Genomic DNA, 52,298 nt, shown 5'->3' with positions numbered 1-52,298 from the left:
GGGCCGGGGGGGGGGGGGCGGCCCGGGGGGGGGGCGCGGGGCCCGGCCGGCTCCCCGCCGGGCCCCGGGAGGGGCGGCGGGGGCGGCCCGGGCGGGCCCGCCCCCCCCCGCGCGGTAGGTCCGTCAGCCGGGCTCTCCGGCGAAGACATGCAGGAACGCGTCGCAGAACGCCTTCAGATCGTCCGGCTTACGGCTGGTCACCAGCTGGTTGGAGCCGTGGTCGCAGATCTTGACCCGCTCGTCCACCCAGGTGCCGCCCGCGTTGCGGATGTCCGTGCGCAGGCTGGGCCACGAGGTCAGCACCCGGCCCCGTACGACGTCCGCCTCCACCAGCGTCCACGGGGCGTGGCAGATCGCCGCGACCGGCCGGCCTCCCTCGAAGAAGTCCCGGACGAAGGCGACGGCCTTCTCGTCCATCCGCAGGAAGTCCGGATTGGCCACCCCGCCCGGCAGCACCAGCCCGCCGAACGAGCCCGCCGAGGTCTCGCCCACCACCTCGTCCACGGGGAACGTGTCCGCCTTGTCCAGATGGTCGAACGCCTGGATCTCCCCGGCCTTCGTCGACACCAGCACCGGTTCGTGCCCGGCGTCGGAGGCCGCCTTCCACGGCTCGGTCAGCTCCACCTGCTCGACGCCCTCGGGCGCCACCAGAAACGCGATACGCACGATTCTCCGCCTCCTTTCACCGGTTCCGTTTCCTCGCCCGCGCCGCCCGCCGGCAGCGCAGCAGCTCCTCGCCGTACGGCAGCAGCACACACGCGCCGATCGCCAGGCCGATCCCCGCCAGATATCCGGGGGACAGCGGCCGCCGGCGGCGGACCAGACGCCACGCGTCCGGGTCGCCGCGCCCGCCCCGCAGCAGTGACCGCACCTGGTCGGAGTGCAGGCACATCAGCGAGGCCAGCCCGCCGAACGGCAGCGACTCCAGAAAGCTGTGGATGTGCTGCTCGACCGGCCGCACCTCGCGGTCGCTGTCCACGGCCGTGCGTACGTCCCACAGCGCGGTCGCCTCGTGCACCGCGGCCGCGCCGAGCTGCACGGCCAGCAGCAGCGGGTTCACCTCGTAGCGCAGGGTCAGCGCGATGGGCAGGCCGACCTCCGCCATCATCAGCGAGTGGATCAGGGACTCCTTCGTCCCCGCCGTGTCCTCGATCCGGGTCCGCCGGTGCATCGCCCAGTCGGCGAGCCCCGGCACGAACCAGCCGGGCAGCAGCCCGTAGAGCAGAAACCGCGTGGTGACATCACCGACGTCCACGGTCGTGCCGCGCGCGATGTCCGCCGCCTGGTCTCGGCTCATGCGCCGCCCACCAGCGCCTCGGCCAGCTGGCTCACCGTGTCGAAGCGGTCCCCGTGCGGCAGCCGGGCCACCCCGTCGACCAGGGCGCCGGGCGCGTTGCCCCGGCGCAGCGACCGGGCCAGATCCCCGGCCCGGGCCGGGAACGCGTGCCGGCTCAGGTGCCGGGCCAGCTCCAGTCGCGTCCGCTCCAGCGACGCCGGTGCGCCCAGTCCGCCCACCGGTCCGCTGGTCACCTCCGGGTCGTCGTCGGCGGCCGGCTCCACGTCGTGCCACTCCTCGACCCGCGTCGGATGCCCGGACCGCAGCATGCCCCGCAGCTCGTGCTTCATCTCGTCGTCCCGGTGGACGTTCAACCGGTCACTGCCTCGCTGCATGTCCTCCTCCAAGAGGGTCGAAGATCCGCATCGTGGCCACCGATCGGCTCGGTGCGCACACGCGTACCCGTCCAGACAGCCGCATAACAGCCCGTCCCCGACGAGTGCCGGGCGCGGATACGGGAGCCCGCGCACCGGCTGCGAGCAGCTACGATGCGCGGGTGAACACCTACTGGCACGTCGCCCTTCCGCCGCTCGGCGCCTGAGGGCGCAGGCAGCGACGACCGGCTTCCGGCCCCGACCGGCCCCACCGGGCGGTCAGGGGTTCCTGTCGTGCGCCCGTTTCGATGCGAAGTCCCGAAACGCCGTGACGACAGAAGGCCACGACCGTGACCATGCCGGACCACACCACCCTCACCACTGCTGCCGCGCCCGCCGCAACGCGCCCGCGCCGTTCCCGCCCCCGCCTCCTCGGCGGACCCGCACCGATCCTCGCCTCGGCCGTGCTGTGGGGCACGACCGGGACCGCGGGCTCCCTGGCGCCGGCCGGCGCACCGGCCGCGGCCATCGGCTGCGCCGGGCTCGCGCTCAGCGGGCTGCTGCTGCTCCTCACCGCCCGCGGCGCCCGCTCGCTGCCGGCCGCCTGCACCCGCGCCGAGCGCCGGCTGCTCGTCGTGGGCGCCCTCGCGGTGGCCGGGTATCCCGTCACCTTCTACCCGGCGGTCGCCCGCACCGGGGTGGCCGTGGCCACCGTGATCGCACTGGGCAGCGCACCGGTCTTCACCGGCCTGCTGTGCTGGCTCACCGGCCGGTCCCGGCCGACCGCACGCTGGACCGGCGCCACCGCGGCCGCCGTCCTCGGCTGCACCCTTCTGGTGCTGGGCCCCACCCTCAGCGGTGCCACAGCCCCGACGGACCTCGTCGGCATCGCGCTCGCCGCGGGCGCCGGGCTGTCCTACGCCGGCTACTCGCTGATCGCCGGCACCCTCATCACCCGCGGACACCCGTCCGGCGCGGTCATGGGCGTGCTCTTCGGCGCGGCCGGGCTGCTCTGCGTCCCGCTCGTCCTGGCCGCCGGCCCGCACTGGCTCGGCACCGTCCGGGGCGCCGCGGTGGCGGGCTACCTGGCCCTGTTCAGCGGCTTCCTGGCCTACCGGCTCTTCGGACACGGGCTGCGCCGCACCCCGGCGTCGGTCGCGACGACACTGACCCTGGCCGAGCCCGCCGTGGCCGCGGTCCTGGGCGTCACCGTCCTCGGCGAGACCCTGCCCGCCGCCTCCTGGTGCGGGCTGGCCGTCCTCGCCCTCGGCCTGACCGCCCTGACGCTTCCCGGCCGTCGCGGCTAGGGTCTCCGCCCGGGTTCCTGCCGGTGCCGCGTGGTGTACGAGCGCCACGCGCTAGTGCTTGTCGCGGCCCGGCAGGAACTCCTGCATCTTCGCCTTCAGCCCCTGCTTGATGACCGAGCCACGGTCCGCGTCGCCCTTCAGGATGGACGCGGCCGTCGCCTCCATCTGCTCCCAGGTGGCGTGCGGCGGAATCGGGGGTACGGCGGGATCGGTGAGGAACTCGATCACGGCCGGCCCGTCGGCGGCCAGCGCCGCCCGCCAGCCCGCCTCGACGTCCTCGGGCTTCTCCACCCGCACCCCGGTCAGCCCCAGCGACCGCGCGAAGGCCGCGTACTGCACGTCCGGGATCTCCTGCGAGGGCAGGAAGGAGGGAGCACCCTCCATCGCCCGCATCTCCCAGGTCACCTGGTTCAGATCGCGGTTGTTCCACACGCCCACCACCAGCCGCGGATCCGACCAGCGGTCCTGGTACTTCGCCGCGGTGATCATCTCCGCCAGCCCGTTCATCTGCATCGCGCCATCGCCGACCAGCGCGACCACCGGACGGTCCGGGTGCGCGAACTTCGCCCCGATCGCGTACGGCACCCCCGGCCCCATCGTCGCCAGCGTCCCCGACAGCGAACCGCGCATGCCGGGCCGCATGGTGATGTGCCGGGCGTACCAGTTCGCCACCGAGCCCGAGTCCGAGGTCAGGATCGCGTCGTCCGGCAGCAGCGGGTCCAGCGCCCGGGCGACGTACTCCGGGTTGATCGGGTCCGCGGACAGCCCGGCCCGCCGCTCCATCGTCTCGTGCCAGCGCCGTACGTTCGCGCACACCGTGTCGTACCACTCGCGCCCGCCCCGGTCGGCGTTCAGCAGCGGGATCAGCCGCCGCAGCGTCGCCCGGGCGTCGCCGACCAGGTTCACCTCGTACGGATACCGCATGCCGATCATGTGCGGGTCGATGTCGATCTGCACCCCGCGCGCCTTGCCGAACTCCGGCATGAACTGCGTGTACGGGAAGGACGAACCGATGGTCAGCAGGGTGTCGCAGTCCCGCATCAGCTCGTACGACGGCCGGCTGCCCAGCAGTCCGATCGGCCCGGTGACGTACGGCAGCTCGTCACTGAGCACGTCCTTGCCGAGCAGCGCCTTCGCGACGCCCGCGCCGAGCAGCTCGGCGATCTCCTGCACCTCCGCGACCGCGCCGGCCGCGCCCTGCCCGACGAGGATCGCCACCTTGTCGCCCGCGTTCAGCACGTCCGCCGCGCGGCGCAGCGCATCGTCCGTCGGCGTGGCCGTGTACTCGCTCATGCCCAGGCTGGAGGGCACCATCTTGAACGCGTGCGTCGGCGGCGAGTAGTCCAGCTCCTGCACATCGCCGGGGATGATCAGCGCCGTCGGGGAGCGCCGCGCGTAGGCCGTGCGGATCGCCCGGTCCAGCACGTTCGGCAGCTGCTCGGGCACCGTCACGGTCTCCACGAAGTCCGAGGCGACGTCCTTGTACAGCGTGTGCAGGTCGACTTCCTGCTGGTAGGAGCCGCCCATCGCGGTCCGGTTCGTCTGGCCGACGATCGCCAGCACCGGCACATGGTCCAGCTTGGCGTCGTACAGCCCGTTCAGCAGATGGATGGCGCCCGGCCCTGAGGTCGCCGCGCACACCCCGATACGGCCGCTGAACTTCGCGAACCCGACCGCCTCGAAGGCGGACATCTCCTCGTGCCGGGACTGGATGAACCGGGGCTTGTCCTCGGCCCGGCCCCAGGCGGCGAGCAGCCCGTTGATGCCGTCGCCGGGATAGCCGAAGACCTGCTCCACGCCCCAGGCGCGCAGCCGCTCCAGAATGTGGTCGGAGACCTTGGTGCTCATCGAGGGGACCTCCCCGTGCATGCGGAACGGACGATCCGGTCAGCGGATACCGAGTCACCTGGGCGGCGGCCGGAAAACCTCCGGGAGGCGGCGGGCGGTCCCGCTGTCACCCGGCCGGCCGCGTCTGTCCCGCGAATGGGCTCCGGCCGCGCGCGGTACGCCGCCCGCCGGGCTGTGATGGCAGCGAGGGCACACGCGCCGCGCAACCGCCGTACCGCCGTCCGCCCCTCGTTGTCCGTCACCGCTCGCCGAGGAGCCCGCCGATGCGCAGCACCGCCCGCGCCCTGTCCGTCGCCCTCGCCGTGGGCGCCTCGCTCGCCATAGCCGGGCCCGCCGCCGGTGCGGACCTTGCCGCCGAGGCCGGCCCCGGCGCTATCTCCCTCACCTGCGATTCCGTGGGCGACCCGGCGGGCGGCGGCGCGGACACCGCGTCCGGCGTCGACGGTGCCTGCCCCGCCGCCCCCGGCAAGGCCGCCCAGCCCTGGAGCGCCCGCCCCGAACCGTCCGGCCACGGCGACGCCCCGGGGAACGCTCGCGGCGACACCCCTGGTGACACTCACGGTGACACCCATGCCGACCCCCACGGGGACACCCGCCCCCTCCTCCCCGAGTACGACGACCACGGCTGCCGTGAGCCGCGCACCGACGACGGCTGCGCCCCGGCCGCGGTGCAGCACGGAGTCGGGGCCGGAACCGGAGGCAGCCTCGGCGGCTCGGTCCCCGCGCTGGTGGCCGGCGGCATCCTCGTCGCCGGGGCCGGCGCGGGAGCCGCCTACCGGCTGCGGGGCCGCCTGCGGCGCACCGGCGGGCCGGGGCGGGCATGACCCGGCGGACCACGGACCACGCACCGCGGCACACGCCGGACCGCCCACGGAAAACCGCATCACACCAACCGCAGAACACGGACCGCGGAACACAGAACACGGAACGCACTACGCGGAACACGGAATACACCGAACGGTAGGCGGTAGACGGTAGAGCAACACGGACTGCGCGGAGGCGGACATGCGGCGGACGGACCCCGAGGACCACGGACCCGTCCGCTACGGCCCACCCCTGCCCGGCGACGGCCTCCCCGTGCTCCCCGAACTCTCCGCCGTCCTCGCCGCGGCCGCGCACCGCACCGACGCCCAGCCCGTCGGCGGCGCCCCCGCCCTGCTGGAGGCGGCCTGCGGCTACTGGACCCGGCGCGGCCTGCCCAGCATCCCCGACCAGGTGGCCGCCGGCCCCGGCGCCCCGGCGCTGCTGCTCGCGCTGACCGCCGCACTCGCCGGCGACGGCGCCGACGTTCTCGTGCCCCGCCCCTGCGCCGCCTGGTGGGCTCCCTACGCCAGGCTCCTCGGCCGGCCCGTCTTCCATGTGCCCACGCCCGCCGAGAGCGGCGGCGTCCCCGACCCGTACGCCCTGCTGGAGACCGTCCGCCGGGTCCGCGCGGAGGGCGGTGACCCGCGGCTGCTGGTGCTGTCGGTCGCCGACGACCCCACCGCCACCGTCGCCCCGCCCGAACTGCTGCACGAGACCGTCGAGGCCGCCGCGGACGAGGGCCTGTACCTGGTCAGCGACGAGACCTGGCGGGACACCGTGCACGCCCCCCGCGAGACCGTGCTGCTCAGCCCCGCCGAGATGCGGCCCGACCGGGTCGTCGTCGTCACCGACCTGGCCGGCGCCCTGCTGCCGCCCGGCTGGCCCGCCGCCGTGGCCCGCTTCCCCGCCACCGACACCGGACGGCACCTCCACGCGCGCGTGCTCGACATCCTCACCGCGCTCGGCGCACGGATCGCCGCCCCGCTCGCCGCGGCCGCCGGCTACGCCCTCGACGAACCCGAACCCCTCTTCGCCCGCCGCGAGGCCACCGTACGGCTGCACGCGCGGGTGGCCGCCGCCGCGCACGCCGCGGTCGTGGCCGGCGGGGCGCGGGCCCGGCCGCCGCAGGCCGGGCGCCACCTCTACGCCGACCTCGGCCCGCTGCGCGAGGTGCTCGCGGACCGCGGCGTCGGCGACGCACAGGAGCTGGAGGACCTCCTCACCGCCCGGCTGGGCATGCCCGCGCCCGGCGGCCACCGCTTCGGCGACGACCTCGGCGCGCTGCGCGTACGCCTCGCCACCGGGCCCCTGCTGGGCGGCACGGACGAGGAACGCGCGGAATGCCTCACGTCACCCGAGCCGTTGGAACTGCCCCATGTGCACCGCGCATTGATCTCCTTGAGGTCTGTCTTCGACGATCTCCGCGACGACGCTTAAGCGATGGGAGCCTCCTCGATGACGCAGCAGACGCAAGAGCCCGGACCGGCCCGGATGGCTCCCACCGCCTCCCTGCCCGGCGCGCCGGCTCCCCTGGCGGCCCCCTTCCCCCCGCTGGCCGAACCCCGCCCGCTCGGCGAACACCGCGTGTGGCCCCGCACCTTCCACGACCGGCTCACCGCCCCCCTGCCCGGCCTGAAGGCCCTGGCCCGGTTCGCCCGCGAGGGCGCCGTACGCCCCCGCCCCGACGGCCTCGCCGACATCTCCCGGCTGCCGTACGCCCCCGCCGCGCTGCCCCGCGTCGGCACCCGCGGCCTCGCCGTGACCTGGGCCGGACACGCCAGCTGGATCGTGCGCATCGGCGGGCTCACCGTGCTCACCGACCCCGTCTGGTCCCGTCGGATCCTCGGCACCCCCGCCCGTATCACCCCCGTGGGCGTGCCCTGGGACACCCTGCCCCGGGTCGACGCCGTGGTCATCAGCCACAACCACTACGACCACCTGGACGCCCCCACCCTGCGCCGGCTCCCGCGCGACACGCCCGTGTTCGTCCCGGCCGGCCTCGGCCGCTGGTTCCTGCGCCGCCGGTTCGGCTGCGTCACCGAGCTGGACTGGTGGGAGGGGGCCGAACTGTCCGGGGTCCGCTTCGACTTCGTCCCCGCCCACCACTGGTCCAAGCGCACCCTGACCGACACCTGCCACAGCCTCTGGGGCGGCTGGGTGCTCACCTCGGCGGAGGGACAGCGCCTCTACTTCGCCGGCGACACCGGATACGGCCACTGGTTCTCCCGCATCGGCCGCCGCTACCCCGGCATCGACCTCGCCCTGATGCCCATCGGCGCCTACGACCCCCGGTGGTGGCTCAGCGACGTCCACTGCGACCCGGAGGAGGCGGTCCGGGCCACCCTCGACCTGGGCGCCCGCCGGATGGCCCCCATGCACTGGGGCACCTTCATCCTCTCGGCCGAGCCGGTCCTGGAACCCCTCACCAGGGTGCGGACGGCCTGGGAGAAGGCGGGACTCGACCGGGAGAACCTGTGGGATCTGCCGGTGGGAGCCTCCGGGGTGCTCGAGTGAGGCGCTACCGCAACCGGCGCACCACACCCGGCGCCGCACTGAACAGCACGGTCAGCCCCACCGCCACCACCACGCCCTCCCAGGGTTCCGGGAACAGCGAACCGCCCAGAACCCCGATCACCTGATAGGTGGCCGCCCACGCCAGACAGGCGACCGCGTTGCCCCGGGAGAACCGCCGCAGCGGCCACTCCGCCAGCAGACAGGCCAGCATCACCGGCACCCGCCCGGCGGGCACCAGCCGGGACAGCACCAGCACCGCGACCCCGTGCTCGGCCAGCCTGGTCCGCGCCTGGTCCAGCCGCTCCTCAGGCGCCCGCGACCGGATCGCCTCCAGCCACCGCGAACCGTTCCTCGACCGCAGCCCCCGCCGCCCCAGCCAGTACAGCGCCGCGTCGCCCAGGAAGGCGGCCAGCGACGCCGTCACGAAGACCAACGCCAGCGAGAACGGCGCCGTCTGATGGAACGCCACCACCGCCGCCGAACTCACCAGCGCCCCCGTCGGCACCACCGGCACCAGCGCGCCGATCAGCACCAGCAGGAACAACGACGGATAGCCGAGCGCCTGTTGCGTCGACTCCGGCGGCACCGGCCGGGCCTCACCCGCGGCCAGGGCTATCGCGGACAGCCAGCTCACCGGGCGAACTCCAGCCGTACGCTCTCCCCGTGCCCGAGCCGGTGCACCGCCACCGACGGCGCGGCCACCGCCGCCAGCCGCACGAACTCGTCACCCGGCGCATGGAACTCGTGCGGCCGGACCGCGTCCATGCCGAGGGGCCAGTACGTCCCGTAGTGCACCGGTACCGCGGCCCGCGGCGCCAGCCGGGCCAGCGCCCGCGCCGCCCGCCCCGCGTCCAGATGCCCCTCGCCGAGATACGGCCCCCAGCCGCCCACCGGCAGCAGCGCCACGTCCACCGGCCCGACCCGCTCGGCCATCGCGTCGAACAGCCCGGTGTCCCCGGCGAAGTAGGTCCGGGCCTCGCCCGTCACCACGTAACCGAGCGCGGGGGAGCGGCGCGGGCCCACCGGCAGCCGCCGCCCGTCGTGCAGGGCCGGCACCACCCGCACCGACACCCCGCCGGCCCGCACCTCGTCCCCGGGGACCACCTCGGTCAGGCGCAGGTGCCGCAGCCGGCGCAGGCCCGGGACCGCCCGTGGTGCGCCCCGGGGCACGAGCAGGCGCGTGCCCGGGGCCAGCGCCGCCAGCGACGGCGGATGCAGATGGTCGGCGTGCAGATGGGAGACGAGCACCAGGTCCGCGCGGCGGGCCTCGGCGGGCGGCACGGCACCGCGGCGGCGGCGCAGATGCGCCAGCCGGCGGGCGAACAGCGGATCGGTGAGCACCCGTGTGTTCGCGTCCTCCACCGTGCAGGTGGCATGGCCCCACCAGGTGATCTCCACCGGCACCCTCTTCGCCCCCTTCGCGCGACTCCCCGAAGCCTACGGGCAGGAGTAGGGTCGGCGGCGAAACCCGGAGGTGAGGGGGACGCCATGGGACAGCCACGGGGTGCCTTCGGCGTGCGCACGCCGGTACGGATCACCACCATCGCCAGCCTCACCCCGCTGGAGCAGCTGGAGGCCGACCCCTTCCTGGTGGACTCCCGCAGCCAGCACGCCATGTGCGCCCGCTGGGCGGCCGAACACGGCTATGTCGTCGCCCGGGAACTTCTCCTCGGCGGGCTGCGTTACGACCATTGCGCACTGTGGGAAGGGGTGCGGCCCGGGGTGGACGTGTTCGTCGCGCCCAGCCTGCGGGTGCTCGAGCGCGCCCTGTCCTCGGTGGAGGCGTTCACCGCCGAGTGCGCACGGCGCGGGGTGCGCGTGGAGACGGTGGGGCGGGCCGAACCGTCGTACGACGCCCAGATGAAGGCGCGGGTGCACCGCCGCCTGTCCATGCCGACGGCCGGGTACGACGGACGCTGACCCGGGGGCCCGGCCCGCGGTTCCGGCCGTGTGACAAGGTGGGGGGCGGCCCCGAATCGGTCGAGCGGGGCCGGGATGCGAGGGGTGCGGGGCGTGCGGGGTGTGCGATGGCGGCGGGTCGTCGGTCAGGTCGGGCGCAGTGTCGCCGTATGGGCGGTGTCCACCCTCACCATGCTGGTCCTCGCCGCGGCCCTGCCCGACTTCCAGCTCCAGTCCGCCGACGGTGACAGCGCCACCCGCATCGCCGTCACGGCCGCCTGCGGCGCGGGGGCGTTCGGCGTCCTGTCGGCCGTGGTGTGGCCGCTGCTGGTGCGGCTGCTGCTGCTCGTCCCGGCCCTCGTCCTCGGCCTGCTGGTCTTCTTCCTCAACGGCTCCCTGCTGCTGCTCGCCCTGCGCATCAACCCCTCCGGCCGGGGCGCGGCCGCCCCGGAGACCGCCGTCATCGTGGCCGCCGTGATGTCCGCCGTCGCCTCGGCCACCGGCGCCGCCCTCGCCGTCCGGGACGACGAGGCCTACCGGCGCCGGCTGCACCGCCTCGCCGCCCGCCGCCGCAGACCGGGCCCGGGCTGCCCCGCGACGCCCGGCCTGCTCGTCGTCCAGCTCGACGGGGTCGGTCACGACGTCCTCACCGGGGCCGTCCGCACGGGGCTGATGCCCACGGTCGCCCGCTGGCTGGCGGCGGAGCAGCCGGACACCGAGGACGGTGCGCGGGCGGCCGCCGACCGCACCCCGCCGACGCACCTCCTCACCCCCTGGCGCACCGACTGGTCCAGCCAGACCGGCGCCAGCCAGCTCGGCATCCTGCACGGCAGCACCTTCGACGTGCCGGCCTTCCGCTGGTACGAGAAGGACCGGGGCGAGGTGATGGTGTGCAACCGGCCCGCGAGCGCCATCGAGTTGCAGCGCCGCGCCGTGCTGCGCACCGGTGACGGCGGACTGCTCGCCGTCGACGGCGCCAGCCGCGGCAACCTGTTCAGCGGCGGCGCCGGCGAACAGGCCCTCGTGCTGTCCATCGCGGTCCGCCGCCGAGACCGGGAGAACCGTTCCCGCGCCGGCTACTTCGCCTACTTCTCCGACCCGGCCAACGCCGTCCGCACCGCCCTGTCCTTCGTCGCCGAGGTGGCCCGGGAGACCGGCCAGTCCGTCCGCGCCCGCCTTTGCCGGCAGCGCCCACGGGTGAGCCGCGGCGGCCTCTACCCCCTGGTCCGCGCCTTCGCCACCGTCGTGGAACGCGATGTCGTCGTCGCCGCGGTGATGGGCGACATGCTCGCCGGCCGTACCGCCGTCTACGCCGACCTCGTCGCCTACGACGAGGTGGCCCACCACTCCGGCCCGCACAGCCGCGACGCCGAGAAGGTCCTCCAGCGCCTCGACCGGTCCCTCGCCCTCCTCGAACGGGTCGCCGAACACGCCCCGCGCCCCTACCGGATCGTGGTCCTCTCCGACCACGGGCAGAGCCCCGGCGAAACCTTCCGCTCCCGCTACGGCCTCACCCTCGGCGACCTCGTCCGGGCCGGCTGCGGACTGCCCGTACCGCGCCGGGCGGAACGCACACACAGCGGCGCCGAGGCCCGGGCCGCCGTCCGGGCCGCCCTGGGCCGGCCCGTGGAGGAGCACCGCGAGCAGCACCGGCCCGCCCGCGGCACCGAGCCGATCGTGCTCGCCTCCGGCAACCTCGGACTGGTCGCCTTCCCGGACGTGCCCCACCGCATGACCAAAGAGGAGATCGACGCCCGCCATCCCGCCCTGCTCGGCACCCTCGCCGACCACCCGGGCATCGGCTTCCTGCTGGTGCGCAGCGCCGAGCACGACGGCCTGGTGCTCGGCGCGCACGGCGTCCAGATCCCGCTGGCCGACCTCGACACCGACCCCGGCCCGCTGGCCCGCTTCGGCCCCGGCGCGGCCGACGCCGTCCGCCGCACCCACAGCTTCCCGCACACCGCCGACATCATGGTCAACTCCGCCTACGACCCCGCCGACGGCGAAGTCCTCGCCTTCGAGGAGCAGATCGGCTCCCACGGCGGGCTGGGCGGCGCCCAGTCCCGGCCGTTCCTGCTGTCGCCGCTGACACTGTCCGCACCGGCCGACGACGGGGCGGAACCGGTCGGCGCCGAGGCGGTGCACCGCATCCTGCGCCGCTGGCTGGCCGAGCTGAACGGCCCCCAGGTCCCGCTCGGCACGGCCGCCGAGGAGGAACGGGCCGCCTGAAGCCGGGCCGCTTCGCGCGCCGTTCACCGCGCGGAGTGACGGTCTTCGGCCTGCGCGGAGCGCGGATGTGATCGGATAGGGCACGGAAGACCCGCACAACGCGACTTCACGTGAAAGGAACCAACGTGGCCACCACGCGCACCGCGCACACCGAATGGGAAGGCAACCTGCTCGAGGGGAACGGCGTCGTCACCTTCGACTCCTCCGGCATCGGCTCGCAGCCGGTGTCGTGGCCGTCGCGCGCCGAGCAGGCGAACGGCAAGACCAGCCCCGAGGAGCTGATCGCCGCCGCCCACTCCAGCTGCTTCTCCATGGCCCTCTCGCACGGCCTGGCCGGCGCCGGCACCCCGCCCACCCGGCTGGAGACCAAGGCCGACGTCACCTTCCAGCCCGGTGAGGGCATCACCGGCATCCACCTCACCGTGCGCGGCGAGGTGCCCGGCCTGGACGCGGAGGGCTTCGCCTCGGCCGCCGAGGACGCCAAGAAGAACTGCCCGGTCAGCCAGGCCCTGGCCGGTACGACCATCACCCTGACGGCCGAGCTGGCCTGACGCCCGCGCGCCGCCGGATGCCGCGTCCCCGCCGGGGGGCGCGGCATCGCCGTTCCTGGGCACCCGTGCATTGACAAGGCCGTACGCACGTCCTGTGCTGGAGGTGCGCCCGGGTGGAAGGGGACGGATCATGGCACGAGCGGTCGGGATCGATCTCGGGACGACGAACTCGGTGGTGGCCGTCCTGGAGGGCGGCGAGCCCACGGTCGTCGCCAACGCCGAGGGCGCGCGCACCACCCCCTCCGTGGTGGCGTTCGCGAAGAACGGCGAGGTACTGGTCGGCGAGGTCGCCAAGCGGCAGGCCGTGACCAACGTGGAGCGCACCGCCCGCTCGGTGAAACGGCACATGGGCGACGCGGCCTGGCGCTTCCCCGAGCAGGGCTCGGTGGACGGCACCCGGTTCCGCGCCCAGGAGCTGTCCGCGCGGGTGTTGCAGAAGCTGAAGCGGGACGCGGAGGCCTACCTCGGCGAGGACGTCACGGACGCGGTGATCACCGTACCGGCGTACTTCGACGACACCCAGCGGCAGGCGACCAAGGAGGCCGGCGAGATCGCGGGCCTGAAGGTGCTGCGGATCATCAACGAGCCGACCGCCGCCGCCCTCGCCTACGGCCTGGACCGCGGCGAGGAGCAGACGGTCCTCGTCTTCGACCTGGGCGGCGGCACCTTCGACGTGTCCCTGCTGGAGATCGGCGAGGGCGTCATCGAGGTCAAGGCCACCAACGGCGACACCCACCTGGGCGGCGACGACTGGGACCAGCGGATCGTGGAGCACCTGGTGCAGCGGTTCAAGGGGCAGTACGGCATCGATCTCGCCGCCGACAAGATGGCGGTGCAGCGGCTCCGGGAGGCCGCCGAGAAGGCCAAGATCGAGCTGTCCTCCTCCACCGAGACCTCGATCAACCTGCCCTACATCACCGCGTCCGCCGAGGGCCCGCTGCACCTGGACGAGAAGCTCACCCGTGCCCAGTTCCAGGAGCTGACCGCCGACCTGCTGGAGCGCTGCACGACCCCCTTCCACCAGGCGGTCCGGGACGCCGGGGTGCAGCTGTCCGCGATCGACCACGTCATCCTGGTCGGCGGCTCCACCCGGATGCCCGCCGTCACCGACCTGGTCCGCGACCTCACCGGCAAGGACCCGCACAAGGGCGTCAACCCCGACGAGGTCGTCGCCGTCGGCGCCGCTCTCCAGGCGGGCGTGCTGCGCGGCGACGTCAAGGACGTCCTGCTGCTGGACGTCACCCCGCTGTCCCTGGGCATCGAGACCAAGGGCGGCATCATGACCAAGCTGATCGAGCGCAACACCACGATCCCCACCCGCCGCTCGGAGATCTTCACCACCGCCGAGGACAACCAGCCCTCCGTCGCCATCCAGGTCTACCAGGGCGAACGTGAGATCGCCGCCTACAACAAGAAGCTCGGCGTCTTCGACCTCACCGGGCTGCCGCCCGCCCCGCGCGGCGTCCCGCAGATCGAGGTCGCGTTCGACATCGACGCCAACGGCATCATGCACGTCTCCGCCAAGGACCTCGCCACCGGCCGCGAACAGAAGATGACCGTCACCGGCGGCTCCGCGCTGCCCAAGGACGACATCGACCGCATGATGCGGGAGGCGGAGCAGTACGCCGAGGAGGACCGGCGGCGCCGCGAGACCGCGGAGACCCGCAACCAGGCCGAGCAACTCGTGTACCAGACCGAGAAGTTCCTCCGCGACAACCACGACCGCGTGCCCGACGCCACCCGCGGCGAGGTCGAGGAGGCCGTCGGCGCGCTGAAGACCCTGCTGGAACAGAACGCCGACACGGCCGCCCTGCGCTCCGGCGTCGAGCGACTCGCCACCGTCAGCCAGCGGATGGGCCAGGCGATGTACGAGTCCGCCGCCGCGCAGGGCAGCTCCGGCCCGGCCACGGAACAGAGCACGGCCCCCGACGAGGAGGGCGTGGTCGACGCCGAGATCGTCGACGAGGACCGGGATGCCAAGGGAGGCGCCGCCTGACCCCCCGACGCAGGTCGGCGGCGGGCCTCAGCAGGCGTCGCGGAACTCCTCCAGCAGCTTCAGGGTGCGCTGGGCGGACGCGGCGCGGGCCGTCATATGGTCCAGCACCTCCAGATGCGCGCCGACCTCCCGGCGTGCGTCCAGATACAGGGCGCCGGTCAGGTACTCGGTGAACACCATGTCCGGCAGCTCCGGCTCGGCGAACCGGAACAGCGTGAACGGCGCGTACGTCCCCGGATGCGGGCCCGCGGAGAACTCGGCTATCTGGAGCGTGATCCGGTCCCGCCGGGCGCACTCCAGCAGCCGGTCCAGCTGGTCCCGCATCACCTCGGGGCGCGCGCTCACCGGGCGCCGGAGCACCGTCTCGTCCATGATCACCCACACGTGGGGCGAGTCGTCCCGCTCCAGCAGCCGCTGCCGCTCCATCCGCAGCGACACATGGCGCTCTATGCTGTCCGGCCGCGACTGCCCGATGGTCCCGGCCTCCAGCACGGCCCGGGCGTACTCCTCCGTCTGGAGCAGGCCCGGCACGAAGTGCGGCTCGTAGGAGCGGATGATCCGGGCGGCGCCCTCCAGGCTGACGTACAGGCTGAACCAGTCCGGCAGCACATCGTGGAACCGCTGCCACCAGCCCGGCTGGTTCGCCTCCTCGGCCAGCCGGACGAAAGCGGCCGCCTCCTCCTCGGGCACCCCGTAGGTGGCCAGCAGCACCTGCACGTAGGGGATCTTCAGGGCGACCTCGGCCATTTCCATGCGCCGCACGGTCGCCGACGCCACCCGCAGGACCCGGGCGGCCTCGTCCCGGCCGAGCCCCGCCGCCTCCCGCAGCTCCTGCAACCGCTTGCCGAGCACCACCTGGCCCACGGTGGGCGCAGCCCGCCGTTCGCTCACGCCACGCCCTCCCCATGCGCCGCCGTACCCGGGCAGTCTGTCATGTGATCGCGTTCCGCACACCGGTGCCGGCCGCCCGGAGGGCCGCGCTGTCCTCAACCGGCCAGTGTGTGCAGGTATTTGCTCGTCGCCGGGTCCGCGGGCAGGAAGGTCTCGATGGCCAGCTCGGCGACCGTGACGTCCATCGGCGTGTTGAAGGTGGAGATCGACGACACGAACGACAGGACCCGGCCGTCGTGCTCGATCCGCAGGGGCAGAGCGAAGTACGGCACCGGCGCCTCGGGTTCGCCGCCGGGCGCCGGGTCGGGCACCGGGTAGGCGGCGACCTCCTCGTACAGGGCGCGCAGCGGCTCCGAGCGGTGCAGGGCGAGCTGCCGCTCCATCTGGGCCAGCAGATGGCCGCGCCACTCCGGCAGGTTCCGGATGCGCGGCGCCAGCCCCTCGGGGTGCAGGGTCAGCCGCATCGCGTTCGGCGTAGGGGACATCAGCCGCTCCGGCACGCCCTCCAGCAGCATCGCGATGCCCCGGTTCGCGGCGACGACCGTGTACGTGGCGTCCACCACCAGCGCCGGGTACGGCTCGTAGCCCTGGATGAGGCGTTCCATGCCGTCGCGCAGCGCGTCCAGCGCCGGGTCGTCCAGCGGCGTCTCCGGATAGTGCGGGGCGTAACCGGCCGCCAGCAGCAGCGCGTTGCGCTCGCGCACCGGCACGTCCAGATGCTCCGCCAGCCGCAGCACCATCTCCTCGCTGGGCCGGGACCGGCCGGTCTCCACGAAGGAGATGTGCCGGGCCGAGGAGTCCGCGCGGAGCGCGAGTTCCAGCTGGGAGACGCGGCGCCGTTCGCGCCAGGCGCGCAGCAGCGGGCCCACACCCTTGCCGGTGCCGGCGGCGGACGGGGCGGGAGCGGACACGGCGGTCGTCATGCCGCCGACCCTAGCCGAGCGGCGGGCGCCGGGACGAGCCCGTCCGGACCCGGGCCTGCGCACCCGGGTTGCGGGCGTGGCAGGCTGAACACATACGCCCGACCGCCCGCCAGGAAGGGAGACAGCCCATGGCCGTCGAACCGCTGTCGCAGAAGGAGATCGAGGACCGGCTCGCCGAACTGCCCGGCTGGTCGGTGGACGGCGACCGGCTCACCCGCACCTACCGGCTCGACTCGCACATCGCCGCGGCGGCGCTGGTCATGCACATCGCCGGCATCCAGAACGAGCTGAACCACCACTCCGACCTCACCCTCGGCTACAACACCGTCTCGCTCACCGTGCACACACACAGCGCGGGCGGCGCCCTCACCGCGAAGGACTTCGGTCTCGCCCGCAAGGTGGAGGACGTCGCGCCGGCTCACGGCGCACACTGAGGGGCGTGCTGGACTACGACAAGGAAGCCGACGTCTACGACGCGTCCCGGGGCGGCGAGGCCCGCGCCGAAGCGGCCGCCCGAGCGGTGCTCTCGCTGATCCCCGAGGGGCCCGGCCGGCTCCTCGACGCCGGCTGCGGCACCGGTATCGTCACCCGCCGGCTCGCGGCCGCCCGGCCCGGGCTGCGGGTGACCGGCACCGATCTCGCCCCGGCGATGACCCGGATGGCGGCGGCCCGGGTGCCCGGCGCGATCCTGCGGGCCGACAGCCGCCGGCTGCCCTTCCGCAGCAGCACCTTCGACGTGGTCACCAGCATCTGGCTGCTGCATCTGCTGTCCGGCGCCGACGTGGGCGCGGTCGTCGCCGAGTGCGCCCGGCTGCTGCGGCCCGGCGGTGTCTATGTCACCACCGTCGACAAGGCCGCCGCCCATGACGTCGGCAGCGACATCGACACCGTCCTCGCCCCCCGGCCGCGCCGCCCCGCCCAGGACGCCACCGCCGCGGTCACCGCGCACGCCGCCCGGCACGGGCTCCGGCCGGCCGGACACACCTCCTTCCCGGGCATCGGCCAGGGCCGCAGCCCCCGCAGCACCATCGCCGACCTGCGCCGGGGCTGGTTCACCCTGCTGCCGCCGGGGGAGCCGGACACGGAGGAGTTCGCGGCCCGCCTGTCCCGCCTCCCGGACCAGGACCGCCCCCGCCCCGACCCGGTCTTCGCCCTGCGAGCGTTCCGCAAGCCGATGGCTGAGTGAGGCCACCGCGAGCTGCGGGGCGCCTTTGCCGTGAGCGTCAACCGACCGTGCAGGTCCGGCCGTTGAGGGTGAACGACGTCGGGCCGGAGTTGGCGGACGACCAGCTTCCGGTGAAGCCGAAGGCCACCGAGGAGCCTGCCGCCACGGTGCCGTTCCAGCTCAGGTTCTTCGCGCTCACCGTCGCGCCCGACTGTGTGTAGTCGGCGTTCCACAGTTGGGTGATCTTCTGGCCGTCGGCGAAGGACCAGTTCAGCGTCCAGCCGGACCACGCGTCCGGGCCGGTGTCGGTCACCCGCACATCGGCCTGGAAGCCGCCCGACCACTGGTTGGTGACCTTGTACGCCACCGCGCAGCCGCCGGACGAGGGCGGAGTCGTACCCCCGCCGTCGCCGCCACCCGTGTCGGAGGTGTCGCCGTAGATGACCCCCCGGCCGTTGGTGGACACGTACACGCGGCCGTACACCCGCGGGTCACCGGTGATCGCGGTGCCCGTCCAGCCCCACTGGTGGGCGTCGTCGTTGATCCGGGTCCAGGTCGCGCCCTTGTCCGTGGAGCGGAAGATGCCGCGCACACCGCCGATCCGCGCGCTGGTGAAGAGCGTCCGGTACGAGGCTCCCGGCGCCGCCTTGCCGAAGCCGATGGTGTCGGCCTGCTCGACGTTCGGCAGCCTGGTGAAGCTCGCACCGCCGTCGGTGGAGTGCCACAGGCCGTACGCGCCGTCCGCCGCGCCGCCCGCCAGCCACACATCGCCCTTGGTGCCCGGCAGCGCCTTGAAGCGGACGCTGTCGCCGCTCGGCAGGCCGGATGCCGCAGAGGCGGTGAAGGTCGCGCCGCCGTCCGTGCTGACGTAGAACGTGCCGGACTTGAAGCCGTAGAACGTCCTGGGGTCGACGCGGTCCGACGCGACGGTGGCGCCGGCCGGGATGCCGCTGGACGCCGACCAGGACGAGCCGAGGTCCGTCGTGTACCGCACCCCCGTGCCGGCGGGGCTCCACACGAACCGGCTGCCGTCGGCGGCCGCCGCCACCGTGCCGCCGCCGCCGACCCCGGAAGGATCCGTGCCGCCGGACCAGTTGGCGCCGTTGTCGGTCGAGAACGCGATGTGCGGGCCGGAGTCGAGATCGCCGACGCGGACCACGATGTCGGGGTTGCTCTCCGCGAAGTCCAGGCTGGTGGTCGTGGTGAAGGTCGGCGAGGTGTACATCAGCGACGGCACCTTCGTCAGGTCCGTGTGCCGGAAGCCGCCGATGTCACCGAGCGCGCTGAACAGCCGGGCGTCGCCGGACGGCGGGGACGCCAGGTCGTTCACCGCGGTCTCCTCCAGCCCCTGCACCATGGGCTTCACCGTGAATGTGCCGCCGCTGTCCCACCGGGTCAGGTTCTCGGTGCCGAACAGCGTCGCACCCGTGCCGTACATCATCCGGTCCGAGTCGAACGGGTCGATCTCCAGTGACTCCGTCATCCAGCCCAGCTTCGGCGTCTGCTCGGGCGGGGACGGGTGCGCGCCGAAGCTCAGCCAGGGGGAGGAGGACACATCGAGGGTGTACCGGTTCGAGCGGGTGGGGTACGACGTGTAGTCCCAGGCCTTGGTCCAGGTGGCCCCGCTGTCGGTGGAGCGGAAGATCTGGGTGTCCGGCCACCAGGAGCTGTACGCGGTGGCCATGAGGGTGGACGGGTGCTGACGGTCGACGGTCACCCCGCTGAACCCGTAGGAGGTGTCCGACTCCGCGACCGGGCTGATGTCCGTCCAGGTCCCGGTCGCCGTCGCATACCGAAACAGCCGGCCCTTGCCTCCGTCGTACGGGCCGCCCTTGTCGCTGTAGGCGACGTACAGATAGCCGTTCGCGGCGTCCAGCACGCCCTTGTGCGGCAGATAGCCCGTCGGCTGCCCGGCCAGCCGGGTCCAGGTGGCGCCCGCGTCCGTCGAGCGGTACACCGCGTTGTCCTTGTCGGCGACCCCGACATAGATGGTCCTGGTGGCGCTGCCCGCCGTCCCGGTCGACTCGTCGAAGGTGACCCAGCCGATCCCCTGGTTGTCACTGGCGTAACCGGTGGTGTCCGTCGGGTCCTGCTGGTAGTTCCCGGGGTTCGGGAAAGCCGTCACCTGCGACCAGGTCGCTCCGGAGTCCGTGGACCGCCACAGGCCCTTGCCGCTCGGCGCGCCCAGATAGAGCACGCTGTCCTTGTTCGGGTCGATCGCGAGCCGCTCGCCCATGCCCCGTCCGGGCATGTTGCCGCCCAGCTTGAACGGCAGGTCCGCCTTCTGCCAGGTCGCCCCCCGGTCCGAGGAGCGCAGCACCGCCCCGTTCGTCGGGTCCCAGCTGTTGGTGTACGTGCCCACCGCCGCGTACACCTTGTCGGGGTTCACGGAGTCGGACGCCAGGCCGGTCACGCCCATGTGTCCCCAGTCCGTCCAGCCGACCGAGTCCAGCAGCGGCGTCCAGGTCTTGGTCGACTGCTGCCAGCGGTAGGCGCCGCCGATGTCGGTGCGGGCGTAGACCAGGTTCCTCTCGGAGCGGTTGAAGACGATCCCGGGGACGAAACCGCCGCCGTCGATCCGGGCGTTGTGCCAGGTGTACGTGTCCGCCGCGAGCGTCGCCCGTGGGGCGGGGCCCGAGGCCAGCGCGGGCGGGGTGCCGGCGAGCAGGCCGGCGGCCAGCGCCAGCACGGCGGTCAGGATGCGGGTTCTGCGCACGATCGGAGTCCTTCCGTGGGGGAGGGGAGGGAGGTGCGCGGGTATGGAACCGGGCGGCCCCCTGTGCGTGTGGGGGCCGCCCGGGTGACCCCGTCTTCCTGTGACGGGGTCGTGCACGCGGAGCGTCAGCGGGGACTATTCGAGGAGCTCCGCGTACGAGCCCATGGCCATGGCGATGTCCGCCTCGGCCCAGAACCGGTGGTACGTGAAGGTGGGCGCGGCGCCACCCTTGAGGTAGGCCTCGATCTTCGACCAGGCCGGGTCGTTCTTGTAGAAGGAACGGATCGAGCTGAAGGTGGACGAGGAGTTGATCGCGTCGCCGTTCGGCATGGTGCCGGTCCAGCCGCTCGGCACGGACACACTGTCACCGAACCGGCTGTAGTCGCTGCGGGTCTCCGGGGCGGCGATGCCCAGGCTGTCCTGGTAGTTGTTCCACATGCCGTCCAGCAGCGCCTTCGCCGTCGACTTCGCGGTCGCGTCACCGGACTTGGCGCCGTAGTACGTCAGGGTCTTGGCGTACGCCGCCGCCACGCCGACGTCGTTGGTGTAGTCGGCGACGGTGACATGGAGTCCGCTGTTCGTTCCGGGACTCGACGGGTTCCAGGTGTCGGGCTGGCCCGACCACTGGAGGGTCGCCGGGATCTGGTAGGTGCCGTCCGGGTTGATCGTGGTCTTGGACAGCGCCCACTTCACCCACTTGTCGAGGATCGCCTTCGCCGTGGCGTTCCCGGTCTGCTGGTAGTACTCGGCGACCCGCTCCATCGACCAGGCCTGGAAGCCGAACCACTGGTTGGACGGCGGGTCGTGGTAGACCGGCTGCCAGTCGTAGTACATGCCGTAGAAGGTGGAGGTACCGGCGGGCGGGCTGGCGTACCGGCCCTGCCAGCTGTTGGTCGCGCCGCCCGCGATGGCGCCCTCGGACGACTGGAGCCACCGGTAGAACTCCAGCTGCCGCTGGAGGGACTTGGACCAGTCGGCAACGCCGGTGGCCGACTTGGGCTCCAGGTCGGCATAGCTGCTCAGCGCGTAGGCGGCGAGGGGGTTCTGGTAGCCGCCGTGCACATGGCTGGAGCCGATCCGCCATGCCCAGCCGGAGTTGGTGTCGGTGGCGCCGCCCCAGGCGTAGTACCAGGACAGCAGGTAGTGCGAGGCGTCCTTGCCGGTGCCGGCCGCGCAGGTGGAGGCACCCACACAGTTGCCGATCTTCTTGAAGTACTTGTCGTACATCGCGTACCGCAGGTAGTCGCCCATCTTCGCGGCCTTGGCCACCGTCGCGGACACGTCGCTGCCCTTGCCCTGCTGCTTGGCCCACACGTCCGCCCAGTACGCCGCCTGCACCGCACGCGCGTCGGCGTCCGGGGCGTCGGTGTACTTCCACTGCTTGGAGTAGGAGTTGTCGCCGGTGAACAGGTCCAGATAGCCGTTCTTGCCGCCGTACTTGAAGGCGTCGCAGGTCGGCTGCGGGATGGTCTCCCACACCGACTCCTGCGGGCCGCGCTGGAAGGTGTTCAGATACGACGGGCCGCTCGCCGTCGGGCCGCCCTCGCAGGTGCCGCCCGGGGTGTCGCCGTAGCCGTAGACGTTGTCGACGTCCTCGATCCAGTGCATGCCGTAGACGTCGTCGGTGCCGTAGGCGCTCTTCAGCTCGGCGGCGATCGGGTCCGAGCCCACGGACACGGAGGTGTCCAGCTTCGCCGGGTACTGGTCGGGGGTGTCCTCCTCGGGGGCGTAGGTCGCCGGCTTGGAGGCGTTGTAGAAGGAGTTGGTGGGCTGGTCGGCGTGCGTGGGGATCATGTACTTCTCCATGAGGGCCCACGCCCCGTTGAACTTCGACCAGTCGCCGGTGACCTTGCCGTACATCGCCTGGAGCCACAGCAGATAGCTGTAGGCCTCGGACGTGGTCTCGTGGCCGTAGTCCGGCGCCTCGACGATCAGCGTCTCCACCGAGTGGTAGGGGATGCCCTGCGGGGAGAAGTAGCCGTTCGCCGGGTCGGTGATCTTCCCGTAGAGGTCCAGGAAGCGGGTGTCGTACGTCTTGGTGGGGGCCAGCTCGGTCACCGTCACCGTGGCCTTGGTGTAGCCCGTGGCCGAGGCGGTGAAGGTGGCGCTGCCGGTGCCGGAGGAGTCCGCCGTGACGGTCACGTTCTGCGCGGTGTCCCAGTTGGCCGGGGTGAAGGTCAGGGACGACCCGCCCGTCACCGACAGACCCGTGTTGCCGGCGGTGCGGGCCACGCCCACCGTCACGTTCGCGCTCGGCTTGGTCGACAGCTTCACCGCGAAGGTGCCCGACTTGCCCTGCTGGACGCCCAGCTGGGACGGGGAGGCGACGACGGCGGGTCCGGACGCGACGGTGACGCCGACCGGTGTCGACTCGGCGGACGCGCCCAGGCTGTCGTACGCCTTCGCCACCAGCGAATGACTGCCCACGGTCAAATCGGAGACGGAGAGCGTGTACGGCGCGCTCGTGTCGGTGCCGAGCAGCGTGGTGTCGTCGTAGAACTCCACCTTGCTGATCGTGGCGTTGTCGGCCGCCGCCGCGGTCGCGGCCAGCGGGATCGCGTCGCCCTGGGTGTACACCGCGCCCGCGCTCGGGCTGGTCAGCACCGTGACCGGCGGCTGGTGGGCGCCGGCGCAGGTGGTGCCGTTGACCGCGAACGCGGTGGGCGCCGCGTTGGTGCCGCTGTAGCTGAACTGGGCACCGGTGCTGACGGCGGAACCCGCGGCGATGGTCGCGTTGTACGAGGCGTTCTTGACGGTGACGGTCTGGCCGGACTGCGACCAGGTGCCGTTCCATCCGTTGGACAGCTTCTGGTTGCCCGTATACGAGTAGGTGAGCGTCCAGCCGTCGATGGCGTCGGTGCCGCGGTTGGTGACGGTGAGGTCGGCGGTGAAGCCGGAACCCCAGTCATTGGTCTTGTAGTCGACGCTGCACTGCACGGTCGCCGCGTGCGCGGCCGGGGTGCCGGTGGCGAGCATCGTCAGGGGCAGGGCGAACGCGGCCGCCACGGCGGTCCACAGTCGCCGCACGGCTGCGCGTCTGCGTCCGGGATCCATGTGCTGGTTCCTCCTTGCGGCATTGCGGCTCGGTCGGGAAGTCAAGGCTTGAACCAGTGGGAGCGCTCCCATAGTGATGACCGCCATGTGAACGGTCAAGACGCTCGAAGAGTCGAAAAGATTCGACGCTTTTGGTTGAGGAAAAGTCAGCGCCTCTGCTAGGCAAGCCGCCCGCCGGGCGCTACCTTCCTTCGCACCAGTGGGAGCGATTCCATTCAGTCGACGCGTCCGTCACGGCGCGTCCAGCTGTGAGGAGTCGCTCATGCGACACCCCCCGCGTTCAGTACTTTTAGCCGCCGCCGGCGCCGCCGCACTCGTTCTCGGCGCCGTCGTCCCGGTGGCCAGCGCACAGGGCGCCGCGCCCGCCTGCACGGTGGACTACTCCATCACCGGCCAGTGGGACAGCGGCTTCCAGGGATCAGTCAGGATCACCAACAACCAGGCCGCGCTCAGCACCTGGAAGCTCGGCTTCGACTTCGCCGACGGCCAGAAGGTCACCCAGGGCTGGAACGCGGAGTGGTCCCAGTCCGGTACGACCGTGACCGCCACGAGCGAGAGCTGGAACGGCTCGCTCGGCACCGGGGCGAGCGTCAGCGCCGGCTTCCTCGGGTCCTGGTCGGGCCGCAACACCGTACCCACCGCGTTCAAGCTCAACGGCACCACCTGCAACGTCGACAGCGAACCGACCCCACCCCCGACCGGCACCGGCGCCCCCGCCCTGCATGTCTCCGGCGCCAGGCTCGTGGACGCCGGCGGTACGCCCCGCCGGCTGCTCGGCGTGAACCGCTCCGGCGGCGAGTTCAAGTGTGTGCAGGGTTACGGCATCTGGGACGGTCCCGTCGACGACGCCGCCATCCAGGCGATCGCCGACTGGAAGGCCAATGCCGTCCGCATCCCGCTCAACGAGGAGTGCTGGCTCGGCCTGTCCAACGTCAAGCCCGAGTACGCCGGCGCGAACTACATCGCCGCCGTCAAGGACCTGGTGGCCCGCGTCGAGGCGCACGGCCTGACCCCGATCCTCGATCTGCACTGGACCTACGGCCAGTACACCGGCAACTCGGCGGGCTGCACCGACGTCCACGCCACCTGCCAGAAGCCGATGCCCGACGCCCAGTACAGCCCGTCCTTCTGGGCGTCGGTCGCCGGCACCTTCAAGGACGACCCCGCACCGGTGTTCGACCTGTTCAACGAGCCCTACCCGGACCGTGCCACCAGCAATGTCACGGACGCCTGGAAGTGCTGGCGGGACGGCGGGACCTGCCCCGGCATCTCCTACGAGGTCGCCGGCATGCAGGACCTCGTGGACAGCGTCCGGGGCGCCGGCGCCAAGAACGTCATCATGGCCGGCGGGCTGGCGTACTCCAACGACCTCAGCCAGTGGCTGACCTACAAGCCCACCGACCCGGCCGGCAATCTCGCCGCCTCCTACCACGTCTACAACTTCAACAGCTGTTCCTCGGCGAGCTGCTGGGACTCCACCCTCGCCCCGGTCGCGGCACAGGTCCCGCTGATCGCCGGCGAGGTCGGCGAGAACACCTGCGCGCACTCCTTCACCGACCAGGTCATGAAGTGGTTCGACGACCACGGACTGTCCTACCTGGGCTGGACCTGGAACACCTGGGACTGCTCCAGCGGCCCCTCCCTGATCTCGTCGTACGACGGCACACCCACCGCGTACGGCGCCGGGCTGCGCGACCATCTGCGCGCCCTCAACCCGTAACCCCCATCCCTCGACTCCTCCCGACGCAACCCCGGAAGAAGGAACCCGCACTGATGAGTCGCACCAGAACATCCCTGCTCGCGGCCCTGGCGCTGGTCGCCGGGACCTCCGGCACGGCGCTGCTCACGGCCCCGGCCGGAGCCGCCACCTCCTCCATCCCCTGCACCGTGGCCTACACCGTGCAGAACCAGTGGGACACCGGCTTCACCGCCGCCGTCACCGTCACCAACAACGCGGCCGCCAAGTCGAGCTGGTCGCTGAAGTGGTCGTACGCCGGCAACCAGAAGGTCACCAACGCCTGGAACGCGACGGTCAGCCAGAGCGGCGCCGACGTCACCGCCACCAACGCCGGCTACAACGGCACGCTGGGCACCGGCAGTTCGGTGAGCTTCGGCTTCAACGGCAGCTACAGCGGCTCCAACGCCGTACCCGCCACCTTCACCCTGGACGGCGTCACCTGCAACGTCGACAGCGGCGGAACGGGCGGCGGCACCGGTGGCAGCACGGGCGGCGGTACCGGTGGCAGTACCGGCGGCGGTACCGGTGGCAGCACGGGCGGCGGTACCGGTGGCAGCACGGGCGGCGGCACCGGCGGCCGGGTGGACAACCCCTACGCCGGCGCCAAGGTGTACGTGGACCCCGAGTGGTCCGCGCACGCCGCCGCCGAACCGGGCGGCAGCCGCATCTCCAACCAGCCCACCGCGGTCTGGCTCGACCGGATCGCCACCATCAACGGCGCCAACGGAGGTATGGGCCTGCGCGACCACCTGAACGCGGCCCTCACCCAGAAGGGCTCCGGCGACCTCGTCGTCCAGCTGGTCATCTACGACCTGCCCGGCCGCGACTGCGCCGCCCTCGCCTCCAACGGCGAACTCGGCCCCGACGACATCGACAAGTACAAGACCGACTACATCGACCCGATCGCCTCGATCCTGTCCGACCCGAAGTACGCGGGGCTGCGGATCGCCACCGTCATCGAGCCGGACTCGCTGCCCAACCTGGTCACCAACGGCGGCGGCACCTCCACCAGCACCACCGCCTGCGAGACCATGAAGGCGAACGGCAACTACGAGAAGGGCGTCAGCTACGCCCTCCAGAAGCTCGGCGCCCTCTCCAACGTCTACAACTACATCGACGCCGGACACCACGGCTGGCTCGGCTGGGACACCAACCTCGGTCCCTCCGCGCAGGAGTTCTACAAGGTCGCCACCTCCAACGGCGCCAGCGTGAACGACGTCGCCGGGTTCATCGTCAACACGGCCAACTACAGCGCCCTGAAGGAGCCGTACGTCAAGGTCACCGACTCGGTGAACGGCACGACCGTGCGCCAGTCGAAGTGGATCGACTGGAACCAGTACGTGGACGAGCAGTCGTACGCCCTCGGCCTGCGGGACAAGCTCGTCTCCCTCGGGTTCGACCCCGGCATCGGCATGCTGATCGACACCTCCCGCAACGGCTGGGGCGGTACCGCCCGGCCCACCGGGGCCGGCCCGCAGACCTCCGTCGACGCCTATGTCAACGGGGGCCGGGTGGACCGCCGTATCCACGTCGGCAACTGGTGCAACCAGAGCGGCGCCGGGCTCGGTGAACGGCCCACCGCCGCGCCGGCCGCCGGTATCGACGCCTATGTGTGGGCCAAGCCGCCGGGGCAGTCGGACGGAGCCAGCTCCCCCATCGCCAACGACGAGGGCAAGGGCTTCGACCAGATGTGCGACCCGACCTACACCGGCAACGCACGCAACGGGAACAGCATGTCGGGTGCCCTGCCGAACGCGCCGCTGGCCGGGCACTGGTTCTCCGCCCAGTTCCAGCAGCTGATGCAGAACGCCTACCCGCCGCTGCCGTGACCCACTGAGCCGGCAGATCCGCCGGGGTCAGGCCTCGTCGAGGCCCAGACCCCGGCGGATCGTGCGCTCCACCGGCGAGTAGCCGCCGTCCGGCCGGTGCAGCTCGTACGGCACCGCCGGGGACAGCGGCGGCTGGGCCATGAAACGCGGCCGGGTGCCGTGGTGCAGCTGCGCCGCGTGCACCAGGAACGGATGGCACAGGTAGACATCACCGGGGCGGCCGGTGGCGTACGCGAGCGGCCGATGTTCCGTGGCCGCCTCCACCCGCGGGGCGATCTCCAGCACCGACACACCGGCCTCGCCGTACGGCTCCAGCAGCGGCGGTACGTCCAGATGCGAGCCGACCCGGATCCGGGTGGGCGCGTCCTCCTCGGTCACCTCGCTGAACAGGAACAGCATCAGCAGCGCGCGGTCCCGTGAACGCACATTGGTGAAGGGCCAGGTCTCGCCCTCCACGGCGTAGCTGCCCTCGATGTGCCAGCCCGCGTCGCCCGGGTCCGAGGGGTGCGGGAAGCGCAGCGGGAAGGTGCCGAGGGAATAGCGCGGCTCCCAGCGGCCCGCACCGACCAACTGGTCGAACGCCTCGTGCAGGACAGGGGTGTTGACCGCCGCCGCGAACGGGCCCTGCGCCATCCCTCCCACCCGCACCACCGGTTCCTTCCAGGTGCCGGGGTCCTGCGGGTCGTACCCCGTCTCCCGCCACAGCAGCCGTGCGCAGTCCTCGGCGACGCGAGGCGGGAACGCCGCCTCGATCTTGACGAATCCGTCGGCGAGGAAGCGTTTCACCACGTCATGATCCATAGCGTCATCCTCGTCGGATCCGTTGCCGTGATGCATCTGTTTTTTGCGGTACCGGCAAGACGGCTGGCCCCCGGCCGGTGCGCCGTCGCACGCTGGCCGCCTCCGGACGAGAGGCTGACCACCATGGCGCACGACCACCACACCCACGAGCACCGGCACGGGCACGGACACGGGCACGACACCACCGACATCGACTGGAACGAGCTGGGCCCCCTGCTGGAGTCCCAGGCGGAGCTGTTCACCCCGCTCTACGAGCGGGCCCTGGCCTGGCTCGCGCGGGAGGTGACCGAGCCGGGGCTGATCGTGGACGCGGGCAGCGGACCCGGCGTCGTCTCCTGCCTCTTCGCCGAGACGTTCCCCGGCGCCCGGGTCGTCGCCGTCGACGGCACTCCGCCGCTGCTGGAACGCGCCCGCACCCGGGCCGAGAAGCAGGGCGTCGCCGACCGCTTCGACACCCTCGCCGGGGAACTGCCCGAGGTACTGGACGGGCTGGACTATCCGGCGGACCTGCTGTGGGCCAGCCGCAGTCTGCACCACCTCGGCGACCAGCGGGCCGCGCTCGCCGCGTTCGCCCGGCGGCTGGCCCCCGGCGGCACCCTGGCGCTCCTCGAAGGGGGCCTGCCCATGCGTTTCCTGCCCCGGGACATCGGCATCGGCCGACCCGGACTCCAGGCCCGGCTCGACGCCCTGGAGTCGGAGTGGTTCACGCGGATGCGGGCGGACCTGCCCGGCTCGGTCCCGGAGACCGAGGACTGGCCGGCCCTGCTGACCGCCGCCGGCCTCGGACACACCCGCACCCGCAGCTTCCTGCTCGACCTGCCCGCGCCGGTGAGCGACCGCGCCCGCGCGTATGTCGCCGCGTCCCTGTCCCGGCTGCGCGAGGGCGTCGGCGACGGGCTGGACGCCGAGGACCTGGCCACCCTGGACCGGCTGCTGGACCCGTCCGACCCGGCGAGCGTGCACCACCGGCCCGACGTGTTCGTCCTGGCGGCCCACACGGTGCACACCGCGGTGCGGCCGGTGGCGTGAACAACCCCCGCTGGCCGGGGTTGACTTGCAGTGATGGACTGCCCGGCGTTCACCAACCAGGTCACGGAGTTCGGGATCGGCGTGACCCTGGTCGCTCCCGGCCGGGTGGAGACCCCGTTCTGGGACGGCTAGGGCCTTACTTTCGGATCAGGTCGGCTGCGATGCCGGCGCTTTCTGGCCGACCCGAGCGGGGTCATGGGGGTGCCCCCTGCTCGAGCGGAGTCGAACTGACGCACGGCCGTCCGGCGGCTGCTGTCAGCGAGGATTCCTCACCGTTGGTGTGCGCGGTGGCAGCCGCCTCCTCCCGGGAGAACACTGGTCGTGTCGGACAGGGAGGCGATTTGCGATGTTCGTACGCACCATCTACGCGACCGGCGATCCGGCGAAGCTCGACACCGCCGTCCGGGCACTGAACACCTCCGGGCGGGAGCTCCTCGAGGAACGGCCCGGTTATCGCGGATCCGGTGTGTTCGTGGACCGCGAGATCGGCAAGCTGCTGGTGTCGAGCTGGTGGGACACCGAGGCGGAACGCCACAACAGCGACGAGGTCATGAGCGAGCGCCGGGCGATGCTGCTGGAGCCGTTCGCGAGCACCTACGCGGTGGAGAACTACGAGGCGGTCGTGGTCCACTCGGTCCAGCCGCCGCGCGTGGGCGGCGGACTCCGGCACACCCGGCTCGTGTTCGACCCGCTGGACGCCGACCTGCTCGGCGACACCTTCCGCGCCGCCGTGGTCCCGCGGCTGGACGCCCTGCCCGGACTGGCCCGGGTGTCCCTGCTCATCGACCGGGACCGGGGCACGGGAAGCGTCGGCGCCCTCTTCCTCGACCGGGCGTCGCTGGTGGCCTCCCGGGCCGGTCAGGCGGCGGCCCGGCACGAGGCCTCGGCCAAGGCCCATGTCACCGTCGTCGGACTGGAGGAGTTCGAGGTCGTGCACGCCGACGCCCACCTCGACTGACCGGGCGCACGGCAGACACCTCTAGCGGATCCCGCCGCGCCGGTGCTCCGGCGCGGCGGGGACCCGGTGCGGGGCTCAGGCCAGGTCGAACGTGGCCGGGTCGGGCCCGATCCGCCGGTCCTCGTTGAGCGCGCTGATCGCGCCGAGGTCCTCCGCGTCCAGGCTGAAGTCGAACACCTCGATGTTCTCCCTGATCCGCGACGGCGTCACGGACTTCGGGATCACGATGTTCCCCAGCTGGAGGTGCCAGCGCAGCACGATCTGCGCCGGTGTACGGCCGTGCTTCTGCGCGATCGCGACGATCGCCGGCACCTCCAGCAGCCCCTTGCCCTGGCCGAGCGGCGACCAGGCCTCGGTGGCGATGCCCTGCGCGGCGTGGAACTCGCGGGCGGCGTGCTGCTGAAGATGCGGGTGCAGCTCGATCTGGTTGACCGCCGGGATCACGGAGGTCTCGGAGATCAGCCGCTCCAGGTGCTCGGGCAGGAAGTTGGAGACACCGATGGCCTTGACCCGGCCGTCGGTGTACAGCTTCTCCAGCGCCTTGTAGGTGTCGACGTAGGTGTCGCGCGCCGGCAGCGGCCAGTGGATCAGATACAGGTCGACGTGGTCGAGCCCGAGCTTCGCCAGCGACACGTCGAAGGCGCGCAGCGTGGCGTCGTACCCCTGGTCGCTGTTCCAGAGCTTGGTGGTGACGAAGATGTCGTCGCGGGGCAGGCCGGAGGCGGCGATGGCCTTGCCGGTGCCCTCCTCGTTGCCGTAGATCGCCGCTGTGTCGATGCTGCGGTACCCGGCCTCCAGCGCCGTGGCGACGGCCCGCTCGGCCTCGTCGTCGGGCACCTGCCAGACGCCGTAGCCCAGCTGGGGCATCTCGATGCCGTTGTTGAGGATGATCGGGGGGACCTTGCTGCTCACGAGCCTCTTGATCCTTCGGTTGTCGACAGGTGGTACTTCCATGGTCAACGATCAGGCGCCGCGATGCATTCCAGACCCGCGGATCAGGTCCGGTAAAGTGCCTCGACCTCGCGCTCGTACGCCTTCTCGATCGCCTTCCGCTTCAGCTTCAACGACGGTGTCAGCAGGCCGTGTTCCTCGGTGAACGGCTGCGCCAGTATGCGGAAGGTGCGGATCGACTCGGCCTGCGAGACGAGCGTGTTGGCGGCGACCACCGCCCGCCGCACCTCCGTCTCCAGATCCGGGTCGCGCACCAGCTCCGCCGGGGTCAGCCGCGGCTTGTTGCGCATCGTCAGCCAGTGCTCGACGGCCTCCTGGTCCAGGGTGACCAGGGCGGCGATGTACGGGCGGTCGTTGCCGACCACGATGCACTGGTTGACCAGCGGATGGTCCCGGACCCGCTCCTCCAGCACGCCGGGGGAGACACTCTTGCCGCCGGAGGTCACCAGGATCTCCTTCTTGCGGCCGGTGATGGTCAGATAGCCGTCCTGGTCCAGCGTCCCCAGGTCGCCGGTGGCCAGCCAGCCGTCGTGCAGGGTCTCGTCGGTGGCCTTCGGGTTGTTCAGATAGCCCTGGAAGACATTGCCGCCGTGCAGCCAGATCTCCCCGTCGTCGGCGATGTGCACGGTCACCCCGGGGATGGCCTGGCCGACCGTGCCGTAGCGGGTGCGCTCGGGCGGGTTCGCGGTCGCCGCGGCCGTCGACTCGGTGAGCCCGTAGCCCTCGTAGATCTGCACGCCCGCGCCCGCGAAGAACAGCCCCAGCCGGCGGTCCATCCCCGAGCCGCCGGACATCGCGTTCCGGATCCGGCCGCCCATCGCCGCGCGGACCTTCGCGTACACCAGCTTGTCGAACAGCTGGTGCTGCATCCGCAGGCCCGCCGACGGGCCCGGCCCGGTGCCCCAGGCCTTCGCCTCCACCGCCTCCGCGTACTTCACCGCGATCTCGACGGCCTTCTCGAACGGCCCCGCCTTGCCGTCCTTCTCCGCCTTGCGGCGGGCCGCGTTGAACACCTTCTCGAAGATGTACGGCACCGCGAGGATGAACGTCGGCCGGAAGGCGGCCAGGTCGGGCAGCAGGGCGGCCGCGTGCAGCTGCGGCTGGTGGCCGAAGCGGACCCGGCCGCGGATCGCGGCGACCTGCACCATCCGCCCGAACACATGCGCCAGCGGCAGGAACAGCAGCGTCGACGCCTCGTCGCCCTTCTTGGAGTGGAACACCGGCTCCCAGCGCTGGATGACGGTGTCCGCCTCGAACATGAAGTTGCCGTGCGAGATGACACAGCCCTTGGGCCGGCCCGTGGTGCCCGAGGTGTAGATGATCGTGGCGACCGACTCCGGGGTGACCGCCTGCCGGTGCCGGTGCACCATCTCGTCGTCCAGATGTGCCCCGGCGTCGTACAGCTCCTGCACACAGCCGGCGTCCAGCTGCCACAGCCGCCGCAGGTTCGGCAGCCGGTCGATGACGGTGGCGATGGTCATCGCGTGGTCCTCGTGCTCCACGACCGCCGCCGTCACCTCGGCGTCGTACAGCATCCAGAAGCACTGCTCGGCCGAGGAGGTCGGATAGACGGGCACCACCTGCGCGCCGATCGCCCACAGCGCGAAGTCGAACAGGGTCCACTCGTAGCGGGTACGGGACATGATCGCGACCCGGTCGCCGAACCGGATGCCGTTGGCCAGCAGCCCCTTGGCCAGGGCGAGGACCTCGTCGCGGAACTCGGCGGCGGTGACGTCCCGCCACTGCCCGGAGGCGTCCTTGCGGCCGAGGGCGATGTGCAGGGGATCGGTCCGGGCATGCTCGAAGACGACGTCGGCCAGACCGCCCACCGGCGGCGGCGATGCCAACGGCGGGTTCGTGAACTCGCGCAAACCTGGCTCCCCGGTCCTCGCTGTTTGGTCACGCCGTGATGCGGCACAGCGCCGTGAAAGCTACCCCACCGGTTCACCGTTCGGGAGGGGGTGGGAAGCCGGGCAAACCTCACGTTTTTCCCGCTCGGGACGCGGAAAATGCCCGCACATGGGGAAGGGCCGGACACAAAACTGACGGTACCGTAAGTTTCGGTACCGTAATCTCCACCGAATCTGTACGCGCCGATTACCGGTGACGGCGCACCGGTCGGCGCACGCGTGCGCGCGGGGCGGCCGGGAGCCTTCCCCGGACCGCCCCGCACCAGGCACGGCTCAGCGCCGTACCGCCATCGCCTGCTCCCGCGCCGGCGGCTGCCCCGCGGGCGCGCCCGCCCCCGGCCCTGCCGTCCGCACCAGCCACAGCACCAGCCCGCCCGCCACCAGGCCGACGACGCCGGCGGTCACCAGCGCGGTGTCCAGGCCCGAGGCGAACGCGGCGCGCAGCGTGTGCTCGGGGACGCTGCCGCGCAGCCCCGCCGCCCCGCCGCCGGCCAGGGCGTGCGCGGCGTCGTGCCCCAGCGTGCCGGTCATCCGCGAGGTCAGGAGGGTGCCGAAGACGGCGACGCCGAGCGCGTACCCGAGCTGGCGGACCGTGTTCACCGCGCCGCCCGCCATCCCGGCCCGCTCGGCCGGCACCGCCGCCAGTGCCGCCCCGGCGACCGTCGGGCTGACACAGCCGGTGCCGATGCCGACCAGCACGAACCCCGGTACCAGCGCGGTCCAGGAGGCGCCCGCGTCCAGCACGGCCTGGCACAGGTTCCCGGTGCCGATCAGCAGCAGCCCGCCGCCGATGGTGAGCCGGGCGGGTACGCCGTGCAGCAGCCGGCCCACCAGCACGGCGACGATCATCGCCGCGACCGTCATCGGCAGCAGGGTGAGCCCGCCGCGCACCGGGGACATCCCCAGCAGCGTCTGCATCCAGATCGACAGGTACGGCGTCACCCCGAACGCCACCCCGTTGAAGGCGAACGCGCCCAGCAGCACGCCCGCGAACGCCGGCCGCCGCAGCAGCGCCAGGTCCAGCAGCGGATCCGCCGCCCGCCGCTCCACCAGCACGAACACCACCAGCGCGAGCGCCGCGCAGCCGAAGGCCAGCAGCGCCGCCGGGGCCGTCCAGCCGTCCTCACCGGCCCGTACCACCGCGTAGGTCAGACCGCCCCCGAAACCGGCGAAGGACACCATGCCCGCCCAGTCCACCCTCATACCGCGCGGCCCCCGGGACTCCGGCACCGCCCGCAGCGTCAGCCAGACCTCGACCACGCTCACCGGCAGGTTCACGAAGAAGATCCACCGCCAGCCGGGGCCCTCCGTGATCAGACCGCCCAGCACCGGGCCGATCGCCGCGGCGCCACCGCTCACCGCGCCCCACACACCGAGCGCCGCCGATCGCTGCCTGCCCTGGTAGACCGAGCCCAGCAGCGGCAGGGTGGTCGCGAACATCGCCGCGGCGCCCACCCCCTGCAAGGCCCGGGCCGCCACCAGCAGCTCCGGCCCGGAGGCCAGCCCGCACAGCAGCGAGGCCACCGCGAACAGCACGACACCCGCCACATGCACCCGGCGGCGCCCCAGCAGATCGGCGGCCGCGCCCGCGCCGAGCAGCAGCGCGGCCAGCGCCAGCGCGTACCCGTCCACCACCCACTGGAGATCGCCGAGCGAGGCGTGCAGCGAGCCGGCCATGTCCGGCAGCGCCACCACCACGATCGTCACGTCCAGCAACAACATGAACGTGCCCAGGCACACGGCCGTGAGCGTCCCCCATCTCCGCATGTCCCCACTCCCTGCCGACTCCTGGGCCGATCGCCCATTGCTCCGTACGATGGCCCCGCAGCGGCTGATCAGACGGCTCGACCAGGCGGAACCGACGGAACCCGACAGGAGAACCCGTGCCGAGAATGGAATCCGACACCTTCGACCAGCTCGACGTCCAGCTGCTGTCCGCGCTGGAGATCGACGCACGCGCCCCCTTCAGCCGGATCGCCGCCGTACTCGGCGTGTCCGACCAGACCGTCGCGCGCCGCTACCGGCGCCTCGCCGCCGAGGCCGGTCTGCGGGTCGTGGCCATGCGGGACGCCTACCGGCTCGGCCAGGACCAGTGGATGCTGCGGATCCGCTGCGCCCCGGACAGCGCCGCGGCCATCGCCGAGGCCCTGGCCCGGCGCCCCGACACCTACTGGATCGGCCTGGCCTCGGGCGGCACCGAGGTGCTGTGCCTGACCCGCCCGCGCACCCCCGGCGACCACGACGAGCTGCTGCTCGGCAGGCTGCCCCGCACCCCCAGCGTGGTCGAGATCCGCGCCCATCAGCTGCTGCACCGGTTCTACGGCGGTGGTGCGGAGGGCTGGATCCGCAAGCTGCACGCGCTCACCGACGAGCAGATCGCCGCGCTGCGCCCCGCCGTCGACCCCGACCCCGGGCCGCCCCGGATCGAACCCGAGGACGAACCCCTGCTGGCCGTGCTGGAGCGCGACGGCCGGGCCGGCTACCCCGAGCTCCAGCGCGCCACGGGCCGCTCGGAGTCCTCGGTCAGACGCCGGCTGGCCACGCTCCGCGCCTCCGGAGCGGTGTACATCGACGTCGAGTACCAGACCGAGAACCTCGGCCATCCCGTCGTCGCCACGCTCTGGATCACCGCCGCCCCCGCCGCGCTGCACTCCGTCGGCCAGGCCCTGGCCACCCACGCGGAGACCGCCTGGGTCTCGGCCACGGCCGGCCCGTCCAACCTGGTCGTCACCGCGCTGACCCGCAGCACGGCGGGCCTGTACGCCTACCTCAGCGGCCCCCTCGGCCGGCTGGAGGGAGTCCAGCACGTGGAGACGACACCGTTCCTGCGCCGGGTCAAACAGCTGACGTACCCGATACCCCGCTGATGCCGGCCCGGGGTTGCAGTATTCCGCGTCGGCCTGACCATGAGGCTTCTCCGGTGCGTCGGACTTTGCCGTATGGCTCCGGCGCCCTGGTACGGCCGCACGCACTTGCCGGTGTGCCGGTGTCCCGCTGGTCGCGCTCGCTCAACTGCTTCGGCGGCGCAGGCGTTCGCCGCCTGCCAGGATCGCGGCCGCGAGGGCGTTCGCGGGGCTGTCCGCAGGGCCCCGGTGGCGGCCGTGGACCAGGACGAAGTCGACCTTGCCCAGCTCCGGCAGCCCGGCCCGGTCCGGCAGCCGGAACAGGCCCGGAGGGATCAGCCGCCGGGCGTGGGCCATCACCCCGAGCCCGGCCCGGGCCGCGGCGATCAGCCCGTTGAGGCTGCCGCTGGTGCAGACGATCCGCCACTCCCGGCCCTCGCCCTCCAGCGTCTCCAGCGCCCGGGCCCGGGTGATGCCCGGCGGCGGATAGACGATCAGCGGCACCGGCCGGTCCGGGTCCAGCCGCAGCCGCTCGGCGCCGATCCACACCAGGTCGTCCCGCCAGACCAGCGCGCCGCGCGGGTCCTCGGGGCGCCGCTTGGCCAGCACCAGGTCCAGCTTTCCGGCGGCCAGCCGCTCGTAGAGGGTGCCGGACAGCTCGACCGTCAGCTCGAGGTCGACCTCCGGATGGTCGTAGCGGAAGCTTTCCAGGATCTCCGGCAGCCGGGTGAGCACGAAGTCCTCCGAGGCGCCGAACCGCAGCCGGCCCCGCACCCGGGTGCCGGAGAAGAACGCCGTCGCCTGCTCGTGCACCTCCAGGAGCCGGCGTGCGAAGCCGAGCATCGCCTCGCCGTCCTCGGTCAGCTCCACCGAATGGGTGTCCCGCGAGAACAGCTGCCGGCCGGCCGCGTCCTCCAGCCGCCGCACATGCTGGCTGACCGTGGACTGGCGCACCCCGAGCCGCCGCGCGGCCTGGGTGAAGCTCAGCGTCTGGGCGACTGCGAGGAAGGTGCGGAGCTGGGTGGGGTCGTACACCGGACCAGACTAGCGCGGTCATCGCGATACGTGATGACAGTCAGAGTGGTATGCAGGTTTCCCGATCGGTCGACGGAAGGAGACGATGGAAAGTGGCCCTGGTGGGCCCGGAGACGGAACATCACATCTGAGCGAACGGAGCACCGTGAAACGCCTGCGCTGGCCGAGTCGGCTGCCGATCGACCCGTACATCGTGCTGCTTCTCGGGACCGTGGGGCTGGCCGCGCTGCTGCCCGCCCAGGGCACCGCCGCCGATGTGGCCTCCGGCGCTTCCACGGCCGCGATCGCCTTCCTCTTCTTCCTCTACGGCGCCCGGCTGTCCACCCGGGAGGCGCTCGACGGACTGCGTCACTGGCGGCTCCACCTCACCGTGCTGGCCTGCACCTTCCTCGTCTTCCCGGCGCTCGGGCTGGCGGCGCGCGCCCTGGTGCCCGTGCTGCTGACCCAGCCGCTCTACCAGGGCCTGCTCTTCCTGACGCTGGTCCCGTCCACGATCCAGTCGTCCATCGCCTTCACCTCCATCGCCCGGGGAAACGTGCCCGCGGCGATCTGCGCGGGCTCCTTCTCCTCCCTCGTCGGCATCGTCCTCACCCCGCTGCTGGCCGCCGGACTGCTCGGCAACAGCGGCGGCGGGTTCTCCGCCGACTCGCTGCTCAAGATCGTGCTGCAACTGCTGGTGCCGTTCCTGGCCGGGCAGCTGCTGCGCCGCTGGATCGGCGGCTTCGTCACCCGGCACAAGAAGGTCCTCGGACTGGTCGACCGCGGTTCGATCCTGCTGGTCGTGTACACCGCCTTCAGCGAGGGCATGACCCGCGGCATCTGGCACCGGATCAGCCCCGGCCGGCTCGGCGCGCTGCTCGCCGTCGAGGCCGTCCTGCTGGCCGTGATGCTCCTGCTGACCTGGTACGGCGGCAAGGCGCTCGGCTTCGGCCGGGCGGACCGGATCGCCATCCAGTTCGCCGGCTCGAAGAAGTCCCTCGCCTCCGGGCTGCCCATGGCGAGCGTGCTGTTCGGCGCCCATGCCTCCCTGGCCGTACTGCCGCTGATGCTCTTCCACCAGATGCAGCTGATGGTGTGCGCGGTGATCGCCAAGCGGCGGGCCCGCGACCCGGAGGAGGAGCCCCGGCAGGCCCCGGCGGGCTCGGTCGCCCACCCGGTCCAGGGGCAGCCGCACAACGGTGTCCTGCGCTGAGCCCAGCACCTGCCGGTCGGCCGGCTCGTCGTCGGTGAGTGCCCGCCTCATCGAAGGCGGCTCTCACGGGCGCAGTACGACCTTGCCGAGGTTGGCCCGTGCCTCGATCACCGCGTGCGCCCTCGCCGCGTCCTCCAGCGCGAACTCGGCGTGTACGACGAGCTTCAGGGCGCCCTCGGTGAACATCCGCCACAGCTCCTGGCGCCACTGCTCGTACAGCTCCGGCCGGCCGCGGGCGATGAGCGCCATCTGGAAGCCGATCACCGACTTGGCGCCCACCAGCAGGTCGTACGCCCGGATCGTGCCGCCGCCCGAGCTGTAGGCGACCAGCCGGCCGTGCGGGGCGAGGGCGGCGAGGGCGGGGGCGAGCAGCTCGCCGCCGACCGCGTCCAGGACGCAGTCCACCGGCTCCCCCCAGCTGTCGTCGCCGTACCGTACGCAGTCGTCCGCGCCCAGTGAGCGCACGAAATCCGTCTTCGCCGGATCGGACACCGCGCCCACCACCCGGCCCGCGCCCTTCGCCCGCGCCAGCTGCACCGCGAGATGCCCGACCCCGCTGGCGGCCGCCGTGACCAGCACCGACTCGCCGGGGGCGGGGCGCGCCGACTCCAGCGCGCCGTACGCGACCAGCCCGCTGCGCACGAGCGCCACCGCGTCGACGGCGCCGGCCCCGTCGGGGACCGGGGAGGCCATGGCCTCGTGCAGGACGGCGAAGTCGGCGTAGCCGTGCCCGAAGCACAGCCCGGTCACCCGGTCGCCCACGGTGAACCGGGCCACCCCCGCGCCCACCGCGACCACCTCGCCGGCCAGTTCGCCGCCCAGCGGGATGGGCTCGGCGGACTCGGTGACCTTGCGGACCACGGGCAGGGTGACCCCGATCGCCGCGCAGCGCACCAGCAACTCGCCGGGGCCGGGCTCGGGGACCGGGACCTCCTCCGTGAAGAGCGGGCCGCCGGTGGACTCGTACCGGACACGGCGCATGGCCGACACCTCGCATTCGTTGGGAACACCCACGAAATTCGTTGGGGATCCCAACGGTAACGGGAGTTCATGGGGAAGTCCAACGATTCTTCGATAGGCTTCCGGCATGGCCGAAGCACCCCTGCCCGCGATCCGCTCCCTGCCCAGCTGGCTGCTGGGCCGGGCCGCCGCCCGCGGCCGCGCCCTGGTCGCCGACGCCCTCGCCGCCGAGGGCATGAAGATGTGGCACCACGTGACCCTCTCCGCCGTCCGCGACCTCGGCCCGGTCGCCCAGGCCGACCTCGGCCGCGGCATCGGACTCGACCCCAAGGACCTGGTCGGCATCCTCAACGACCTCCAGTCCTCCGGCCTCGTGCTGCGCGCCCCCGACCCGCGCGACCGGCGCAAGAACGCGGTCTCCCTCACCGACGGGGGCGCGCGCCTCCTCGACCGCTGCGAGCGGGCGGCCCGCGCGGCCAACGACGCGCTCCTCGCCCCGCTGTCGGCGGCCGAACGCGAGCAGTTCATGGGCCTGTTGACCCGCATTTCCGGTGCGGACGGCTGACGGCGGCTAACGTTCCGTCATGACCGCAGCTCACGTCCTGGACCCGCAGCGCACCGCCCTCGTCCTCGTCGACCTGATGGAACGCATCGTCGCGCTCCCGCTGGAACCCCGCAAAGGTGCCGAAGTCCTCGCGGTCGCCGAGGAGCTGGCGGCCTCCTTCCGCTCCGCCGGCGCGCTCGTCGTCCTCGTCCGGGTCGAACGCCCCGGCGTCCCGGAACAGCCGCCCGGCAGCGGTCTGGTGCCGGGCCTGCGCCAGGACGGCGACCTCGAAGTGGTCAAGCGGACCGTCGGCGCGTTCCACGACACCGGGCTCGACGCGGCGCTGCGGGAACGGAGCGTCACCACCCTGGTGCTCGGCGGCATCGCCACCAACCTCGGCGTCGAGTCCACCGCCCGCGCCGCCGCCGACCACGGCTACGACCTCGTCTTCGCGGAGGACGCCCTGACCGCCCTCACCGCCGCCGAACACGAGGCCTCGGTACGGCTCGACTTCCCCCGCCTCGGCACCGTCACCACCGCGGACCGACTGCGCCTGGCGCGTGACTGACGCTCGCACCGGTGCCGGGGTCGGTGCTCCCTGGGGTGCAGCGGGGTGGCGGTGCCGCGCGGGCGGGTGCGACGGCCGGCATCCGGCGCTGTGCGCGGCGGCCGACCCGCGGGTGCGGCAGCCGGTCCCTCCGGGCTGGGCGCGGCGGTCGGCATCCTGCGGTGTGGGTGAGGCGGTCGGTCCCCCCGGGGCTGGGGCTGGGGCGGTGTCCGGTGGCCCGCCGGGTGGGTGTGGCGGTCGGTTCTTCCCCGGGTTGGGCGAGGGCGCCGGTCTCCCCGGGCTGGGTGCGGTGGCCCGCACCCCCAGGGGGTAGCCGATTGCCCCCGGCCGCCGGCGTCCTCGGGGTTCCTGCGGCGGTCGGCGCTCTCCGGGGTGGGTGCGGCGCTCGGTCCCCCCGGGGCTCAGCACAGTGGCCGCCGCACCGCGGGGCGGGTACGGCGGCCGGGGGCTGCTGTCAGACCAGGGTTCCGCCGCCGTCCGCGACCACCACCGAGCCGGTGCTGTAGGCACCCCGCATCAGGTACAGGTACGCCTCCGCCACGTCCGCCGGCTCGCCGACCCGGCCCACCGGCAGCGACTCGGCGGAAGCGCGGTACAGCCCCTCGCGCTGCTCCTCCGGCAGCTCGCGCCACAGCTCGGTGCGCACCATGCCGGGCGCCACCGCGTTCACCCGCACCGGCGCCAGCTCCAGCGCCAGCGCCCGGGTCAGCGACTCCACCGCCCCGCACAGCGCCGCCAGCACCGACGTGCCCGGGGCCGGCCGGCGTCCCGCCGTGCCGGTCGTGAGCACCACCGAACCGCCGGCGCGCACCGACCCGGCGCCGTGCTTCGCCAGCGCGTACGCACCCCACAGCCGCGTGTCGAGGAACCGCCGGGCCTCCCCGAGGTCCGTCTCCGCCGCACCGCCCAGCAGCAGCGGCTCACCCGCCGTACAGACCAGGTGGTCGAACGCGCCGATCCGGGCGAAGAACGCGCGGATCGCGTCCTCGTCCGTCACATCCAGCACGTGTCCCTCGGTGCCCTCCGGCAGCTGCTTCAGCGCCGCGTCCACACTCTCCTGCCGGCGCGAGACGACGACCACCTCGGCGCCCTCCCGTCCCGCGCCCTCGGCGACCGCCAGCCCGATGCCCGACGTACCGCCGATGACGACCACACGCTGTCCCCGCAACCCCATGACCGGTTCTCCTGCCCGTCGTTGGTTCTCGCCGCCGGGTTCCCGGCTGCCGCTCCAGCCTGTGGCCACGGGCGTCCAGCCGTCCAAGACCTCTTCCGGCCACGGCGATACCCTGAGGGCATCACCGCCGGTACGACCCCACGGGGAAGCAGCCATGGACCTGGACCTGCGCAAGCTGCGCTACTTCACCGCCGTGGCGGAACTGCTGCACTTCGGGCGGGCCGCCGAGCGGCTGCACATCGCCCAGCCGGTGCTCAGCCGTCAGATCCGGTCCTTGGAGAAGGAGTTGGGCGCCGAGCTGTTCGTCCGCGACAGCCACGGTGTGACCCTGACCGACGCGGGAGACCAACTCCTCGCGGAGGCACGGCACTTGCTCGTCGCCGCCGAAGGGGCGCAGCGCAGGGTGCGGCGTGCCGCGGGCGGGCGCCGGCGGCTCGTCATCGGCTTCCGCGCCGGCATCGTCGTCACCCCGGCCCTGCGCGCCTTCCGGGCCGCCCACCCGGACGTCGACACCCGGGCCCGCCGCCTGGAATGGGACGACCAGGAACCGTCCGTCCTCGACGGCACCGTCGACATCGCCTACGTACGCGCCCCGCTCCGCGAGGACGGCCTCGAACTGCGGCCCCTCTACACCGAGCCGCGCGTGGTGATGCTGCCGGCCGCCCACCGCTTCGCCGGAAAGCCGGAACTCACCCTCGCCGACCTCGCCGACGAGACCTGGCTCAGCTACCGCACGCCGGGGCCGGACGACCTGCCGCTGCGGACCGTCGAGGAGAAGTTCGAGTGCATCGCGACGGGCACCGCCATCACCCTCGTCCCCCGCTCGGTCGCCGAGCAGTACTCCCGCCCGGACGTCGCCTACGTCCCCGTCCTCGACGCCGAGCCCGACCGGATCCTGCTCGCCTGGGCGGCCGGCCGCCCCTCACCCCTGGTCACCGCGTTCGCCGAGGCCGCGGCCGCGGCGGCGGCCGGAGCGGACGAGACGCAGGGCTGAGGGCCGCCCTCACTCGGAGGCGGCGTGCTCCTCCAGCGCGATACGGTCCTCGCCCGCGTACACGTTCATCGACCCGCCCCGCAGAAAGCCCACCAGCGTCAGCCCGGTCTCCGCCGCCAGGTCCACCGCCAGCGACGACGGCGCCGACACCGCCGCCAGCAGCGGGATCCCCGCCATCACCGCCTTCTGCGCCAGCTCGAAGGAGGCCCGGCCGGAGACCAGGAGCAGCGTCCGGGACAGCGGCAGACCGCCGTCTTGCAGAGCCCGGCCGACCAGCTTGTCGACCGCGTTGTGCCGGCCCACGTCCTCCCGTACGTCCACCAGCTCCCCGTCCTCGCTGAACAGGGCCGCCGCGTGCAGACCGCCGGTCCGGTCGAAGACCCGCTGCGCCGCCCGCAACCGGTCCGGAAGGCCCGCCAGCAGCTCCGGGGTGACCCGCACCGGGGGAGTGTCGGCGATCGGCCAGCGCGCGGTGGTCCGTACGGCGTCCAGGCTCGCCTTGCCGCACAGCCCGCAGGAGGAGGTGGTGTAGACGTTGCGCTCCAGCGTGACCTCGGGCAGGACCACGTCCGGGGCGGTCCGGACGTCGACCACGTTGTAGGTGTTCGACCCGTCGGCGGTCGCCCCCGCGCAGTAGACGATGTTCTGGAGGTCGGCCGCGGTCGCCAGCACGCCCTCGCTCACCAGGAACCCCGCGGCCAGCGCGAAGTCGTCACCCGGCGTCCGCATGGTGATCGCGAGCGGCTTGCCGTTCAGCCGGATCTCCAGCGGCTCCTCGGCGACGAGCGTGTCCGCGCGGGAGGAGACCGCCCCGTCCCGGATGCGGAGGACCCTGCGGCGTTCCGTGACCCGTCCCATGTTCCGATCAGCCCCGGTTCTCTGTGTGCTGGCAGCAGCACACATTGTCCTGCACCCGCGAGGCCGGGCGCAGCCCGCCCCGGGTGCCCCGGTGCACGGATGTCCGAGTGTCTGACGGGAGCCGACAATCCCGACGCCCGATTCCTGTGGCTTCACCTGCCGTCGTACCGGTGAGTCACTGAACAGACTGGTGGATCCCGCTACCCACGGCCACGAGGGGGATCCCCGACATGAACGGCTCGCGCATCGCCGCCATCGGTCACTACCAGCCCGCCAAGGTGCTCACCAACGAGGACCTGGCCGGCATGGTCGACACGAGCGACGAGTGGATCCGCAGCCGGGTGGGCATCCGCACCCGGCACATCGCCGGCCCCGACGAGCCGGTGGACGAGCTGGCCGCCCATGCCGCCGCCAAGGCGCTCGCCGCGGCCGGCCTCACCCCCGCCGACATCGACCTGGTCCTCGTCGCCACCTCCACGGCGATCGACCGCTCGCCGAACACCGCCGCCCGGGTCGCCGCCCGGCTCGGCATCCCGCAGCCCGCCGCGATGGACGTCAACGTCGTGTGCGCCGGATTCACCCATGCGCTGGCCACCGCCGACCACACCGTCCGGGCGGGCGCCGCCACCCGGGCCCTGGTCATCGGCGCCGACAAGATGTCCGAGGTCACCGACTGGACCGACCGCACCACCTGTGTGCTGGTCGGCGACGGGGCCGGCGCCGCCGTCGTCGAGGCCTGCCCGCCGGGGGAGCGGCCCGGCATCGGACCGGTGCTGTGGGGGTCGGTGCCGGAGATGGGGCACGCGGTGCGCATCGAGGGCACGCCGCCGCGGTTCGCCCAGGAGGGCCAGAGCGTCTACCGCTGGGCGACGACCCAGCTGCCCGCCATCGCCCGCCGCGCCTGCGAGCGGTCCGGCGTGGCCCCCGAGGATCTCGCCGGGGTCGTCCTGCACCAGGCCAACCTGCGGATCATCGAACCCCTCGCGCAGAAGCTGGGCGCGGTCAACGCCGTCGTCGCCCGCGATGTCACCGAGTCCGGCAACACCTCCGCCGCGAGCATCCCGCTCGCCTTCTCCAAGCTCCTCGAACAGGGAGCGCTCTCCAGCGGCGACCCGGTGCTGCTCTTCGGCTTCGGCGGGAACCTGTCGTACGCCGGCCAGGTCGTCCGGTGCCCCTGAGCGGACGGCCACCCGCCCTCACGCCCGGTGCACGCGGATACGCAGGTGAAACGCACTCCGAAACCTTGGTATGGTTGTCCATGTCGCCGCGGGGAACAGCCCCCGCAAGGCGGCAGACACCTAGTCCGGGTGGCGGAATGGCAGACGCGCTAGCTTGAGGTGCTAGTGCCCTTTATCGGGCGTGGGGGTTCAAGTCCCCCCTCGGACACATACCGTAGCGATACGGAGGCGAGGGCCCCGACCTGATGGTCGGGGCCCTCGCCGTTTTCTGCGGTCAGGACGACCGCTTGTGCCGGGCCGAGCGGTCGAGATAGTGGCGCGCCGCGCGGACGCGGTTGCCGCAGCGGTCCGAGCACCAGCGGCGGGCGCCGTGGGTGCGGATGAAGAGGCGGGTGCAGCCGGGCGCCCCGCACATGGCCAGGCGCCGGCTCGACGGGCCGGTGAGGAGATCCACGCCGTCCTCGGCGATGGCGGTGATGGCCGTGCCGAGGGGGTCGTCGGCGGGATGGCGTGTCGCCACCACGGCCCCCGATTCCTCCCAGCGCACCTCGCGCACGGCCGGGGCCGCCGCGAGCGCGCTGTTCAGCGTGGACAGGGCGGCCGTATCGGGGTGGGCGCCCTTGACGTGCGCGTCGAGCAGTTCCCTCAAGGAGTGGCGCAGCTCGCGCAGTCGTCCCGTCTCGCGCTCGCTGAGCGCATCCCTGGTGAGAGGCATGTCGCGCTCGGCCAGCCAGGCGAGCGCTGCGTGGCCGTCCTGGAGCCCGTCGTACGGGCCGTTCGGGCGGTTGAACTCCGTGTTGACCAGGGCCAGGGCGTGGTGGTGTTCCTCGCCCGGCACCTGCGCCGGCGGCGTCGCTGTGGAGGTTTCGGCAGCGTCCATGTCGTAACGGTAACACTTGAGGTTTCCCGTGAGGATGGCGTAAGGTCTGATGATGTCTAACGGAGAATTCAATGCTTTACCGTTAGGTGCCTCGGCTTCGCGTCCCCAGGGGAATCTCTTATGGCAAAGTCAGACAAAGGCCTCATCTTGCGGTTCATCACGCTGGCCATCGGCATGTTCGCCATCGGCACGGACAGCTTCGTGGCCGCGGGCATCCTGCCCAGCGTGGCCAAGGACCTGGACGTCGGCGTGCCCACGAGCGCGGAGCTGATCACGGCGTATGCGCTGTCCTACGCGATCCTCTCGCCCGTCGTGGCGGCCGTCGCCGCCCGAGTGCCCCGCAGGCTCCTGCTGATCAGCGGCCTGCTGGTGTTCATCGCGGGCAACATCGGCACCGGGCTCGCGCCCACGTTCGAGGTGGCCATGGGCTTCCGGGTGGTGGCCGCGCTCGGCGGTGCCATGTTCACTCCCACCGCGGCCGGAGTCGTCGTCGCGCTCGCCGGGCCGGAGCGGCGGGGCACGGCCCTGTCCATCCTGTTCGGCGGCCTGAGTGCCGCGACTGCCCTCGGATCTCCCATCGGCACCGCGATCAGCGGATTCACCGACTGGCGCGGCACCATGGTCTTCGTCGCCGCGGTCGGCGTGCTGGCCGCGATCGCCATCTCCGTGGCGCTGCCCTCCGTGCCCAGCCCGCCGGCGGCCACGCTCAAGCAGCGGCTGTCGCCGCTCACCGATCCGCGGATCGCTCTGACGCTGCTGCTGGTCCTGGTCGGCTACAGCGGCCTGTTCATCCTGTACACCTACGTCAGCCAGATCTTCGCGCCCGCCACGGACGGCAGCGGCAGGAGGCTGGCCTGGTTGCTGTTCGCCTGGGGTGTCGCGGCGGTGGTCGGAAACATGACGTCCGGACGGCTGACCGACAAGTTCGGCAACCGCGTCGTGATCAACACGGCCGGCGTCATCGCGATCGCCGTCTTCGCCACGACCCCGTGGACCAGCCGCCACCTGGTGACCGCCTTCATCGCCGTGATGCTGTGGGGTGCCTGTGGCTGGGCGATGCTCGTCCCGATCCAGCACCGGCTCGCCGGGGTGAACCCGGCGGTCGCCCAGATGTCCATCTCGCTGAGTTCCTCCGCGAACTACGTCGGTGTCTCCCTCGCCCCGGTGATCGGCGGATTCCTGCTCGATCACGTGGTGGACATGCGCTACCTGGGTGTGCCGTCCGCGGCGATCGTCGTCGTCGGCCTGCTCATCGGCGAGGCGGGCCACCTGCTGATCAGGCGGGGGCTGCGCCGGGCGCAGGAGGACACCCCGGCCGGGGAGCCTGCTGTCACCGCACCACGTTGAGCGCGTGAACAGCGGCGGGGCCCGCGCGGACCGGTCGGCGGTCCGCGCGGGCCCTGTGCCGGCCGGGACGGAGGAGTACTAGGCGATCCGGCTGTGTGGTTCGAAGCCTCCGATCAGCCGGCTCACCTCGGCACTGGTGGACTTGACCGCCAGCACGAAGCGGTCCCGGACGGCGGCCGGCAGGGGTGCCGGCTTCAGTACGACGACGGAGCCCAGCACGGTGCCGTCCCACAGCACGGGTGCGGCGACCGAGTCCCGGCCGTGGACGCACTCCTGGAACCCGAACGCGTACCCTCTGGCCCGGATCTCGGCGAGGGAGGCGAGCAGCTTGTTCCGGTCCCGGTACACCCCGGGGCCCACGACGGGGGGCAGTTCCTCCGCCAGTACCCGCTGGAGCAGGTGGTCGGAGAGATGGGCGAGGATCGCCCGGCCCGACGCGCCGATCCGCAACGAGCGGCTGATGCTCATGAGGTCCCGGAGGGTCAGGCCCAGTTCCGACAGGTCGGAGGAGCCCACCGCCATGTCGATGCAGTGCCGCTGCGGGTGGCCCAGGTTGGTCAGGCCGTACAGGAACACCGTGCCACCGTCGGTGGCGAGACGCAGTTGTTCCAGGCAGTTGCCCAGTGCGGTGCGGTCGAGCCGAGGGGTCAGCGCCTGGGTGCCCAGGCGCGCGGCCGCCGGGCCGAGGCGGTAGCGGCCGCGGGAAACCTGTGCGAACGCGCCCTGCTGAATGCCGGAACGAAGAATCCGGTAGACGGTGGAGTCGTCCAGCGCGGAGGCGCGGGCCAGTTCCGCGAGCCCGTGCACCTCGCCACCGAGCTGGGTGAATGCCTGTTGTACGCGAAACACTCGCTCGGTGTAGCTCGTTCCGCCCGGGGGCGATGTGCCCTGTGATGAAGTGTGATTCTGCTGTCGGCCTGAGGAAATACTGCTGGATGTGGCTTCAGAGTGTTGAGCGGTGCCCTGATGCATGGGTGACCTCTCGATCCGGAAAGGGAGAAACGCAGCCGTCAGGCGAAGGAGTCACCGGGGTGACTTCAGTGAGAGGCAGTTGCGCAGGTCGTCCCACCGGCACCGAGATGTCGGAAATGTGATGAATATAGCGCTTTGAAGTGCATAGCTAGCGGCACGCAATGCATGTCACAGCCCCCCGTGTCAATCCTTGTGTAGGGCGGACTTTACCTCGAACGTGCCCCGGGAGCGTGTGACTGAAGTCTCTCTCCAACGCTTTCGAGTCAATTTTTCCGTTACATTTGCCGAGTCGGCCAGGCTGAATCAGGCCATCGGGACGAGCGGACCCGTGAGGTCGGCGCCGGCCTCGCGCACCACGACGGCCCGGTCCGCACCGGCGGGTCGGGCCACCGCCGCCAGGAGGCCGGGGAGCGGCCCGAGGTTGCTCACATGCCAGTCACTCGGGCCTTCGCCCGTACCGTGCAGCACGCGCGCCACCTCCTCCCGAGGGCTCACCTCCAGCAGGGTCAGGTCGCCCACGACTCCCGTACCCACTGCCTTCAGGACGGCCTCTTTCCGGGTCCAGCAGCGCAAGTAAGCCATTGAGCGACGGTCGCCCGGCGGCTCGTCGAAAACGTAGGAGCGTTCGTCCGCGCACAGGGTGGCCGGGGCGAGCGTGGCGACGGGCATGGGGCGCACCCGCTCGATGTCGAGGCCCACCGGATGTTCTCGGGACAGCAGCAGGGCCGAGTAGCCGTCGCTGTGCGAGAGGCTGAGGTGCACGGTGCCCTTCCCGAGGTCCGCCACGGGCCGGCCGTGCCCTGTGTCGCCGCAGGCCGGACAGGCCGCACGGGTCAGTCGCACCTCATGGACGGGCACCCCCGCGGTGCTGCTCACGAGCCGCTTGGTCATGGCGCGCGCCCAGACGAACCGGCGGAGTGCGCGGCGAAGCGGAAGGCTCCCGCCCTGGCGCGCTCCGCCGCGTCGAGCAGCTCGGGGAAACCGTCGGGCACCGGCGCGTCGTACCGCCACCAGCGCAGTTCCATGACTCCGGCGCCCATCAGGCGGGGCGGCGCCGCAGGCGGGTGGACAGGTGCTGCTGGAGGGGCTCGCCCACCGCCTCGAGTTCCTGTACGACGGTCAGCTCGTCCCCGTCGAGCCTGAGGCTGCGCCGGGACCCGGTGACCTCCTTCGCCAGCGGGGTGACGGCCATGTCCCGCGAGGTCATCTCGATCTCGCTGCCGGAGATGCGGCCGACGTATGTGGTCACGATCCCCGTGGGGTGCGCGACCACCGCCTCCAGGTAGCCGTCCGGCATGACCCGCCACCAGCCGGTCTCGCGGCCCGACGGGCGTACCGGCCGGCCGTCGGCGTCGGTCAGCCAGGCACGCGCTTCGTAGCGCAGGAAGGGCCTGCCGTCATGACTGAAGGTGATCTCCTGCGCGTACGGCAGCTCCTCGGCCATGGTGCCGTATCCGACGGTGCCGGTTCCCAGCCACCGGCCCAGAAGGGCGACGGCGGGCGCCAGCCATGGGTGCGGTTCGGGCCCGACGCCTGCGACGTGGCTGTCAGGGAAAGGGGCCTGTGCCGAATCAAGCACGCTGCTCACTCCTGTAGGTGTATGCGCCCGGACTGGGTGCAGCGTAGCGGGCTCGGGCCGAATTCCTCGATATCTTCGCGCTTTTCTCGGTGTATGAGAAACCGGCGGCTTCTTCGGGTTTCAATCACCGTTTCTCGGCCTGCGAGAAACGCGGGCGCCTTTCTCGCTCACTGGAAATATTGCAGGAAGTTGACCGGCCAGGAAAAGATTGACGGATCCTCGGGCGGTCTTGTTACGCTGCATGGGCCGGGTCTCACCCGGATATCTTTTTTGGCGGACGGGGGCCTTTGTGTATGACGCCATTGTTGTAGGTGCGCGAATATCCGGTGCATCCACAGCTCTGTTGCTGGCTCGGCTCGGGCACCGGGTGCTGATGGTCGACCGTGCGCGCTTTCCCAGCCCTACGTCGTCGTCCACGAATCTCATCCACCCGCCGGGCGTCCAGCGGCTGAAGCAGTGGGGTGTGCTGGACCGGCTGGGCGACCACGCCATTCCGCACCTCACCCGCTACAGCCTCCAGAGCGGCCCGGTACGGCTCGAGGCCGCGCTGCCCGCCGTCGAGGACGTGGACTACGCGCTGTCGCCCCCGCGCATCAAGCTGGACGAGGCCCTGGTGCACCGCGCGGTCGACGCCGGTGTCGAACTGCGCGAGGAGACCTCGGTCCAGGAGCTGCTGCGCGACGAGGACGGCACCGTGATCGGCGTCGCAGGCACCACCAAGGGCGCCGGCCGCTTCCAGGAGAAGGCCGCCGTCGTCATCGGCGCCGACGGCAAGAACTCCAAGGTGGCCCGGCTGGTCGGCGCCGAGCAGTACTGCGCCGAACCGGTGCTGAGCAAGAGCCTGTGGACGTACTGGGAGGGCATGCCGCAGTCGTCCCTCGTCCGTACCTACCGCAAGAACCGCCGGCACCCCTTCACCTGGCCCACCCATGACGGGCTGTCGATCGTCGGAGTGGCCTGGCCCACGGCGGAGTTTCCCGCACCGAACGGTGACGAGGCCACGGACCGGGCAGTCATCGCCGCTCTGGCCGATGCCGACCCGGACCTCGCCGAAGAGGTCCGGGCGGGCCGTCGGGCCGATCGCTGGCTCACCGGCTCCGTCCCCAACTTCCTGCGCACGTCGCACGGTCCGGGCTGGGCCCTCGTGGGCGACGCCTCAGCGACCCGGGATCCGATCACCGCCTCCGGCATCACGCACGCGGTGCTCAGTGCCGAACTCCTCGCGGACGCCGTGCACCAGGGGCTGTCCGGCGGCCGCGGCATGGACCTGGAGCTGGCGTCGTACGCCCGTGCCCGGGACGCGCTCGTCCGGGACCACTACGACTACACCCGCGACTATGCGCGCATCCTCGACCACACGGTGGAGGAGCGCGCGCTCATCGAGGCGATGAGCCGCAGCCCCTGGCATGCGCGCGGCATGATCGGCCTGTTCGCCACGGTCGTTCCACCGACGGAGTTCTACTCCCGTCGTACCTTCCGCGAGCTGTTCGACTTCCTCAACGAAGAGGGCGGACTGCCCCCGAAGATCCGCATGTTGCGCTGGCTGCTGCATGCCGTCCCCGGCCGGCCGGAGAGCACGGCCCGGCTCGCCGACCGGCTCCTCGCGGCCCGCCTCGGCCTGATGGGTGAGCTGCTTCTGCGCAGCCCGGCTGCCTGAGCCCGCGCCCAGGCCGCACCCTCTCCCTCACCCACCCTGACGACACGCACGCAACGCTCGCAACGCACGCAGCGTCGACGTCGTTGCGCGGCTGCCCGGGGCACAGCCCCGTGACACCTCGTTCTGGAGGAACCTCACCATGACCGGTACGCAGCAGTACACCGGCCCCGTCCTTCTCTTCCCCGGCCAGGGCGGCTTCGACGGTGTCGCGCTCCGCCGCGCGGCCGACGGCTACCCGCAGGTGCGGGCCGTCTTCGAACGGATCGACACCGTCACCCGGGAGGCACACGGCCGGGAGCTGTCCCCGACCCTGTTCCGCGACACCCCGGTGGAGCTCGCCGAGCTGCTCAAGGACGAGCCCTGGGTGTCGCAACTCGCCATCTACGGAACGGGTCTGGCGGCCCATCACATCCTGACCGAGCACGGCGTACGGCCGTCCGCCCTCATGGGCCACAGCCTCGGTGAGATCACCGCGCTGGTGGCCGCGGGCGGCTACTCCGTCGAGGACGGCGCCCGCATCGTCCTGAGCCGCACGGCCGCCATCGCCGGCCGCGACGGGGGCACCGGCGCGATGGTCGCGCTCGCCGCCTCGCCCGCCCGCAGCCGGCACCTGATCGCACTCGTCGAGAACGAGCGCCTGGCCGTGGCCACCGAGAACCACGCGGCCCAGACCGTGCTGAGCGGCCCCCGCGAGGCCATCGCCCAGGTCAAGGCCATCGCCGAGCACCTCAACATCGGCTGCGCCCCGCTGGACGCCGGATTCGCGTTCCACAACCCCGCACTCGCCTCGGCGGCCCCCGACTTCGCCGCCGCCGTACGTGGCCTGGCCCGCGGCCGGCTGGACACCCCCGTCTACTCGCCGATCCTCCAGCGCTTCTACGACCAGGACGAGAGCCTGGCCGACCGGTTGGCCGACCACTTCACCCTGCCCGTGCGGTTCTCCTCCGCCGTGGCCTTCCTGCACGAGCACGGTGCGCGCACCTTCGTGGAGGCCGGCGGACGCGCGGCCCTCACCTCGCTGGTGCCCAAGAGCCTGGGCACCGCCGACGGTCTCACCGTGCTGGCCACGCTGGCCATGGGCCGCGGCAACACCCTGCGCCTGTCCGACACCCTGGCCGAGCTGCGGCAGGCGGGGCTGGCGACCGGCGACGGCCTGGAGTCCCTGCGGCAGTATCTGGCGCCCGAGCTGTCCGCGGCGGAGTTCTCCACCTTCTGGACCACGACGGGCCACGAGGTCGCCGCACTGGTGAACCGCCGGCTGTCGGACTTCCGCACCGCGCTGGAGGACGGCGCCGGCGCTCAGGACAGCGCTCCCGTGGAGCCGGGTGCGTCTGCGGCCGGTGTTCCGGGGCGGGAGGAGGTGTTCGTGACGGTGCGGGGTCTGTACGCGCAGGCGCTGGAGTATCCGGAGGAGGTGTTCACGCCGGGTGTGCTGCTGGAGGCGGAGCTGGGCGTGGACTCGGTGAAGCAGGTCGAGTTGCTGTCGCGGGCGTCGGAGCACTTCGGGCTGCCGCCGCGGGGCTCGGACTTCCGGCTGGCGGACTACGAGACGCTCGACAAGATCGCCGACCTCATCCACCACGAACTGAACGGCCACCGCGGCGCCGCCGCCCAGGACACGGCTGCGGTCGAGCCGGCTGTCGTGGAGCCGGCCGGTGTGGAGCCGGGTGCGTCTGCGGCCGGTGTTCCGGGGCGGGAGGAGGTGTTCGTGACGGTGCGGGGTCTGTACGCGCAGGCGCTGGAGTATCCGGAGG

General features: G+C 72.4%; 45 protein-coding genes, 1 tRNA gene and 1 pseudogene. 24 read left to right on the top strand and 23 right to left on the bottom strand.

Going from position 1 to position 52,298, the window contains the following annotated elements; genetic code table 11:
- Window positions 1-123: 123 nt before the first annotated feature.
- From ACFVIU_RS15200 to ACFVIU_RS15190, 3 genes are read right to left on the bottom strand one after another with little or no spacing between them, the layout of a single operon-like run.
- Window positions 124-666 (bottom strand): type 1 glutamine amidotransferase domain-containing protein, encoded by a 543-nt coding sequence (locus tag ACFVIU_RS15200; RefSeq protein WP_385842897.1) that lies wholly within the window; start codon window positions 664-666, stop codon window positions 124-126.
- Between the two features lie 16 nt (window positions 667-682).
- Window positions 683-1,297: a diguanylate cyclase gene (locus ACFVIU_RS15195; RefSeq protein WP_385842896.1), complete on the bottom strand. Its 615-nt coding sequence runs from the start codon at window positions 1,295-1,297 to the stop codon at window positions 683-685.
- Window positions 1,294-1,671: a DUF2795 domain-containing protein gene (locus ACFVIU_RS15190; RefSeq protein WP_385842895.1), complete on the bottom strand. Its 378-nt coding sequence runs from the start codon at window positions 1,669-1,671 to the stop codon at window positions 1,294-1,296. The genes ACFVIU_RS15195 and ACFVIU_RS15190 overlap by 4 nt, the downstream gene beginning before the upstream one ends.
- 335 nt (window positions 1,672-2,006) lie before the next feature.
- Here ACFVIU_RS15190 and ACFVIU_RS15185 point away from each other — a divergent pair, with 335 nt between their 5' ends.
- Window positions 2,007-2,957: an EamA family transporter gene (locus tag ACFVIU_RS15185; protein ID WP_385843023.1), complete on the top strand. Its 951-nt coding sequence runs from the start codon at window positions 2,007-2,009 to the stop codon at window positions 2,955-2,957.
- Window positions 2,958-3,008: 51 nt separating this feature from the next.
- Here ACFVIU_RS15185 and ACFVIU_RS15180 read toward each other — a convergent pair whose 3' ends face one another.
- A complete protein-coding gene (locus tag ACFVIU_RS15180) occupies window positions 3,009-4,805 on the bottom strand; it encodes a thiamine pyrophosphate-requiring protein (protein WP_385842894.1) in 1,797 nt (598 codons plus the stop codon).
- A 263-nt stretch (window positions 4,806-5,068) separates the two neighbouring features.
- Here ACFVIU_RS15180 and ACFVIU_RS15175 point away from each other — a divergent pair, with 263 nt between their 5' ends.
- From ACFVIU_RS15175 to ACFVIU_RS15165, 3 genes and pseudogenes are all read left to right on the top strand, one after another.
- Complete coding sequence (locus tag ACFVIU_RS15175) at window positions 5,069-5,629, top strand: hypothetical protein (protein ID WP_385842893.1); 561 nt, start codon at window positions 5,069-5,071, stop codon at window positions 5,627-5,629.
- 181 nt (window positions 5,630-5,810) lie between these two features.
- Window positions 5,811-7,068 (top strand): annotated as a pseudogene (locus ACFVIU_RS15170) (aminotransferase class I/II-fold pyridoxal phosphate-dependent enzyme).
- Window positions 7,065-8,123 carry an MBL fold metallo-hydrolase gene (locus tag ACFVIU_RS15165; protein ID WP_385842892.1) on the top strand — a complete coding sequence of 353 codons (1,059 nt, stop codon included), beginning with the start codon at window positions 7,065-7,067 and terminating at the stop codon, window positions 8,121-8,123. Before ACFVIU_RS15170 ends, ACFVIU_RS15165 begins: the two are co-directional and overlap by 4 nt.
- A gap of 4 nt (window positions 8,124-8,127) precedes the next feature.
- Here the strand turns inward: ACFVIU_RS15165 and ACFVIU_RS15160 are convergent, their stop codons facing one another.
- A complete protein-coding gene (locus tag ACFVIU_RS15160) occupies window positions 8,128-8,748 on the bottom strand; it encodes a DedA family protein (RefSeq protein WP_385843022.1) in 621 nt (206 codons plus the stop codon).
- Window positions 8,749-8,753: 5 nt separating this feature from the next.
- The gene (locus ACFVIU_RS15155; RefSeq protein ID WP_385842891.1) at window positions 8,754-9,527 is read right to left on the bottom strand and encodes an MBL fold metallo-hydrolase; all 774 of its coding nucleotides are present in this window, start codon (window positions 9,525-9,527) and stop codon (window positions 8,754-8,756) included.
- Window positions 9,528-9,611: 84 nt separating this feature from the next.
- Between ACFVIU_RS15155 and ACFVIU_RS15150 the strand changes: the two genes are divergently transcribed.
- The 4 genes from ACFVIU_RS15150 (at window position 9,612) to dnaK (ending at window position 14,798) form a co-directional block, all read left to right on the top strand.
- The gene (locus ACFVIU_RS15150) at window positions 9,612-10,043 is read left to right on the top strand and encodes a hypothetical protein (protein ID WP_385842890.1); all 432 of its coding nucleotides are present in this window, start codon (window positions 9,612-9,614) and stop codon (window positions 10,041-10,043) included.
- Between the two features lie 93 nt (window positions 10,044-10,136).
- Window positions 10,137-12,251, top strand: a complete 2,115-nt coding sequence (locus ACFVIU_RS15145) for a phage holin family protein (protein ID WP_385842889.1) — start codon at window positions 10,137-10,139, stop codon at window positions 12,249-12,251.
- Window positions 12,252-12,376: 125 nt separating this feature from the next.
- Window positions 12,377-12,802, top strand: a complete 426-nt coding sequence (locus tag ACFVIU_RS15140; RefSeq protein WP_385842888.1) for an OsmC family protein — start codon at window positions 12,377-12,379, stop codon at window positions 12,800-12,802.
- A 130-nt stretch (window positions 12,803-12,932) separates the two neighbouring features.
- The gene (gene dnaK / locus ACFVIU_RS15135) at window positions 12,933-14,798 is read left to right on the top strand and encodes a molecular chaperone DnaK (RefSeq protein WP_385842887.1); all 1,866 of its coding nucleotides are present in this window, start codon (window positions 12,933-12,935) and stop codon (window positions 14,796-14,798) included.
- A 27-nt stretch (window positions 14,799-14,825) separates the two neighbouring features.
- Here the strand turns inward: dnaK and ACFVIU_RS15130 are convergent, their stop codons facing one another.
- Entirely contained in the window at window positions 14,826-15,689 is an 864-nt protein-coding gene (locus ACFVIU_RS15130) for a helix-turn-helix domain-containing protein (RefSeq protein WP_385842886.1), read from the bottom strand.
- A gap of 95 nt (window positions 15,690-15,784) precedes the next feature.
- Entirely contained in the window at window positions 15,785-16,612 is an 828-nt protein-coding gene (locus ACFVIU_RS15125) for a helix-turn-helix domain-containing protein (RefSeq protein ID WP_385842885.1), read from the bottom strand.
- Between the two features lie 128 nt (window positions 16,613-16,740).
- Between ACFVIU_RS15125 and ACFVIU_RS15120 the strand changes: the two genes are divergently transcribed.
- Window positions 16,741-17,046 carry a 4a-hydroxytetrahydrobiopterin dehydratase gene (locus tag ACFVIU_RS15120; protein WP_385842884.1) on the top strand — a complete coding sequence of 102 codons (306 nt, stop codon included), beginning with the start codon at window positions 16,741-16,743 and terminating at the stop codon, window positions 17,044-17,046.
- Between the two features lie 5 nt (window positions 17,047-17,051).
- Window positions 17,052-17,798 (top strand): class I SAM-dependent methyltransferase, encoded by a 747-nt coding sequence (locus tag ACFVIU_RS15115; RefSeq protein WP_385842883.1) that lies wholly within the window; start codon window positions 17,052-17,054, stop codon window positions 17,796-17,798.
- A gap of 37 nt (window positions 17,799-17,835) precedes the next feature.
- On the opposite strand, the gene ACFVIU_RS15110 is transcribed toward ACFVIU_RS15115, so the two are convergent.
- Together ACFVIU_RS15110 and ACFVIU_RS15105 are read right to left on the bottom strand one after the other, a co-directional pair.
- Window positions 17,836-20,493, bottom strand: a complete 2,658-nt coding sequence (locus ACFVIU_RS15110; RefSeq protein WP_385842882.1) for a cellulose binding domain-containing protein — start codon at window positions 20,491-20,493, stop codon at window positions 17,836-17,838.
- 135 nt (window positions 20,494-20,628) lie between these two features.
- Window positions 20,629-23,547, bottom strand: a complete 2,919-nt coding sequence (locus ACFVIU_RS15105) for a glycoside hydrolase family 48 protein (protein ID WP_385842881.1) — start codon at window positions 23,545-23,547, stop codon at window positions 20,629-20,631.
- Between the two features lie 262 nt (window positions 23,548-23,809).
- Between ACFVIU_RS15105 and ACFVIU_RS15100 the strand changes: the two genes are divergently transcribed.
- Both ACFVIU_RS15100 and ACFVIU_RS15095 read left to right on the top strand, forming a co-directional pair.
- Window positions 23,810-25,267, top strand: a complete 1,458-nt coding sequence (locus ACFVIU_RS15100; protein WP_385842880.1) for a cellulase family glycosylhydrolase — start codon at window positions 23,810-23,812, stop codon at window positions 25,265-25,267.
- A gap of 53 nt (window positions 25,268-25,320) precedes the next feature.
- Window positions 25,321-27,114 (top strand): glycoside hydrolase family 6 protein, encoded by a 1,794-nt coding sequence (locus tag ACFVIU_RS15095; RefSeq protein WP_385842879.1) that lies wholly within the window; start codon window positions 25,321-25,323, stop codon window positions 27,112-27,114.
- A gap of 27 nt (window positions 27,115-27,141) precedes the next feature.
- Here the strand turns inward: ACFVIU_RS15095 and ACFVIU_RS15090 are convergent, their stop codons facing one another.
- Complete coding sequence (locus ACFVIU_RS15090; RefSeq protein WP_385842878.1) at window positions 27,142-27,915, bottom strand: phytanoyl-CoA dioxygenase family protein; 774 nt, start codon at window positions 27,913-27,915, stop codon at window positions 27,142-27,144.
- A gap of 123 nt (window positions 27,916-28,038) precedes the next feature.
- Between ACFVIU_RS15090 and ACFVIU_RS15085 the strand changes: the two genes are divergently transcribed.
- Both ACFVIU_RS15085 and ACFVIU_RS15080 read left to right on the top strand, forming a co-directional pair.
- Entirely contained in the window at window positions 28,039-28,944 is a 906-nt protein-coding gene (locus ACFVIU_RS15085; protein WP_385842877.1) for a class I SAM-dependent methyltransferase, read from the top strand.
- Between the two features lie 346 nt (window positions 28,945-29,290).
- Window positions 29,291-29,902 (top strand): hypothetical protein, encoded by a 612-nt coding sequence (locus tag ACFVIU_RS15080; protein ID WP_385842876.1) that lies wholly within the window; start codon window positions 29,291-29,293, stop codon window positions 29,900-29,902.
- Between the two features lie 75 nt (window positions 29,903-29,977).
- Here ACFVIU_RS15080 and ACFVIU_RS15075 read toward each other — a convergent pair whose 3' ends face one another.
- From ACFVIU_RS15075 to ACFVIU_RS15065, 3 genes are all read right to left on the bottom strand, one after another.
- Window positions 29,978-30,814 (bottom strand): aldo/keto reductase, encoded by an 837-nt coding sequence (locus ACFVIU_RS15075; RefSeq protein WP_385842875.1) that lies wholly within the window; start codon window positions 30,812-30,814, stop codon window positions 29,978-29,980.
- Between the two features lie 83 nt (window positions 30,815-30,897).
- Window positions 30,898-32,724: an AMP-dependent synthetase/ligase gene (locus ACFVIU_RS15070; protein WP_385842874.1), complete on the bottom strand. Its 1,827-nt coding sequence runs from the start codon at window positions 32,722-32,724 to the stop codon at window positions 30,898-30,900.
- Between the two features lie 312 nt (window positions 32,725-33,036).
- A complete protein-coding gene (locus ACFVIU_RS15065) occupies window positions 33,037-34,530 on the bottom strand; it encodes an MFS transporter (protein ID WP_385842873.1) in 1,494 nt (497 codons plus the stop codon).
- Between the two features lie 125 nt (window positions 34,531-34,655).
- On the opposite strand from ACFVIU_RS15065, the gene ACFVIU_RS15060 reads away from it, so the two are divergent.
- Entirely contained in the window at window positions 34,656-35,630 is a 975-nt protein-coding gene (locus ACFVIU_RS15060) for an Lrp/AsnC family transcriptional regulator (protein ID WP_385843021.1), read from the top strand.
- A gap of 141 nt (window positions 35,631-35,771) precedes the next feature.
- Here the strand turns inward: ACFVIU_RS15060 and ACFVIU_RS15055 are convergent, their stop codons facing one another.
- Complete coding sequence (locus ACFVIU_RS15055; protein WP_385842872.1) at window positions 35,772-36,641, bottom strand: LysR substrate-binding domain-containing protein; 870 nt, start codon at window positions 36,639-36,641, stop codon at window positions 35,772-35,774.
- Between the two features lie 145 nt (window positions 36,642-36,786).
- On the opposite strand from ACFVIU_RS15055, the gene ACFVIU_RS15050 reads away from it, so the two are divergent.
- The gene (locus ACFVIU_RS15050; protein WP_385842871.1) at window positions 36,787-37,833 is read left to right on the top strand and encodes a bile acid:sodium symporter family protein; all 1,047 of its coding nucleotides are present in this window, start codon (window positions 36,787-36,789) and stop codon (window positions 37,831-37,833) included.
- 63 nt (window positions 37,834-37,896) lie between these two features.
- Here ACFVIU_RS15050 and ACFVIU_RS15045 read toward each other — a convergent pair whose 3' ends face one another.
- On the bottom strand, window positions 37,897-38,814 hold the full coding sequence (locus tag ACFVIU_RS15045) for a zinc-binding alcohol dehydrogenase family protein (protein ID WP_385842870.1): 918 nt from the start codon (window positions 38,812-38,814) through the stop codon (window positions 37,897-37,899).
- A 106-nt stretch (window positions 38,815-38,920) separates the two neighbouring features.
- Between ACFVIU_RS15045 and ACFVIU_RS15040 the strand changes: the two genes are divergently transcribed.
- Window positions 38,921-39,358 (top strand): MarR family winged helix-turn-helix transcriptional regulator, encoded by a 438-nt coding sequence (locus ACFVIU_RS15040; protein WP_385842869.1) that lies wholly within the window; start codon window positions 38,921-38,923, stop codon window positions 39,356-39,358.
- 19 nt (window positions 39,359-39,377) lie between these two features.
- Complete coding sequence (locus ACFVIU_RS15035) at window positions 39,378-39,905, top strand: isochorismatase family protein (RefSeq protein ID WP_385842868.1); 528 nt, start codon at window positions 39,378-39,380, stop codon at window positions 39,903-39,905.
- A gap of 454 nt (window positions 39,906-40,359) precedes the next feature.
- On the opposite strand, the gene ACFVIU_RS15030 is transcribed toward ACFVIU_RS15035, so the two are convergent.
- Window positions 40,360-41,079, bottom strand: coding sequence for an SDR family oxidoreductase (locus ACFVIU_RS15030; protein ID WP_385842867.1), 720 nt, complete (start codon window positions 41,077-41,079; stop codon window positions 40,360-40,362).
- A 154-nt stretch (window positions 41,080-41,233) separates the two neighbouring features.
- Between ACFVIU_RS15030 and ACFVIU_RS15025 the strand changes: the two genes are divergently transcribed.
- The gene (locus ACFVIU_RS15025) at window positions 41,234-42,073 is read left to right on the top strand and encodes a LysR family transcriptional regulator (protein WP_385842866.1); all 840 of its coding nucleotides are present in this window, start codon (window positions 41,234-41,236) and stop codon (window positions 42,071-42,073) included.
- Window positions 42,074-42,082: 9 nt separating this feature from the next.
- Here ACFVIU_RS15025 and fdhD read toward each other — a convergent pair whose 3' ends face one another.
- Window positions 42,083-42,931, bottom strand: a complete 849-nt coding sequence (gene fdhD, locus ACFVIU_RS15020; RefSeq protein WP_385842865.1) for a formate dehydrogenase accessory sulfurtransferase FdhD — start codon at window positions 42,929-42,931, stop codon at window positions 42,083-42,085.
- A gap of 230 nt (window positions 42,932-43,161) precedes the next feature.
- Between fdhD and ACFVIU_RS15015 the strand changes: the two genes are divergently transcribed.
- Window positions 43,162-44,109, top strand: coding sequence for a beta-ketoacyl-ACP synthase III (locus ACFVIU_RS15015; protein ID WP_385842864.1), 948 nt, complete (start codon window positions 43,162-43,164; stop codon window positions 44,107-44,109).
- A gap of 123 nt (window positions 44,110-44,232) precedes the next feature.
- Window positions 44,233-44,317 (top strand) — tRNA-Leu (locus ACFVIU_RS15010).
- 66 nt (window positions 44,318-44,383) lie between these two features.
- Here the strand turns inward: ACFVIU_RS15010 and ACFVIU_RS15005 are convergent.
- Complete coding sequence (locus ACFVIU_RS15005; RefSeq protein WP_385842863.1) at window positions 44,384-44,989, bottom strand: CGNR zinc finger domain-containing protein; 606 nt, start codon at window positions 44,987-44,989, stop codon at window positions 44,384-44,386.
- A gap of 120 nt (window positions 44,990-45,109) precedes the next feature.
- Here ACFVIU_RS15005 and ACFVIU_RS15000 point away from each other — a divergent pair, with 120 nt between their 5' ends.
- Complete coding sequence (locus tag ACFVIU_RS15000; RefSeq protein WP_385842862.1) at window positions 45,110-46,336, top strand: MFS transporter; 1,227 nt, start codon at window positions 45,110-45,112, stop codon at window positions 46,334-46,336.
- Window positions 46,337-46,414: 78 nt separating this feature from the next.
- Here ACFVIU_RS15000 and ACFVIU_RS14995 read toward each other — a convergent pair whose 3' ends face one another.
- The 4 genes from ACFVIU_RS14995 to ACFVIU_RS14980 all read right to left on the bottom strand — a co-directional run bounded on the left by ACFVIU_RS14995 (window position 46,415) and on the right by ACFVIU_RS14980 (window position 48,887).
- On the bottom strand, window positions 46,415-47,185 hold the full coding sequence (locus ACFVIU_RS14995; protein ID WP_385842861.1) for an IclR family transcriptional regulator: 771 nt from the start codon (window positions 47,183-47,185) through the stop codon (window positions 46,415-46,417).
- Between the two features lie 426 nt (window positions 47,186-47,611).
- Entirely contained in the window at window positions 47,612-48,184 is a 573-nt protein-coding gene (locus tag ACFVIU_RS14990) for a 4'-phosphopantetheinyl transferase family protein (RefSeq protein ID WP_385842860.1), read from the bottom strand.
- Between the two features lie 11 nt (window positions 48,185-48,195).
- Window positions 48,196-48,333, bottom strand: coding sequence for a hypothetical protein (locus ACFVIU_RS14985; RefSeq protein ID WP_385842859.1), 138 nt, complete (start codon window positions 48,331-48,333; stop codon window positions 48,196-48,198).
- A 14-nt stretch (window positions 48,334-48,347) separates the two neighbouring features.
- Window positions 48,348-48,887 carry an FABP family protein gene (locus ACFVIU_RS14980; RefSeq protein WP_385842858.1) on the bottom strand — a complete coding sequence of 180 codons (540 nt, stop codon included), beginning with the start codon at window positions 48,885-48,887 and terminating at the stop codon, window positions 48,348-48,350.
- Between the two features lie 241 nt (window positions 48,888-49,128).
- On the opposite strand from ACFVIU_RS14980, the gene ACFVIU_RS14975 reads away from it, so the two are divergent.
- Window positions 49,129-50,544 carry an NAD(P)/FAD-dependent oxidoreductase gene (locus ACFVIU_RS14975; RefSeq protein WP_385842857.1) on the top strand — a complete coding sequence of 472 codons (1,416 nt, stop codon included), beginning with the start codon at window positions 49,129-49,131 and terminating at the stop codon, window positions 50,542-50,544.
- Between the two features lie 139 nt (window positions 50,545-50,683).
- A partial coding sequence (locus ACFVIU_RS14970) for an acyltransferase domain-containing protein (RefSeq protein ID WP_385842856.1) occupies window positions 50,684-52,298 on the top strand: 1,615 nt, incomplete at its 3' end.

It is taken from the genome of Streptomyces sp. NPDC127190, from assembly GCF_042672505.1.
Classification (GTDB): Bacteria; Actinomycetota; Actinomycetes; order Streptomycetales; family Streptomycetaceae; genus Streptomyces.
The sequence above is the reverse complement of the archived record's forward strand: the minus strand, read 5'-3'. Positions and strand labels throughout refer to the sequence as shown.

Excerpts from the sequence above, each read along its gene's own strand:
- ACFVIU_RS15185 (WP_385843023.1), top strand. The coding sequence starts at position 2,007 with ATGCCGGACCACACCACCCTCACCACTGCTGCCGCGCCCGCCGCAACG.
- ACFVIU_RS15065 (WP_385842873.1), bottom strand. The coding sequence starts at position 34,530 with ATGCGGAGATGGGGGACGCTCACGGCCGTGTGCCTGGGCACGTTCATG.
- ACFVIU_RS14985 (WP_385842859.1), bottom strand. The coding sequence starts at position 48,333 with ATGGAACTGCGCTGGTGGCGGTACGACGCGCCGGTGCCCGACGGTTTC.
- ACFVIU_RS15005 (WP_385842863.1), bottom strand. The coding sequence starts at position 44,989 with ATGGACGCTGCCGAAACCTCCACAGCGACGCCGCCGGCGCAGGTGCCG.
- ACFVIU_RS15040 (WP_385842869.1), top strand. The coding sequence starts at position 38,921 with ATGGCCGAAGCACCCCTGCCCGCGATCCGCTCCCTGCCCAGCTGGCTG.
- ACFVIU_RS15120 (WP_385842884.1), top strand. The coding sequence starts at position 16,741 with ATGGCCGTCGAACCGCTGTCGCAGAAGGAGATCGAGGACCGGCTCGCC.
- ACFVIU_RS15150 (WP_385842890.1), top strand. The coding sequence starts at position 9,612 with ATGGGACAGCCACGGGGTGCCTTCGGCGTGCGCACGCCGGTACGGATC.
- ACFVIU_RS15090 (WP_385842878.1), bottom strand. The coding sequence starts at position 27,915 with ATGGATCATGACGTGGTGAAACGCTTCCTCGCCGACGGATTCGTCAAG.
- ACFVIU_RS15035 (WP_385842868.1), top strand. The coding sequence starts at position 39,378 with ATGACCGCAGCTCACGTCCTGGACCCGCAGCGCACCGCCCTCGTCCTC.
- ACFVIU_RS15045 (WP_385842870.1), bottom strand. The coding sequence starts at position 38,814 with ATGCGCCGTGTCCGGTACGAGTCCACCGGCGGCCCGCTCTTCACGGAG.
- ACFVIU_RS15190 (WP_385842895.1), bottom strand. The coding sequence starts at position 1,671 with ATGCAGCGAGGCAGTGACCGGTTGAACGTCCACCGGGACGACGAGATG.
- ACFVIU_RS15125 (WP_385842885.1), bottom strand. The coding sequence starts at position 16,612 with ATGACGACCGCCGTGTCCGCTCCCGCCCCGTCCGCCGCCGGCACCGGC.
- ACFVIU_RS15175 (WP_385842893.1), top strand. The coding sequence starts at position 5,069 with ATGCGCAGCACCGCCCGCGCCCTGTCCGTCGCCCTCGCCGTGGGCGCC.
- ACFVIU_RS15000 (WP_385842862.1), top strand. The coding sequence starts at position 45,110 with ATGGCAAAGTCAGACAAAGGCCTCATCTTGCGGTTCATCACGCTGGCC.
- ACFVIU_RS15015 (WP_385842864.1), top strand. The coding sequence starts at position 43,162 with ATGAACGGCTCGCGCATCGCCGCCATCGGTCACTACCAGCCCGCCAAG.
- ACFVIU_RS15095 (WP_385842879.1), top strand. The coding sequence starts at position 25,321 with ATGAGTCGCACCAGAACATCCCTGCTCGCGGCCCTGGCGCTGGTCGCC.
- ACFVIU_RS15060 (WP_385843021.1), top strand. The coding sequence starts at position 34,656 with ATGGAATCCGACACCTTCGACCAGCTCGACGTCCAGCTGCTGTCCGCG.
- ACFVIU_RS15080 (WP_385842876.1), top strand. The coding sequence starts at position 29,291 with ATGTTCGTACGCACCATCTACGCGACCGGCGATCCGGCGAAGCTCGAC.
- ACFVIU_RS15100 (WP_385842880.1), top strand. The coding sequence starts at position 23,810 with ATGCGACACCCCCCGCGTTCAGTACTTTTAGCCGCCGCCGGCGCCGCC.
- ACFVIU_RS14975 (WP_385842857.1), top strand. The coding sequence starts at position 49,129 with ATGGGCCGGGTCTCACCCGGATATCTTTTTTGGCGGACGGGGGCCTTT.
- ACFVIU_RS15085 (WP_385842877.1), top strand. The coding sequence starts at position 28,039 with ATGGCGCACGACCACCACACCCACGAGCACCGGCACGGGCACGGACAC.
- ACFVIU_RS15195 (WP_385842896.1), bottom strand. The coding sequence starts at position 1,297 with ATGAGCCGAGACCAGGCGGCGGACATCGCGCGCGGCACGACCGTGGAC.
- ACFVIU_RS15030 (WP_385842867.1), bottom strand. The coding sequence starts at position 41,079 with ATGGGGTTGCGGGGACAGCGTGTGGTCGTCATCGGCGGTACGTCGGGC.
- ACFVIU_RS15025 (WP_385842866.1), top strand. The coding sequence starts at position 41,234 with ATGGACCTGGACCTGCGCAAGCTGCGCTACTTCACCGCCGTGGCGGAA.
- fdhD (WP_385842865.1), bottom strand. The coding sequence starts at position 42,931 with ATGGGACGGGTCACGGAACGCCGCAGGGTCCTCCGCATCCGGGACGGG.
- ACFVIU_RS15105 (WP_385842881.1), bottom strand. The coding sequence starts at position 23,547 with ATGGATCCCGGACGCAGACGCGCAGCCGTGCGGCGACTGTGGACCGCC.
- dnaK (WP_385842887.1), top strand. The coding sequence starts at position 12,933 with ATGGCACGAGCGGTCGGGATCGATCTCGGGACGACGAACTCGGTGGTG.
- ACFVIU_RS15180 (WP_385842894.1), bottom strand. The coding sequence starts at position 4,805 with ATGAGCACCAAGGTCTCCGACCACATTCTGGAGCGGCTGCGCGCCTGG.
- ACFVIU_RS15165 (WP_385842892.1), top strand. The coding sequence starts at position 7,065 with ATGACGCAGCAGACGCAAGAGCCCGGACCGGCCCGGATGGCTCCCACC.